Source organism: Winogradskyella damuponensis (assembly GCF_039538385.1).
GTDB classification, from domain to species: domain Bacteria; phylum Bacteroidota; class Bacteroidia; order Flavobacteriales; family Flavobacteriaceae; genus Winogradskyella; species Winogradskyella damuponensis.
In genome coordinates this window covers 318-57,988 of sequence record NZ_BAABCB010000006.1, presented here as the reverse complement: position 1 = coordinate 57,988, position 57,671 = coordinate 318, and the positions used below count along the sequence as shown (strand labels likewise).

Here is a 57,671-nt window from a genome sequence, read left to right as displayed (position 1 = left end):
AGTAATGCTGCTGAAGTTATTAGTCGTTTAGGGATTATTGGAATTAATACCGCTATAGAATTTGATATCTACGGCAATGTAAATTCTACGCATATTACAGGAACAAAAATGATGAATGGTATTGGTGGCTCTGGTGATTTTGCTAGAAATGGCTACCTGAGTATTTTTGCTTGTCCTTCTACGTCTAAAGGTGGTTCTATTTCGCATATTGTCCCAATGGTATCTCATACCGATCATACGGAGCATGATGTAGATGTTTTGGTTACAGAACAAGGTTTGGCAGATGTAAGAGGTTTAGCTCCAGTAGAACGAGCGCGACTCATTATTAATAATTGTGTACATCCAGATTATAGAGCACAATTGTTGGCTTATTTTGATAAAGCTTATAGTTTGGGCGGACAAACACCGCACATTCTTAAAGAAGCTTTTAGTTGGCATACCCAGCTTAAGACACAAGGTACAATGCACATGAATGACTATTCTAGTTGTGATGTTTAATTAGGGAGAGAAATAGGGTAGAGGCAGGTTCTTTACCCTTTTTTTTATTCTAAATTAGAAGTGTTTAGTAACTTGTTGTACGGTTATAAAGTGGTGTCGTCATTGATTTCAATCCAATAGCCATTGGGATCTTGAAAGTAAACCTGCTTAATTCCGTCTTTTCGTATATAATCTTTGTTTGGTGTATTTAGCCAATCAGAGTATTCGATTTTTAAATCTTCTAGATGCTTAATAAATGCATCTATATTAGATGTTGCTAAAGCAAAGTGCACAGCTTTATTAATTTTTATTTCAGAATTTGGACGAGGAATTAGATGAAGTTGTTTTCCATCACTAAGAGATAGCCATCTTGTTTTAGAGTTTGAAGCTGTATTCTCAATTTCTTTAAGTTGAAGTACCTTTTGATAAAATTCAATAGACGTGTTGACGTCCTTTACAGCAAGTGCTATATGATTAAAGGAAAAAGTATGCATTTGTTTAGAGCTTAAGATAATTTAAAGAAATAGTTAAGGGTGGTGTATGTACAACGTTTGTATTAGATTATTAAAAACGATACCCAATTCTTAAATGTAAGTTAACAGCAACATCGCTTTCATTTACTAAAATGACATGATCTTCTTTAAAGTAATGAATATAACCTATTCCAATTCCCGTTTCATAGGTGAAATGACTACCAAGATTTCTTCTTAGTCCCCAAGTTGGGATGATAGAAATATCACTTATAAAATTAATATTGCTTTCGTTAGAGATTATAAACCAATCAGGATGATATGTCGTTTTTATGGAAATGAAATTACCGCTATTTCCATCTATTCGTCTCGATTTTTCTTCTCTTTTGTTTAAATTGTAATACCAACGCGGTTCTAATGTTATTGTAGGTGTGAGTATAAATCCATCAATATCATTAGCATCACTTCCATATATTCCTGTGTCAAGTCCAAGTTCACTTCTTAAAACGAATTGATTTGATAGTTTTGATTCATTATGCACCCAAATTCCTAAAATTCCCGTTTGGATTCCGTAAGTCGATTGTTCTACACTTGCATTTTGTGATTTTGCTATTAAAGTCAGTCCGCAGAAAGTTAAGGTCATTAAAAATCTTTTCATTTTGTGTAGGATTAGTGGCGTGTTTAGGTAACTAATTTAGCAAATAAAATGCAGAAAGAAAGCCTGAGGGAATTTTTATAGTTAAATGTAATTGCTTTTAAATGCTATTGTAAGCATATTATTTATTAAAAACATATTTTATTCCTGTGGCATAAGAAATAGGATACGTGTTTTCATAATCGCTTTCTGTATATTCAATGGATTCAAATTCTAACCAATTATAATTAGCTTCTTCAATTAGATTAATTAGTTTAGAGCATTGCTCTCGGTCATTAGTTGTTGAAAACGAAAAGTGAAGTTTTTTATTTAATGCCTTTTTAGGGATATCATTTTTTTTAATTAAACTTATAATAGCAGCTGTATATTTTGGTGATGGATCTGTAACAATAAAATGATTAAATCCAGTACTGTTTTGGTTTTTGGCAAAAAGAGCCATAAGGACTATGCCAGACTCACTACCTCTTCCTATTAATGTTTTAGAAGTGTTTTTAGTAAATCTATTTTCAACATAAGCTGCCATATTTTCAAAAATTTCATAATGCTCTTGAAATGTTTCTGGTTCTGCATTAAAATCAGGAATGTTTTCTAAACTAACAACCAATGCGTCAAATCCCTGAATTTTATTTACACCATTAATTACCATTTCAAATTCGTCTGTGGCAAGTTTAAAATGCTGCTCTGCAAAATCTATTAAATAGATAACGGGTAGATTTTTGTTGGTTTTATAAGCGTCTGGTAAAAATATTTTTCCTTTTGTTTGTCTTCCATTTGATGGAAAGGTAAAAGTTTTAATCTTTGAGAATGTTTCAGTATGATGAGTTTTGGTAATAACTCTTTCGGAATTTAAAGCCATAACAACTCCAAATGTTATGGCTAAGGATAGTATTCCAAACTTTATTTCTGTAGTCATAATTCTTTATATTGTTGGTTAGTAGTTAGTTGCAAGTTACGGATTTTGTTGTGAAGAGTTGTTTTTATATGTGATATAACCGTTTTATATATAGAGAGTTACGTGATATAGAGAGTTATGTGGGTAAGTAACTAAATGGCACTAAAAGCGGTTTACTTTGAGTAAACTATATTTTTATATATGTATTTTCTAATTAAACACTTAACTTGTAAGAGGTTTAATTTACTAGCGCATGAACATCTATATTGCCATTATATTACAATTTTCACTAATAGCTTCTAGCATTCTTATTTTATTTAAATTTAGGAAGACATTAGGCTTAGCACCTCTTTATCTTTTCTTGGGAGCTATTCAATATTTACAATCTCTTTCTGGTACAAGAATAAGTTTAACCGTTTTTGATGATTTAACGGTTTACTCTGGATCTGTAATTATTTTTAGTTCAATTCTGTTCGCTGTCTTGTTGATTTATATAAAAGAAGGCACTACGAGTGCAAGAGTGCTTATATTAGGAATGATTATTTCAAACTTTCTGCTATTAGTTCTATACAGTGTTACTTATGACCCCAAACTTAATTCACAAGCTGTAAATGATGTAGAATCACCGTCGTTTTTCATGTTAAATTATAAGTACTTTGCTATTGGGAAAATTTTATTGCTCCTAGATTTTATTTGGATGGTTGTGATTTATCAATTTTTAATTTCAAAAATTAAAAAGTTACCCTTCTTTCTCGTGCTTTTTACATCCTTAGTAATAGTCTTATTTTTTGACGCTATTTTATTCAATTTAATATTTAATTATGGTGAAGACGATTTTAATCAATTATTATTAGGTCAAATTTTAGGAAAGTCTATTGCGGCTTTAATTTTATCCGTTATTCTTTATGCTTATTTAAAATTTATAGATGCTGATGGTTATAAGGCAACTTTTATTGCCAGTCAAGATCGCGATGTGTTTTCTATATTACAATACAAAAAAAAGTATTTAGATTTAAAGGTTGAAAAATATGAATCTGAAGAAAAATTAACCACTCAATTAGAAAATTCTTTAAATAATATCTCAGATGGTTTTATAGCACTAGATACCAATTGGTGTTACACGTATGTCAATAAAAAAGCCGCAGGTCTTTTAGGTAAATCTATAGAAGACTTAATAGGCAAACATATTTGGACAGAATTTCCAGAAGGTGAAGGGTTGTCTTTTTATAAGGCTTACCATGAGGCTGTTGAAACTCAAAAAACCATATATTTTGAAGATTATTACGAACCATTAGACAAATGGTTTGAAAATAGAATATACCCTTCATCAGATGGTCTTACAATATATTTTACAGACATTTCAGAAATAAAGAAAGCAGACGCAAATAACTTAATGCTGCGTTCTTTAATAGAAACTAGTGACGAATTTATTGGGTTAGCTACTTTAGATGGTAAACCTATTTACCTAAATACTAATGGTCGAAAATTAGTAGGCTTAAATACCAATTTAGAAAACATAGATTCAATTACAGATTTTTTTCCTCAAGCTTATAAAGACGTCATCATAAATGAGCACTTACCTTATATTAATAAGAATAACAAATGGAATGGAGAAACACATTTAAAGAATTTTAAAACAGGAGATTTAATCCCTATTGAAAAGTCCGGGTTTTTAATAAAAGATCCAGGCACAAATAACCCCATAGCATTGGGTATTGTGGCAAAAGATATTACACAACGTAAAGAAGCAGAGGAACAACTAAAAAATAGTGAGCAATTATTTAGGCGTTTATCTGCCAATGCACCAACTGCAATTTATCAGGCAAATAAAGATGGTACATGTAGTTATGTTAATGAAGAATGGTTAAAGTATTCTGGTCAAACTTATGAAGAAGCCTTAGGTGTTGGTTGGACAAACGCTATTCACCCAGAGGATAAAGATCATGTTATAGAATCGTGGCAAGAATCTATAACAACAGGTAAAAAGTTTCTTATAGATTTTAGATTACTTAACAAAAAAGGAGAAGTGCTTTGGATTTCGGCTAAAACCGTTGGCTTGTACGATACTAAAAAAGAACTGTATGGTTACATAGGTATTCTTATAGATATTACAGAACGAAAAATAGCCGAAGAAGAACTGATAAAGAGTCAAAAGTATTTAGAAAATATTTTAAATAATATTGGTGATCCTGTATTTGTTAAAGATGAGTATAGCCATATACTGTTGGCGAATGATGCTTTTTGTAAGCTAGTAGATCTTCCTAAAGAGGATGTTATAGGTAAAACTCTCGCTGAAAATGTGTTGCCTTCTGAACGCGATGAAGCCTTTAAGATTGATAAGCAAGTTATTGATTCTGGTATAGATAATATTAATGAGGAGACAATGACTCTTAGTAACAAAGAAACTCGTATTATATCCACGAAAAAGACACGATTTGTAGATAGTAGTGGTACTAAGTTTTTAATTGGAGTGATTCGAGATATTACGGAACGCAAGAAAGCTGAAATAGAATTAGAAAACTATAAGAATAATCTCGAAAAGTTAGTAGAAATAAGAACGTCTGAATTGGAAAAAGAAAAAGTAAAAGCACAATCCGCAGATTTAATGAAATCAGCTTTTTTGGCTACCATGTCGCATGAATTAAGAACACCAATGAATTCAATAATAGGTTTTACCGGTATTTTATTAAAAGAATTAGCAGGACCATTGAATGACGAGCAAAAAAAGCAGCTCTCTATGGTGAAGAATAGTGGTGAGCATTTGTTAGGGTTAATTAATGATGTGCTAGATATTTCTAAAATTGAAGCTGGAAAGTTAAAAGTATTCTATTATGCTTTTGATTATTTGGCATCTTTAGAAAGAACGATTGAGTTTTTATTACCACAAGCCTTGGCCAAAGGGCTTAAAATGCGTACTGAAATTACCGAAATGGATATTACAATTATGAGCGACGAACGACGGATTGAACAGGTGTTGTTGAATTTGCTTTCTAATGCTATAAAATTTTCTAAAAAGGGAACTATCCTTGTTAAAGTAAACGTAAAAGATGATTTTGTAATTACCCAAGTGATAGATCAAGGTATTGGAATACAAAAGGAGGATCTTGTAAAATTATTTATGCCTTTTATTCAGCTCGAAGTTGGCTTAAGTCGAAACCATGAAGGAACAGGCCTTGGCTTAGCTATTTGTAAAAACCTAATTGAAAAATTAGGAGGTACTATTGCTGTAACTAGCGAATTTGGGAAAGGAAGTAATTTTACATTTAAATTACCATTAGAAAATTCTGACACAAAATAAATTGGTAATAAATTAAATGAAACAGTTAAATGTAATATATTTCAGTCCTTTAAGCTATTAACTGCAATATTTATTTACACAAAAGCATGAGTCTATCTATTTTAATAATTGAAGATAACCAACAAAACATGTACATGTTATCTTATTTACTTGAAAATAAAAAATATACTGTTTTAAAGGCGTATAATGGAGTTGATGGTTTAAAACTAGCAGATGAAAACCATCCGGAAATTATTTTGTTAGATATTCAATTACCAGATATGGATGGTTATGAAATATGTGCTAAACTTAGGCATAACGGTTTGCCTAAAAATACAACTATAATCGCTGTGACATCTTACGCTATGGGTGGAGATAGAGAAAAGGCAATTGAGGCTGGTGCAGATGGCTATATAGAAAAACCAATTAATCCAGACACTTTTGTAAGTCAAATGGAAAGTATTCATAATACCAAATAGTGGATATGAAAAAAATACTTATAGTTGATGATACATTTGAAAATCTTTATTTCCTTAAGGTAATACTAGAAGAGGAGGGGTACCAGGTTATTGAGGCAAAAGATGGAAAAGAAGGCATAGAAAAATTAGAGTACAATTATAAGAATGGTAATAAAATTGACCTTATAATTTCTGATATTTTAATGCCAGTCATGGATGGTTATATGTTTTGTCAAGAGTGCAAAAAAAATAAAAACTTTTATAGTATCCCTTTTGTTTTTTATACCTCTACTTACACAGAAAAACCAGATGAAGATTTTGCTTTAAAACTGGGAGCTGTTCACTTTTTAAGAAAGCCTTCAGATCAAGATAAAATATTAAAAGTAGTAAAGGGTGTTTTAAATGAGGCTGCACCAAAATTACAGCCTTTAAAAAGAAAGAAATATTCAGAACAAGAGGTTTTAGAACTTTATAGTAAACGACTTATAAGTAAGTTAGAACAAAAAAAGGACGATCTCGAAAAAGAAGTATTAGAGCGTAAAAAAGCAGAGCAATTATTAATTCATAAGAATGAAATCTTAGATTTAATAGCTGTAAATACACCTATTGATAAGATCTTTACTCGCCTACTTTTAAATTACGAATCTGTTCATAAAAACTATTTTGGTTCCTTAAGTTTAATGGACGAAGACTTAGAACACCTTAATCTTGTGGCAGCTCCTTCTATACCTAAGTCATATAATTCAGCGATTAAAAAAATTAAAATAGGAGAGTTTGCGGGCTCTTGTGGTACAGCTGCATTTACAAAGAAACCTGTTATAGTTTCAGATATTAGTAAAGATAAGTTATGGGCAGATTATAAGGATATTGCTTTAAAGCATAATTTAAAATCATGTTGGTCATTACCTGTTTTGTCAAAAAACAATAAAGTTTTAGGGACTTTTGCAATTTATAGTAAAGCTATAAATACACCATCGTTAGAAGATATTCGTGAACTTAAATTAACCCTTAGTTTAATTCATATAGTAATTGAAAAATATAAGATTGTAGCAGAAATAAAAAAGAAAGATGAATCTTATAGATCATTGATAGATCAGGCCAATGATGCTATTATAGTGCATTCTTTAGAAGGTACAATATATGATTTTAATAAAGCTTCATATGTTAGTTTAGGATATACAAGAGACGAGTTTTTAAAATTAAAAATTCAAGATTTTATGGTTGGCGAGGTCGTTCAGAACTTAGACAAGCATGAGAAATTATTAAAAGGAGAAGCCATCGTTTTTCCTAGAAAGTTTATAAAAAAGGATAACTCTATAATTGAAGTAGAGATATCTTCAAAACTTCAAAAAGATGGTAAAATATTAGGTATTGCGCGTGATGTTACAGAGCGTAAAAGAGCAGAAGAGAAACTCAAAGAAGGCGAATATCATTTAAGGCAATCCCAGGCAGTCGCAAAAATAGGATCCTATGTTGTAGATATAAATACGGGATTTTGGAAAGGGTCTGAAGTGCTAAATGAAATTTTAGGTATAGATGAGTCTTATGTTAAAACAGTTGAAAGTTGGAATAGCCTTATTCATTCAGCAGAAAGAGAAGAACTGCTGCGTTATTTTGAATATTGCGTAGCAAACAAAGAACGATTTAGTAAAGAGTATAGGGTTGTAAAATATAATTCTAATGAAGAAATTTGGGTACATGGTATTGGTGAATTAATTTTTGATGATAAAAAAAATCCAATCAAATTAATTGGAACCATACAAAATATTACCGATCGTAAACAGGCCGAAATAAAACTTCAAGAAAGCGAATATAGTTTAAGGCAATCACAAGTAGTTGCGAATATTGGGTCGTATGTCTTAGACTTAAATACCAGAACATGGCAATCATCTCAAGTATTGAATAGTGTCTTTGGTATCACTGAATCCTACGTAAAGACAATAGAAAGTTGGGGAGAACTCATTCATCCAGATGAGAAAGAAGCAATGCTTAGTTATCTAGAAAATGGTATTGTTAATAATGCAAAATTTAATAAAGAGTACCGCGTTTTAAAACCAGACACAAAAAAAGAAATTTGGGTACATGGTATAGGAGAATGGATTTTTGATAATGATGGAAAAGCCATAAAGCTGATTGGTACAATGCAGGATATTACCAGTCGTAAACAATCAGAAATAAAACTTCAAGAAAGTGAATACAATTTGAGGCAGTCTCAAATTGTAGCTAATATCGGATCTTATACTCTTGATTTAGAGGCGCGAACATGGGGAAGTTCTGAGGTGTTAGATCAAATTTTAGGCATAGATGAGTCCTATGAGAAGTCGGTAGATAGCTTAATGAGTTTTATTCATCCAGATCACAAAGAAAAAGTAAAAAAGGATTATGAATACTGTGTTAATAACAGAAAAAAAATTGACATAGAATATAAGATTATAAAAGCAGATTCTAAAGAAGAAGTTTGGGTACATGTTATCGGGAATTTAATGTTTGATAGTGATTCTAATCCTGTAAAAGTGATTGGAACGACACAGAATATCACAGAGCGAAAACATAATGAATTAGAGCTGAAAATGGCTAATGAGTTTTCGTACAACCTTTTAAAATCAATGAATGAAGGGTTGTTTGCTATAAATTTAGATTCTGAGATTATTAGCGTTAATCCTTCGTTTTGTAAAATGACGGGTTTTACAGAAGAAGAATTAATTGGCATTAAACGCCCATATCCTTTTTCGCCACCAGAGTTAAAAGAAGAAAATGATAAACGTTACCAATTATTATTAGAAGATAAAAGCAAAAGGGATTATGAAAATATATATATGCGCAAAAATGGGGAGCGTTTTCCTGTGCATGTATTGGTTTCAAGTACATATGACGAGAATGGTGTAAAAACGTCAAATTTTGCCACCATTGAAGATATTACAGAACGTAGAAAAACTGAAAAAAACCTTCAACTAGCAAAAGAATTTAACGACAATCTTATGATGTCTATGCAAGAAGGGCTTATTATAGTCACGCTGCAAGGTGAAATTATAATGGTTAATAATTCAACTTGTGCTATTCTGGGGTATTCTAAAGAGGAGTTAATAGGGCTTAATTTACCTTACCCATTTGCAAAGAAGGAAGACTTTAATCGAATAATAGAAGTAAACAAGAAAATTGCAAAAGGTGAAGCACCAAAGTTTCAGTTTGAGTTTATAAGAAAAAGTGGGGAAGAATTTACAGCGTCTTTTTTAACGGGAAATATTAAAAATGACAAAGGAGAAGTTATCGCTTTATTTGGCACTTTAAAAGATATATCTGAAGAAGAAAAGGCTAAAAAAGTTTTGGAGAATAATGCCCAAAAATCATTAGAACGAAAAAATGTTATTATTGAGTTGGCAAGCCTCGTTGGTACAAATTATAAAGAAGCGTTAAATAAAATTACGGCACTATCAGCAAAAACGTTAAATATTGAAAGGGTAAGTATTTTAAAATTTAACAATGGGAATTCAGAAATGATTTGCGAAAAATTGTACAATCAAAAAAAGGATACTTACGAAAGTGGTGAGGTCTATAGTAGAAAAGGAAATGATAGATTTTTTGAAGCACTAATAAAGAATGAAATAGTTGCCGCCTCAGATGCTTTAAATCATGAACTTTCAGAAGGGTTTATAGATTACTTGGCGACACTAAACATTAAGTCTAAATTAAGTATTCCAATTCAAGGAATAAATGAAGTGTATGGCATCTTGTGTTTTGAACAAGTAGATGTATTACATGAATGGAGTACAGACGAAGAAGAGTTTGCTACTTCTATTGCTAATTTAGTGTCTTTAATGATTCAGAGCACAGAACGTAAATTGGCAGAAAAGGCTTCGGCTATAGCAAATCATCAACTTACATTAGCTAATGAAGAGCTTAATAAACTTAGGGATCAGTTAGAGCAAGAAAATGTATACTTAAGAAACGAGTTAGATCTGGTGTTTAACTACGAGGAAATGGTGTATGGAAGTGCAGAGTTTAGCAATGTATTAACTGAAATAGAAAAAGTAGCGCCTACAAATGCAACAGTATTATTGCTTGGAGAGTCTGGAACAGGAAAAGAATTATTAGCAAGGGCCATTCATAATATTAGTGCCAGAAATAATAAACCTTTAATTAAGGTGAATTGCTCAGCCATACCAAGAGAGCTTTTAGAGAGTGAATTATTTGGGCATAAAAAAGGATCGTTTACAGGAGCGTTTAATGATAAAATAGGAAAGTTTGAATTAGCGCACAATGGTACTCTGTTTTTAGATGAAATAGGAGAGTTGCCTCTAGATATGCAACCAAAAATTCTGAGGTTTTTACAAGAAGGAGAAATTGAGGTTGTTGGTGGTGCTGGTACAAAAAAGTTAGACGTAAGGGTTGTGGCGGCAACTAATCGAGATTTAAAAGAAGAAATTGCAAAAAAACGTTTTAGAGAGGATTTGTTTTTTAGACTTAATGTGTTTCCAATTAATGTGCCTGCACTTCGTAAACGAAAAGACGATATACCTTTGTTAGTAGAGCATTTTGTAGATAAGTTTAATAAAGATTATGGTAAATCTATTAAATATATTGCTGATGAATCTATGAGTAAACTTAGGCTTTATGATTGGCCTGGTAATATTAGAGAGTTAGAAAATCTAATTGAACGTGCAACGATTTTATCTACAGAAGAAACGCTGTTTATTCCAGGGTTTGAATCATCTAGTCAAACGGTGAATCCAATCAATAAAAAAGACTTATCATTAGATGTTGCTCAACGTAATCATATTCTTCATGTATTAGAGCAATGTAAATGGAAAATAAGTGGGCCAGATGGCGCTTCTAACTTATTGCAAATCAAGCCTAGTACATTGCGAGACAGAATGAAAAAGCTAGATATAAAAAAGCCTTAATAAAAACGGTATTCCGTTAATTTGTAAAAAAATAAAAAAATAAGTCGCGGTATTCCGTGACTTTTTTAATACGTTTATTTTTAGTGTTGTGATTTTAATTATCTAACAATCAATTGTTTAAGTGTTATTTTGTTAGGGTGCTTTTGTTTTGGCATATCAATTGGTATTGCAATTCAAAACAAATATTATGAGAGATGTAATTCAATATGACGGCATTAAACTTTGGGTAGATAATGATGTAATTCGCTGTAAATTAAGTCCTGCTTTTTTTAAAACGTATGACAAGACAAGAACAGAAGAGGCATTGTATAATGCTATTTCTACTTTGTATGATAGAGAGTATAAGCCACTTCTATTAGATTTAAAACAATTAAATAGTTCTGATTCGATAGAGATATTTATACTCATCTCAAATAGTGTTTCAATAAACACCTTAGTACTTTCTAGAGTGTTTTTAGTGCGTTCTACTAGTTTAAAAATTCTATTAGCAATAAACAATATTACAGGTAATAAGGTTGTCCCTAATAAAATACACACAGATTTTAATGTTGCGCTAGCATACTGCCAAAACAATTATCAGATTTTTAATAGAGTTAGTTAAGAGTAAATAGTATGTGTAAAATTATTGGATTTAATAATGCTGTGTTCTGGACAGATGAAACAGGAATTCTTTACTGTGAGTTTAGTAATAATGATCCAAATTTTAAATTAGAATTAAATAATGTTAAGCTATACATTAAAGCTATTACAAAATTGTGCGATGGCAAACCAATGCCATTTCTCATAGATTTAAAAGATACTTGTGGTACTTTTTCTGTGTCTGCAGCTAAATTAATGGCTCATAATCCTGAGTTAATTAAATTAAGAATTTCAGAGTCTTATGTTATTAATACATTTGGAATGAAATTATTGTTGTCTTTTTATAAACGTTTGTATGATAGAGTTACTCCGTTTGCCATTTTTACCGATTTAGAATCAGCTAAAGCATATTGTTTAGAAAGAAAAGATAAGTTTTATAAAGGTACTGCGCATAATTTATCAATAAATAGACATGGAGTGTAATTCGTTTTTAAGTGTTAACTCTGTGACTATTATTTGTTTCTAGCAATAATGTCAAACTTAATTAATCCTCCGTCTATACTAGCCCTTTTTAAAAGACCATTTTTGTAATAATAATTGTTTTCTCGCTCTTTGGAATTCACTTTCTTGTAGGCATGATTTCCTAACGCTATTATGGTGTTAAAATTTCCAGTCTGTTCAGAATAACAGCGATCTACGTGCTTTGGCTCTGTAAAGTATAGCAGAACTGTTGCATAATATATAGGATCTTTTACAGTTTCTTTATCCTTTTCATTTTTTAAAACCTGGTAGCCCGTTTCACTCTTTTTAGTAAACGTTTTGGCATGTGGCTTATCATTTATAGTGATATCTACGTTAGATGTTTTTAACATATTACCATTAAAAGTAACATTGTACTCGTGGTTTACATTAATTTTTTTTATAATTCGAGTTTCAATAGTTGTAGAACTTTGGTAATAGGTTAGTGAATCATTACTTGTTTTAGTGGCTTTTAGGCTGCCAATTGTTTTATTGTTGTACACAATGTCAAAGTAAAGAGTTTCTTCGCTTGTAGAATTGGTTTGAGATGCAATGGTGTTATTAATAGTTAAACATAGTAGCAAAAGCACCATGGTTTTGATCTGATTCATGATAAATTAATTTTGATTGATTATTTCAAAATTTGAAAATAATAAGCCTTAAAAGGATTTCATATTTATGTGATTTTTTAAAATTAAATTCTTCTCATTTTCTCTGTAACTGTATTCGTTTTTATAAATAATTAAGGCTTACAATTTCAAGTAAAAATACGCAATTCGCATAGACATCACTTTTATAAAGCGTATTAAATTTAGTTTTAATGAGTTGTGAGTTATAACTCTATTCCAAAAAATAATTGAACTGACATATATCATTGTTTATGTGTGGTGAGCTATTTAATTTTATGAATAAATAATAAAAACGCTCATTATGCTATCTATTCTTCTTCCGACAGATTTTTCAGAAAATTCAATGAATGCAATTAGGTATGCATTAGAATTTTTTAAATATCAAAAGACAACATTTTACTTTATGCATGCGTATCAAAATGAATTTTACGATCATGAAGAACTAAGATCTCGTGATGTCTTTGATGATGTTTTAGATAAAGTTAAAACAGCCTCTCAAAATAATTTAGATATTCTGCTCGATAAAGTAAAAGAAATAGCACCAAATCCAAGGTTTACATTTCATACCATTTCTGCTTACAATACGCTTGTAGAAGAGGTTAATCTTATTGCTGACGGAAAACAAATAGACTTGATTGTGATGGGAACCAAAGGAAAATCAAATGAGCGCCATATCGTGTTTGGTAGTAAAACGTTTCAAGTTTTAAAATATGTAGAATGTCCTATTTTGGCTATTCCTTCTAATTATACAAACACACAGCCTAAGCGTATTTTATTTCCAACCAATTATATGATGCCTTATAAGCGTCGCGAACTTAAACTATTATCAGTTTTAGCTAAATCTTATCGAAGTAGTATTGATGTTTTACATGTTTCTACCAGTCATAAATTGTCTATTAGACAGGAAGATAACAAAGCATTTATTTCTAATATATTGAGTGATAACGACGTGAAATTTTGCCATGAAGAAAGTAGAAAGGTAGCAGACACTATTAAAACATATATCAAAGAAAAAAATATTGACATTATTACTATGGTAAATACACAGCACTCATTTTTAGAGGATATGTTATTTCCATCTAATATTGATAAAGTGAGTCTTGGATTAAAAATACCATTATTAGCTATGCAAAATAAAACACGTTCATAACTTATTAGAAACCCTTAGTCGAAATTTTATCATTTAAACAATATATATCCATTCAAAAACAATAAACATAAGCACATGAAACAGATTCTATTACCTACAGATTTTTCAGATAATTCTTGGAGCGCAATTGTATATGCTTTAAAGTTATATGCTAATGAAACTTGCACATTTTATTTTCTTCATTCTTGGTCTTTTCTAGAATCAACATCAAGAACGTACATTACATCAACTTATGTCGATCAATTAAAGGAAAAATCAATAAAAGAACTAAATGAGCTTAAGGGCAGAGTAGAGGTTGTCAATAAAAACCCAAATCATACATTTCAGGTTATTCATACTTCAGAGGTTTTACAAGATGCGATAGAGACAGCTATTAAGAAGTATAGCATCGATATGATTATCATGGGAACAAAAGGAGCTACTGGAGCAAAAGAATTTTTCTTTGGAAGCAACACTGTTAACACAATACAAAAGATAAAGCAATGTCCTATTTTAATTATACCTGATGGACTTGACTTTGTTGAACCAAAACAAATTACATTTCCTACCGATTTTAAACGCTTTTATGGAGATGAAATACTTGAGTTAATACAGTTGTCTAGCCTTTATGATTCTCAAATAAGGGTACTTCATATTAATAAAGAAGATAAGTTAACAGACTTACAGATTGATAATATGGGAGTACTAAAAAAATATTTGAAAAACAATGCGTATAGTTTTCATTGGATGCCAGATTATGCTAAAAAATCAGAGACAATACATGATTTTATAGAAGAGTTAGAAATTAACATACTTGTGATGATTAAATATGAACACAACATTATTGAAAATATTATTAATGAGCCAGTTATTAAGAAATTAGGGTTTCAGGTCACTATCCCTTTTCTAGTTATACCAAGTGCAAGCTGATAAATGTCATTTTATAACATAGTTGTGGATTGTATTTTGCCAAAAAATAACTACTTTTAGCTATGAAAAAAAATATTCTACTGCCAACAGATTTTTCCGAAAACGCATGGAGCGCGGCTATTTATGCACTAAAACTATATCAAAATTTAGATTGTAAATTCTATTTTTTGAATTCGTATAAAATGAAAGTGTCAACCATGTCTAGTTTTTCTAATAAGTTATTAGAAACAGTATCTAGTCAGGCCAAGGATGAGCTTAAAGAGATAAAGAATAAGGCAGAAAACTATAATACAAATACAAACCATGAGTTTGAGATTATTATAAGTTCTGGTGATTTATACGATGCTATAGATGCTTCAATTGAGAAGTATAATATAGATCTTATTGTAATGGGTACCAAAGGTGCAACTGGTGCTAAAGAACTTTTCTTAGGAAGTAATACGGTTAATATTATTAAAAAAGTAAAGAAGGCACCTGTGTTAATTGTGCCAGACAGGTATGATTTTGTAGAACCAAAACAATTAGCTTTTCCTACCGACTTTAACCGTTTTTATGGCGATGAGTTATCACCTCTAAAAGTTATGTCAGAACGTTATAATTCTAAAATAAGAATTATACATATTAACGAGCAAGAGAAACTTACAGATGTTCAAAACTCTAATTTATCACATTTAAAATCGTATTTTAAAGCGGATACATATAGTTTACATTGGAAGCCTGGTTATACAAAGAAAACCCAAGCTATTTATGATTTCATTAAAGAAGAAGATATTAATATTCTGGTGATGATTAATTATGAGCATAGCTTTATTGAAAATATCGTTAATGAACCAGTTATAAAGAATTTAGGGTATCAACTAACCATTCCTTTTTTAGTAATACCATGTACGAGCTGTTAATAGCAGATTTTTTATGCTAGAATTACAGGTGTTAAATAAAGTCACCTAAGTTTTATTTACCATAGCGCTAACAATTTTTAAAAACGTAACCATTTTATGTGTTACGTTTTTGTATTTTATAGAACTAAAGTTATAGTGAGTTGCTAGTTCGTAAGCTGTTATTTCTTTTATCTATTTTAATGGTGGTTGTAAGTGATAAAAAGCTGATAATCTTATTGTTATTTTACGGTGTTTATGACTGCTCTTAAAAAGTGAAAGTTTTATTCTTTTTTTCGACAAAACCTGGAGGTAAAGACGTGTTCTTTGCTTAAATTCATTTAGAGAACACCGTTTAATAAGCCATTATAATGCTACTTAATAAGTAACAATTAGTAATTTAGCATTCTAATTAAAAGAAAGGATCATATTTATGTTAACGTGGAAAGAAGTTATTAATTTTTCGGTAAAAGGAAACCCAGAACCAGATCGTAGAGTAGAAAAAACGGAAGAGGAATGGAGAGCTATTCTTACACCAGAACAATTCAGAATTACACGCAAAGCAGGTACAGAAGCGCCAAATTCAGGAGCATTGTGTAGCAGTTATGAGGCAGGAAAATACAATTGTGTTTGTTGTGATACGCCATTATTTGACTCTACAATTAAATTTGAATCTGGTACAGGTTGGCCAAGTTTCTCTCAACCAATTAAAGAAAATGCAATTAAATATATAAGAGATACTGCTTTTGGAATGGTAAGGGTAGAAGTACAATGTAATACTTGCGATGCACACCAAGGGCATGTTTTTCCTGATGGCCCAGAGCCAAGCGGATTAAGATATTGTATAAACTCTGAATCAATGGTGCTGCAAACAGAAAATCAATAAGGAGATTAAAAATCAGAGTTCAACTCATAATTAGAATTAAGAGAGTCTTTGGGCTCTCTTTTTATTGATATGAGTTAAACTAAAAATAAGTATCTATATAAATTGCTTGCAATTTGAAAAGTTCAAATGAATTAAAGATGATTATCTTTAGTGAAGAAATAAGACAATGACATTAAAACTCAACATAAAAGATAAATTTAATAAAGCACTTCCTGCAGACTCTATTCTTGAAAATTACAGAAGACAAGTCGAGAGAGCTTGTTTTTCGTTTGTAACACCTAAAATTCCAAGTCACCCTTCGTTAATTCACGTGTCGCCAGAAATGCTTCATAATTTAGGGTTAACAAAAGAAGATAGTGAAACTAAGGCTTTTTTAAACATAGTTACAGGAGCAAAAGTTTTACCTAATACTAAACCGTATGCCATGTGTTATGCAGGACATCAATTTGGGAATTGGGCAGGACAGTTAGGTGACGGAAGAGCAATCAATTTAGCCGAAATTGAACATGATAATAAGCATTGGGCATTGCAATTAAAAGGAGCAGGAGAAACACCTTATTCGCGATCTGCAGACGGATTGGCGGTATTGCGTTCTTCAGTTAGAGAGTATTTATGTAGCGAAGCCATGTATCATTTAGGTGTGCCAACAACCAGAGCTTTGTCTTTGGCATTATCTGGCGACCAAGTCTTACGAGATGTGATGTACAATGGAAATGCAGCTTATGAAAAAGGAGCAATTGTAGCACGTGTTGCACCATCTTTTTTACGCTTTGGAAGTTATGAGATCTTTGCAGCAAGACAAGATCATAAGACCTTAAAAACCCTTGTCAATTTTACCATAAAAAATCATTTTCCACATTTAGGTACACCTTCTAAGGCAACTTATATTGCGTTTTTTGCTGAGGTCGCTCAACGTACTTTAGAAATGATTGTGCATTGGCAACGTGTTGGTTTTGTGCATGGAGTAATGAATACAGATAATATGTCTGTGTTAGGATTAACAATAGATTTTGGCCCTTATGGTTGGTTAGAAGGTTTTGATCTTGGATGGACACCAAATACAACAGATAGAGAACATAGGCGTTACCGTTATGGTAATCAACCTAATATTGGACTGTGGAATTTATACCAATTGGCAAATGCATTATACCCTTTAATTGAAGCAACAGAACCATTAGAGGCTATCTTAGAACAGTATAAAACAGATTTTGATATTGAATCACTAAAAATGATGCGATCAAAATTAGGATTACAAATTGAAAGTCCATCTGATAAACTACTGCTACAAGATTTAGAAGACCTTTTGCAATTAACGGAAACGGATATGACCATTTTCTTTAGAAATTTGAGCCGTTTCAAAAGTGAAAAGCCTTCTGAAGGATTTGCTGTTATTGAAAAGGCATTTTATACTTTAGATGATCTTTCAGACTCTATAATAGAGCAGTGGAATAATTGGTTCCAACGTTATGCAAAACGCTTGCAAGATGAGTCGTTTTCAGACGAGGAACGAAAAGCGGCAATGAATGCTGTAAATCCAAAATATGTATTACGAAATTACATGGCGCAATTAGCAATAGATGATGCCACTAAAGGAGATTATGGGGTAATAGAAGAATTATTCAATCTTCTTAAAAAACCTTATGATGAACAACCAGAATTAGAAAAATGGTTTGCAAAACGACCAGAATGGGCAAGAAACAAAGTAGGTTGTTCCATGTTGTCTTGCAGTTCCTAATCAAAATATAAAAGAATAAATAAAATATAAATTATGACTAACTATAAAAAAGCATACATAGCAGGAGGTTGTTTTTGGGGAATGGAAGATTTATTCAGAACACAACCCGGAATTATAGATACAGAAGTAGGTTACCAAGGTGGTGAAAATGATAACCCAACTTATAAATACCATCCAGGCCACGCAGAAGGCATTGAATTAACTTATGATCCTAATGAAACTTCTTTTGAAAAAATTCTAGATTATTTCTTTAGAATTCATAATCCAACAACCGTAGATCAGCAAGGAAATGATAAAGGTTCTAGTTATCGTTCTGCTATTTTTTACCAAAATGAAGAAGAAAAAGCGATAGCCGAAAAGGTTATTGAATTGGTAAACGCATCAGGTAAATGGGATGCTGATGTTGTAACTACTTTAGAACCTTTTTCACCATTTTGGGTTGCCGAAGAAAATCATCAGGATTATTTAGTGAAGAATCCTAACGGCTATACCTGTCATTATTTAAGATTTGAAGAACCTTTCATTAAATAATTTAGAGAGCTTGAAAATTAAGAATAATATAGGATTAGGAACAGCAGCAATCGGTAGACCCGTTTATATCAATATTAAGAGTAATACCGCTTCTAGTGCCTTTTCACGACCTGAGTTTAAGAATAAGGGCTTTCAAATTTTAGAAGAAGCTTATGATAAAGGTGTCAGGTATTTTGACACTTCACCAGGTTATGGATTGGCAGAAGAATTACTAGTTAATTGGTTAAAAATAAAGAAAGACCCAAGCATTCAAGTATCTACAAAATGGGGTTATACTTATGTGGCAGATTTTAATCCTGATGCAAAAGTACATGAGGTTAAAGAGCATTCAATTGATAAACTAAATACACAATGGGAATACTCTAAACAACTATTACCATACCTTAAAGTATATCAAATTCATTCTGCAACTTTAGATACTGGAGTTCTTGAAAATACAGAAGTTCTAAAACGTTTGCATGAATTAAAAAAGGAAAATAATCTCACTATTGGGTTGTCTACTACAGGAGCCAATCAAACCGAAGTTTTAGAAAAAGCCTTATCAATTCAAGTTGAAAATGAAGCTTTATTTCAATCTTTTCAATGCACTTATAATATTTTGGATCAAAGCGTTTTTAAATATGCAGAAGCTTTAAAAAAACTATCAGGACCGTTTATAATAAAAGAAGCTTTGGCTAATGGTCGATTAATTCCTAACGATAATTATCCAGCCTATAAGAACCTTTACGATTTTATGAATGGTTTAGCAAAGCAATACCATGTTGGAGTAGATGCCATCGCTTTACAGTATTGTATGGCTATTTTTCCTGAAGCATTAATATTAAGTGGAGCAAGTAGTGGTGAGCACTTAGACGCCAACTTAAAAGCAAAACAATTTTTATTAACCACTTCTGAAGTAGCGGAGTTAAGCACCTATGGAATTTCTAACCGTAAATATTGGCAAGAAAGAAAAGAATTGGCATGGAATTAAACTAAGCCTATGTAATTGAGGCTTACTTGTGATGTATAATAGAAAAACTATTACGATTAAAATATAAAGTATATAATGAAAGCAATTTGGGAAAATCAAGTCATCGCAGAAAGTAATAATACAGTGGTCATTGAAGGGAACCATTATTTTCCTCATGAGAGTTTAAATAAAGCGTTTTTTAAACCAAGTGATTTACACTCTACATGTCCATGGAAGGGTAAAGCATCTTATTACACATTAGAAGTAAATGGGAAAGAAAATAAAGATGCAGCTTGGTATTATGAGAATCCATCAGAGTTAGCAAAAGGAATAAAAAACCACGTTGCTTTTTGGAGAGGAGTAGAGGTCACAGAATAAAGCGTTGTAAATAGTAATGAAGCACTTTGAAAAAATAGGATTTGGTGGAGGATGTCATTGGTGTACAGAGGCTGTCTTTCAGTCACTTATTGGTGTAGAGCAAGTACAGCAAGGTTGGATTTCTTCAAGCGGAGATAATGCTACATTGTCTGAAGCGGTAATTGTAAATTATAATGCAGCTTTAATTTCGTTAGAGGTGTTAATTGAAATTCATTTGTACACGCATAAAAGTACATCGGATCATAGCATGCGCCAAAAATACCGTTCTGCAATTTATGTTTTTGATGAAATTAAAGAAAACAAGGTGTTAAACGTGCTTAAAACACTGCAATCTAAATTTAATAATAAGTTAGTTACGCAAGTGCTTCCATTTTCAGAATTTAAACCTTCAAGAGAAGCAATTTCAAATTACTATTATAAAAATCCTAACAAACCATTTTGTGAAACCTTTATTAATCCAAAATTAAAATTGCTTTTAGAAAGGTTTGGTAACTATACCGACATAAGTAAAACAGCACATTTAAATATTAAAGTATCATGAAAAGTAACAGAATAAAAATAAAAAATAATAAAGGCTATACACTAGCTGCGCATTTAGAATTACCAGCCAATCAAAAGCCAAATTACTTTGCCGTTTTTGCACATTGTTTTTCATGTACAAGTAATTTAAATGCAACAAGAAATATTTCAAGAGCCTTAACAGCACATGGTTTTGGTGTTGTACGGTTTGATTTTACAGGTTTAGGTAGAAGTGAAGGAGAATTTTCTGAAAGTCATTTCTCAGCAAACGTAGATGATTTAATTGCTGTGAATGATTATATTACAGAACATTTTAAAGCTCCTAGTTTATTAGTAGGACATTCTTTAGGTGGAGCAGCGGTTATAGTTGCAGCATCTAAATTAGAAAATATTAAAGCGGTTGCAACTATAGGTGCACCAGCAACTGTAGAGCACGTAACACAGCATTTTTCACACAATATAGATGAGGTTGCAGATAAAGGAGAGGTGGAAATAAATATTGGTGGACGACCATTTAAGGTAAATCAAGAGTTTATTAAAGATTTTAGTAAAACCGATTTGCCTACGATAACAAAAAACCTACGCAAACCCATACTCATAATGCATGCTCCTTTTGATAAGATTGTTGGCGTAGAAAATGCACAACAGTTGTATTTAAAAGCAATGCACCCAAAAAGTTTTGTGAGTTTGCATGATGCAGATCATTTGCTTTCAAGTTCAAAAGATAGCACGTATGTAGGTCGTATGATTGGCGAATGGGTTAAACTGTATTTACCACAGTTAGAAAACAAAATGCTTAGTACAGAAGATGAACAATTAGTGGCACATCTTAATTTAAAAGAGAATAATTTTACAACGCAGCTTCAAACTAAAAATCACACTTTTGTTGGCGACGAGCCTGCTAGTGTTGGTGGAGACGATTTTGGACCGTCTCCTTATGAATATTTAAATGCAGCTATTGCCACATGCACGGCTATGACTTTAAAGTTGTATGCAGAGCGAAAGAAATGGGATTTGCAGGAAGTCTTTGTGTATATTTCTCATGCACGTAAACATAGTGACGAATTAATGTTAGATATTGAAAAACCAGGGTATTTAGACCATATTTCTAAACGTTTAAAATTTGTTGGAAATTTAGACGACAAGCAGAAACAACGCTTAAAGGAAATTGCTTCTAAGTGTCCTGTTCATAAAACAGTAGCTAGCGAAGTAATATTTGACACTAAAATAATAGAATCATAGTTTGGATACAACAGCCTTAATTACAAAGTTTAAAACAACAAGAAATGCAACAGAAGAGATTTGTAAACCTCTAGAAATCGAAGATTATTCGGTTCAGCCTATTGTAGATGTATCGCCACCTAAATGGCATTTAGCACATAGCACATGGTTTTTTGAGCAGTTTGTTCTTAAAGCTTTCAAAAAAGGGTATACCGTTTTTAATGATGATTTTGCTTACCTTTTTAATAGTTACTACAATAATGCAGGCGAACGTGTATTGAGACCAAATAGAGGTTTAATGACGCGACCAACTGTAAAAGAGGTTTACGCTTATCGTAAGTTTGTAACGCAAAATGTTATTGATTTATTAACTGAAAATAGCTCGGAAGTCTTATTAGAATTGCTTGAAATAGGTATTAATCACGAGCAGCAACATCAAGAACTGTTGGCTTATGATATTAAATATATTTTAGGACATCAACCTACATTCCCTAAATACGATGCTCATTTTGTACTTTCAGAAGCACAGGAAAAACAAGAATTTATTTCTATTGAAGAAGGAGTTTATGAAATAGGCCATAAACGCAACGATTTCTGTTTTGATAATGAATTAGGCGTTCACAAAGTATATATTCATCCTTTTGAAATTTCAAATCAACTTATAACCAACAAAGCATATCTCGAATTTATTGAAGCTGGAGGTTATCAGGATTTTAATTTGTGGCATGCAGAAGGCTGGGATTTTATTAATAACAATAACATAAAAGCACCTCTATATTGGCATTTTACTAAGGGTAAGTGGCATTATTACAATTGTAATGGTTTGGAAGCGATTAAATTAAATGAACCTGTAATGCACATTAGTTATTATGAAGCCTTTGCTTTTGCAGAATGGAAAGGTATGCGCTTACCAACAGAATTTGAGTGGGAAGTAGCGTCTTCAAAATTTAATTGGGGCGCCTTATGGGAATGGACCGCAAGTGCTTATCAACCGTATCCAAATTTTACAAAAGCAGATGGAGCACTTGGAGAATACAATGGTAAATTTATGATAGGGCTTCAGGTATTAAGAGGTGCTTCTATAGCAACAGCAAAAAATCATAGCAGACACACCTACAGAAACTTTTTTCATCCGAGTTTACAATGGATGTTTTCGGGAATTAGACTTGTAAAATAATATGAATACACAATTTAAAAAAGACTTAATAGAAGGGCTTTCTAAAGAACAAAAAACGCTTTCGTCTAAATATTTTTACGACGATGCTGGCAGCCGGATTTTTCAGGAAATTATGAATATGCCTGAATATTATCTAACTAATAGCGAGTTTGAAATTTTGTCTTTACAGGCGAAGCAAATTATTGAAGCCTTAAATTTTAACGAACCCTTCAATATTATAGAGTTAGGTGCAGGTGATGGCTTTAAGACTTTTAAACTACTGGAATACTTGGTAAATAATAATATCAATTTTCATTATGTACCAATAGATATTTCCCAAGGAGCTATGGATGATTTAACAGGGAAATTGAAACAAAAATTACCACAGCTATCTATTCATCCAAGGGTTGGCGATTATTTTGAAGTACTTTCAAAAGAAAATATGCAAACCAAGATTCCCAGTTTATTATTGTTTTTAGGAAGTAATGTTGGAAATTACTCTAAAAATGAAGCTGTATCGCTTATGCAGCTGTTTAATAGTAATATGAAGCAAGGTGATAAATTGCTTTTAGGTGTAGATTTAAAAAAGAATCCTATAACAATTCAGAATGCTTATTTTGATAAGCATGGCATTACTAAACGGTTTAATATTAATTTGCTTTTACGTATCAATCGTGAGTTTGATGCCGATTTTAAAATAGATGATTTCGATTTTTATTGTCACTATAATCCAATAAATGGCGAAGTGCGTAGTTATATAGTAAGTCTTCGTAATCAGAAAGTAGAATTGAAAAAAATTAACGAAAGTTTCGATTTTACTTATGACGAGTTAATCTGGACGGAATTATCTAAGAAATATAGTCTTAAAGGTATTGAAGAACTTGCTAAGGATAGTAATTTTAAAGTTGAAAATCATTTTTTAGATTGTAAACACTATTTTACGGATACATTATTAATAAAATAAAAATGTAGAAAATTTCTTAATCAAAAGTCGCTACGTTTTAAGACCTAGTGTAATAAATAGAATAATTATCAATTTCATAGGTTTTTAGTACAAATCATATGTATTGGTCCTATATTTTTTAGGATTTAAACTTCTTTTAGTATTATTCCATAAGATGTAATTTAAAGAATATAGAAATTGTATTTTGCGGAAAATGACTACAACTAAAAAAAATATAATAAATGGATTTTACTAATCCTCTCGTTTACGGAGTTCCTTGTTTCTTGGGTTTTATAGCTCTTGAGCTTTCTTATAGCAAAACATTTGATAATAAAAACCTATATAAATGGAGGGATTTAGTATCGAGTTTATCACTGGGAATAGGGTCAGCAGTACTTGGTGCACTTTTAAAAACTGTTTCTGTAATGTTGGTTTTTAATTTTGCTTACGAGGTTTTTAATCCTATGGTAGACGGAGTTAGAACTAATATAATGGGATGGGAGTCCTTTGGTTATGCTTGGTATATTTGGGTAATATGTATGCTCTTAGATGATTTTTCTTATTATTGGTTTCATCGTCAAAACCATATGGTTAGAATATTTTGGGCAGCGCATATTGTACATCATTCTTCTGATAATTTTAATTTAGGAACTGCTGTTAGAAATGGTTGGTTTACATTGTTTTATAAACCCTTTTTTTATGTGTGGATTGTTATGATTGGTTTTCCGCCAGCAATGCTTTTATTTTGTTTAGGTCTTGAATCTTTATGGCAATTTCAGCTTCATACGCAGTATGTTAAAAAATTAGGATTCTTTGATAAGTTTCTAAATACACATACCATGCACCAAGTGCACCACGCTAGAAATATTGAATATATGGATAAAAACCATGGAGGTATTCTTAATATTTTTGATCGTGTTTTTGGAACTTGGAAAGAATTAGACGATGAAGTTGATATTGAATACGGAGTTTCAACACCTCCAAATTCCTATAATATCTTTATAATTCTAACTCATGAATACAAAAATATTTGGGAGGATATGAAAAAATCTAAGCAATGGAAACACAAGTTTATGTATGTTTTTGGTCCACCAGGTTGGAGTCACGACGGAAGTACATTAACCATAAAACAAATAAGAAACGAACAAGCTAAAAATGTTTCTAAGGTAAAGTAAAGCGCTATGAAGGCTTAAACTTAAACACTTGTTGATGTGTTTTTTTATTAAAGAAGAGTTGATAAAACTAGTGTTCCTACAATCCAAAGTATCAAGGATAATACACCTCCAATAATTAAGAAGTGTTTAAACTTATAAGCCCCAGTACCATAAATAAGCGTGTTAGTTTGATAGCCAACAGGAGTGAAAAAACTAAAATTAGCACCAAACATAACGGCTAATAAAAATGGTTTGATATCTAAATTCAAACCGCTAGCTACGGCAATAGCAATTGGTGCCATAATAATAGCTGTGGCATTGTTAGAAATAACTCCAGACATAAGCATAGTAATACCAAATAAAATACCTAAAACTACCATTGGAGTTTGATTGCTCATTAAAACTAATAAATGTTTAGATAGCCAAGTATCTGCACCACTATTAGACATGGCAATGCCCAATGGAATCATTCCTGCTAATAAAAAAATAATTTGCCAATTGACTTTTTGGTAAACGCTTTCTAACTGAATTATATTAGTTAAGAGCATGGCAGAAACACCAACAAGGGAGGCCGTTAGTATACTTAAAATGCTGGTTGCAGCTAGAGTAATGACTCCTAATAAAATAAAGAGCGCCATTGTTCTTTTAGATTTAGAAACATTGGGTTTAAACTCGTGTTCGTTTAGTATAGCAATATTTTTAATATTATATAAGTCTGAAATTTTATGCTCTTGCATTTCAAGTAGTATACGATCACCAGGCTTAAGATTGATGTCTTTTATGTTTTTACGTAATAAACGTTCTTTTGTATTTCTTATGTTTCTTCGCTTTTTTATAGCAATAGGATAAGCTCCTTGAAAAGACATACGACGTAAACCTCTTAATGTTTTACCAATAAGGTTGGAACCAGGAAGTATAAGAGTTTCTACATAGGTCATATCGTATTCAGAAGTAGCTTTGTCAGAATTTTGAGTTTGTTGTTTTTGTCGTTTTTCATTTAATACAAAACCATTTCTTTTCATAAATGGTTGAAAATTTTCCAAGTTGCTCATTAATACTAAACTATCGTTAGCTAATAGCTTTATGTATTTTCCAGGGTTGTTTATAACTTGGTTATTTCGAATTAGCTTTAAGATTTTTGCATCTTCATTATTAAAAAAATCAATATCACCTAATCTTTCGCCAATTAACGGTGCATCCTTAGTCACTTTAACTGTAAAAACATAAGATTCAATATTGTAATCTTTAGATAAATTGCTTTGTTTTTTCTTTGGCAAAAAGGGAGAAGCAATCGTCATAATTACCAATCCAATTATAAAGAAAACAAGACCATATAAAGAGAATTCAAAGAAACTAAAAGCTTCAATACCATGTTTTTTTGCAATAGAATTCACTAATAAATTAGTAGAAGTACCCATTAAAGTACAGCTTCCACCCAATATACCAGCAAAAGAAATAGGCATTAACAAACGCGATGATGAAAACCCGTATTTTTCAGATAGTTGATTAACTATTTTTATAAAGATAATTACAACTGCAGTTGTACTTATAAAAGCTGAAATACTCGCTGATATAACCATAAATGCAGGTGTGAGTAAAATAAGAGGAAGGATGCTTAATTTTTTAATACCGTCAGATATTAGTTGTATTACACCATTTTCTTCAAGGCCAACAGCTAAAATCATTAAGGCTAATATGGTAATTGTAGCTGGGTTAGCAAAACCACTAATAGCTTCCTCAGGAGTAGCTAATTGTGATAACACTAAAGCAACAATAATAAAGAACGAAATTTTATCTACAGGAAAGAATTCAGTAATAAAAAGCAGAATACTAACACCAATAATCGCAAAAACCAATATAATAGGTAATTCCATAAAAAGTAATGCGTTAAATTAATTGTCTTTTACTTATTGGTCTCATTCACTTTGCCATAATAAGTTTAAACATAAGTTGGGGATACTAAAGATAGTTATCAATTAAGTAAGTTTTGTAACTTAATTAGTAATATTTTTATCTCATTTAGAAGGCGTTAGAGCCACCAAAATAGTCTCTTTAAAATATTTATTTAAGGTATTTTCATTACTGTTTGAGTTAAGTGATTTCAAAATCTAAGCTTAAGTTTGTGTACTATTTTAGAATCTCATTTATATGAAACAATCTTTTTTTACAATTGTAAGTTTTCTTTTTATCGTTTTTACAGCTTCAGAAGTTAATTCGCAAAGCTATACAAAACAAGAGTTAAGAGATTCGATTGCAAAGCTGCCTTATTTTTCAATTCATAAAGACAATTATTTTATTACTGGAGTACCAACAAATAAAACCATTAATAAGAATACGGCAAACGCAAAGTATCAGATTAGTTTTAAACAAATTCTAACCAGAAGTCGCTTACCTTTAGATACTTATTTGTTTATGACTTATACGCAACGGTCTTTTTGGAACATTTATAAAGAATCTTTTCCTTTTAGTGATATTAATTTTAACCCGTCAATTGCTTTAGGAAAGGCTTTTTTTGATAAAAATGATAAATTAAAAGGTATAGCCAATCTTTCGTTTGAACATGAGTCTAATGGTAGAGATAGTATTTTTTCTAGAAGTTGGAACCGTTTAAGCTTAGAATACACAACTAATGTTGCTAAAAACACCATTGGTAGGTTTAAAGTATGGGTGCCTTTTGGTTACAAGGAAGGAAATCCAGATTTATTAGAATACACAGGCTTAGGACAGATTAATCTTTCGCACATTATAAAGCCTGATAAGTTTTTTTTCGATGTAAGAGTTAGAAAAGGTCTAAATTTTGATCTAAAAGGATCAATTAGAACACGTGTTTATTTTAATCCATTTGATAATAATATCTCCAATCAATACTTAATGCTCGAATGGTTTTTAGGGCAAGCAGAGGGGATGTTAAACTATAAACAATCGCAAAGCATGATTAGAATAGGATATGTTATTAGAACCAATGAGTTTAGGTGGTTAGGAGGTAAATAGTAAATTTAGTTTCCTTTTATTCTCTCCCATAAATCTTGCATTAATTTTTTTCCATCGCGTTGCGTTTTTTCTTGTTCTATAAAATTAACATTTCCAGAAGCATCTACATCAATGAAGTATTTAAACACAAAGTTTTGAGATTGAGATTCCATATTCAATAGTCCAAATCGCAAGTCGTTATAGTATAATTTATCATCTATTTTGTTAATGGTGTACCAACCTTCAGAAATAGCAATCATACGTTTTACTTTTTCGTTTTCAATTAGTTTTCCTAGTAGTTCATGGTTTTTAGGGTAACTTTCAAAGGTTATACCCTTAGTGTCAAAAAATGAATAATCGCCTAATAAGTATGCCTCTTTAGTTTCGACATTAGCGTTCCATAAAATGGTATTTAAAGGAGAAGGTCTAATATCTATTTCTTGGTAATTAATATCTTGGGTTTGTAAGGCGCTCTCAAAATGATTTAAAGCTGCGTCTTTTAAAACAAAGGTTAAGGCTAAATAGGCTGTGCTTATAGTTAATCCAATGCCGTTATAAAGTTTTCTTTTTTTAGATGTTCGTTTTTGAAACATCGTTAAAATTAAGAATACTAAAAAAGGTAAGGTGTAAAGTGGGTCAATTACAAAAATGGTTTTAAAAGCCAATCTTATATCCAAAGGCCAAAATAGTTGTGTGCCCCAAGTCGTATGTGCATCTAATATAGGATGTGTTATTAATGCCCAGAAAAATAACCAAGACCAAGCTTTAAAGTCCTTATACTTTTCGTAACGAGAAACTAACCAACCAAAAATAGGAGCAAAGAGCACTGAAAAAACAATAGAATGAGTAAAGCCGCGATGAATCGCTAAAGCCGAAACCGTATCTGTAAAATGAGAAGCAAAAATATCTAGATCTGGTATCGTACCTGCGATAGCACCATATAAAATAGCTTTATTGCCTACTTTGTTTCCTAAGACAGCCTCGCCTACAGCTGCACCTAAAACGATTTGTGTGAGTGAATCCATAATTGGATGTAAAAATACACTTTCTAATACAGAAAATTAGTATAATTTTTATAGTGCTTTTAAGCAGCATTGTAACATTAGTTACCTAAGTATTTCGTATTCCTTAGTATCTTTATTTAAACTAAATTTATATGAAAAATTTTATTGGATTTCTTGTGTTAATTATAACTTTAGTGGGTTGCAACTCAAGTCATAAAACTAAAGACACATATAGTAGTACTGATAAATCGAGTGCAGCAACAGAGCATCCTGGTAAAAAGTTAATGGAAGCAAATTGTTATGTGTGTCATAATCCTACCGCAACGCAAGCAGATAGAATTGGTCCACCGATGATTGCCATTAAAAAACATTATATTAATAGTGAAACGAGTAAAGAAGATTTTATTGCTTCAATGCAAGCTTGGATTAAAAACCCCAATGTAGAGGATGCTAAAATGTATGGAGCTGTCAAACGATTTGGTGTGATGCCTAAACAAGCATTTGCAGAGAAAACTATAGAACAGATTGCAGATTATATGTATGATTATAATATAGAACAACCAGAATGGTTTGAAGAGCATTTCAATGAAGAACGAGGTAAAGGCATGGGTGATGGTAAAGGCATGGGAAATGGAAATGGTAAAAAACAGGGTATGCAACAAGCCCAAACTAATTTTGAAGACTTGTCTTATGGTGAGAGAGGTTTAAAGTACGCCTTGACAACAAAAGCCGTTTTGGGTAAAAATTTAATGGGAACCATTCAGAAAAAAGGAGTATTGGAAGCCTTAACATTTTGTAATGAACGCGCGTATCCTTTAACAGATAGTATGTCAGTGGTGCATAATGCTGTTATTAGACGTGTGTCGGATAAACCAAGAAATCCAAAAAATAAAGCAAATTCAGAAGAATTAGATTATATAAACACCTTTAAAAAGGGTATCGCTAATAATGAAGAGGCAAGCCCAATTGTAAAAGAATTAGACAATAAAGTAAAGGTTTATTACCCAATTACGACTAACACAATGTGTCTTCAATGTCACGGAAAACCTAATGAAACATTGAATGAAACCACTTTAACTAGAATTAAGAGTTTATATCCTATGGATAAAGCAATTGGTTATAATATTAACGAGGTAAGAGGTATCTGGAGTATCACTTACGATAAATAAAAATAAGTCAGGTATGAGCAAATTTTCAGAAATAATAAATCAAGATCAACCCGTTTTAGTTGATTTTTTTGCAGATTGGTGTGGACCATGTAAAATGTTGAGCCCAATTTTAAAACAAGTAAAAGAGGCTATGGGTGAAGATATTAGTATCATTAAAATTGATGTCGATAAAAATCAAGCTCTAGCTTCAAAATACCAAGTGAGAGGTGTGCCAACTATGCTTTTGTTTAAAAATGGGAAGCAAGTATGGAGGCAGTCTGGAGTGCTTCAAAAAGATGAGATTATAAATGTTATAAAATCATCTAATTAATTTTTAAAGATTGTTTAATATTTTTTCTTAGAATGACAAATGTCATGTTTAATAAAAAAATAAGTAATTATTTTTATGCCCAGAAAAAATAGATAATTTATATGATTAATTCTTCAATAACATTGTATAGTTGGACGAGTGGAGTGGTAATGATAATAATCTTCGCGTTAGTCTGTATTACCTTAGTGGGTATATTAATTAACTTTATGTCAAAGGGAAAACCTAAAGACGAAGAGCCAGAAGAAAGATAGTTATAACATATTTATAAAAATATAAGAAAGGTTATCTGTAATACAGATAGCCTTTCTTTGTATCAAAAGTTACTTAATTTCTTCTTTTTCATTCGTATTTTTATAGCTTAAAATTTGGCTATGGAAGACATGATCTTTTACGATAGATTGCAATTTGCATTTACTATCACTTTCCACTATATATTTCCGCAATTAACCATGGGATTGTCATTAATGATAGTCTACTTTAAATGGAAATTCCTTAGAACTAAAATTGATAAATATAACAATGCAGCAAAGTTTTTTATGAAAATCTTTGCTATTAATTTTACTATGGGAGTGGTAACAGGAATTCCAATGGAATTTCAATTTGGAACCAATTGGGCAAAGTTCTCAGAACTCACAGGTGGCATTATTGGTCAGACTCTAGCTATGGAAGGCATGTTCTCTTTCTTCTTGGAATCCTCGTTTTTAGCATTGTTCATTTTTGGTGAAAAACTAATGGGACAAAAACTGCACTTTCTAACTGGTTTTTTAGTCTTTTTAGGCTCTTGGGCAAGTGGATGGTTTATTTTGGCCACCAATGCTTGGATGCAACATCCAGTAGGCTACGAGATTTTAGATAATGGTAAATTTGTTTTAGAAAACTTTTCGGCACTCTTTACGAATCCTTGGTTATTACCTGCTTTTTTACATAATCAATTAGCGTCTGTGGTAACGTCTTCTTTCGTTGTCGCAAGTATTGGTGCATTTTATGTATTAAGAAATAAACAAACCGAATATGGTAGACTGTTCTTAAAAACAGGTGTTGTTTTTGGTTTAATCTCTAGTATTTTGGTTGCATTCCCAACAGGAGATTGGAATGCTAAAAATGTTGCAGAATACCAACCAGCAGCTTTTGCAGCTATGGAAGGGATTTTTGAAACGGAAGAAGCTGGAGCTGAAATTGTACTTATTGGACAACCTAATATGGTTGAAAAAAAGCTAGATAATAAAATTGCAGTACCCAATATACTAAGCTTCTTAACGCATCAGGATTGGAATAAACAAATTCCAGGAATGGATCAATTTAAAGAAGAGGAATTACCAGATAATATTCCTGCGCTTTACTATTCGTACCATATAATGGTTGGTTTAGGTACTATTTTTATTGGAGTAATGGCTTTAGCGCTTTTCTTTTTATGGCGAAAAAAATTATATACTATAAAACCTCTATTGTGGACTATCATGTTTTTAGTTCCATTTCCATATATCGCAAATCTTACAGGTTGGTATACTGCAGAATTAGGAAGACAACCTTACCTCGTTTACGGTTTATTAAAAACAAGTGATGGTATTTCACCAACAGTATCTTCAGGTAATACATTATTTACTTTACTTGGTTTTGTCGCATTATATATGCTACTAGGCTTATTATTTTTAGTCTTAGTTGGTAAAACTATTAATCATGGTCCAAAACCCCAAACACATTAATTATGGAAGTATTTTGGTATATAGCAATTGCGCTAGTTTTAGCAGTGTTTTTTATTTTAGATGGTTACGATTTTGGAGCAGGCATCATCCATTTATTCTTTGCTAAAAAAGAAAAAGATAAAGAAGTAATAGCAAAATCTGCCGGCTTATTTTGGGACTCAAATGAGGTTTGGCTCGTTGCAGCAGGCGGAATGCTTTTTATGGCATTTCCTACGTTTTATGCCTCTGTTTTTAGCGGATTTTATTTGCCTTTAATTATCGTATTATGGTTAATCATTTTTAGAGCTATTGGTTTAGAGTTTAGAGGACAATTTAAATATCAAATGTGGAAAGACATTTGGGACGCCTCATTCGGAGTTTCTAGTTTGTTATTAGCCTTGTTCTTTGGTATTGCCTTGGGGAATGTTGTAAGAGGTGTAAATTTAGGAGGTGTAGAAAACGGCGCCTCTGCATACGAAGGCCATTATTTTTTCTTACCCTTATGGGACAGCAGTTTTAGTCCTTTAAGTGACACACCAGGCATTATAGATTGGTTTACAATAATTATAGGTTTAATTTCTGTGGTCACCTTAGCGATTCACGGAGCCAATTGGGTGATTTTAAAAACCAATTCATCAATTAATAATAAGCTTACAGGTGTTGTTTTTAAGTTGAATATAGTACTAGCAGCACTAACTGTATTATCATTAATTGTTTGGCAAATTGTAAATCCTAATGCGTTAAACAACTTTATAGAAAGACCTTATTTAATAGTGTTTCCTATTGTTTATTTTACAGGTTTAATAGGATTGTTTTTTATTAAAAAATTCAAAAAAGAAAATCAAGGTTTTTTGTTTTCTACCTTACTAATTGTTGGCGGAATTACATCGTCTTTGGCATCATTATTTCCTGTAATATTACCATCAATCAATAACACTCATGAACACTTAACTATTTACAATACAGCTGCAGAACATTATGGTCTGTCAGTAGCTTTTAATTGGGCAATTATTGGGTTTATTCTTTTAATTGTTTACTTCATAGTTCAAAAAAGACTCATGGGAGGAAAGGTTGATAAAATGGATTACGGGCACTAATCTAAACTTGTTATTATGACTGAAACATTAATTTCTTTAATTAGTATACTAACAGGAATAATAGCTGCCAATACTTTTGGATATATTAAAAAGTCATATACGTTTGGCTTTACTGGAAATACATTAATTGGCGTATTTGGAAGCATTTTAGTTTTAAAATCTTTTGGACGATTAGGTTTTAATCCATGGTCAATAATGAAAGATGGAAGTATTGATGTTTCTTTATTTGTCATCAATATATTGGTGTCTGCTTTAGGTGGAATTATCGGACTCGTATTAGCTAAGATGATATATCGAAAGATGAATGCATAAATATAAAATAATCAAACAGGTGATGGTTTGATTATTTTTGTAAATTTATTAACCAATTGGTTAAACCATATAGTTAAAATGAAAAAAACAAAAGACGAAAATACCGAAGAGCTAATACTAAATGCAGCAAAACACATTTTTCAATCTAAAGGAATGGTTGGCGCAAGAATGCAAGAAATAGCCGATAAAGCAGGTATTAATAAAGCGATGTTGCATTATTACTATAGAAATAAGCAGTTATTGTTTGAAGCTGTTTTTAAGAATGCATTTTCGTTGTTAGCACCACAATTGAATGCCGTTTTAAATGATGATTCTTCTATTGAAGATAAAGTGAAAAATTTCACATTAAACTATATAAACTTTATCGCGAAGCATCCGTATTTGCCAAATTTTATCATTCAAGAACTCAATAGGAATCCAGATTTTCTTTTAAAAATGAAAGATAATCCAGCTTTTCCTAATATTGAAAAATTTAAGAAACAAGTCGCTCAGGAAGTTGAAAAAGGTATTTTAAAACCCATTAGTGCCGAACAATTATTTATCAATATTATGGCTTTAAATGTTTTTCCGTTTGTAGCAAAACCGTTACTCGTGGCATTCACTAATACCGATGATGAAACCTACAAACAACTCATAGAGGATCGTAAGACAGAAGTTGCCGACTTTATTATTAATTCTATAAAGCATACTTAAAATGAAGCAGTTATTAATAATTTTATTCCTCTTAGTTGGCTTACCAAGTGTTGCACAACAAAGCATTACATTAGAAGAATGCTATGATTTAGTGACAGAAAACTATCCGTTAGCAAAACAGTCAAAACTTTTTGAGGCGCAAAACAAATTAGATGCAGAAGTTATTTCTGCTTCAAAATTACCACAGTTAAGTTTAGATGCACAAGCAACCTATCAGTCTGATGTGATTGAGTTTCCTTTGGCAATGTCTGGAATCGAACCATTAAATAAAGACCAATATCGAGCAACCGTTTCTGTAAACCAATTAATTTATAATGGAGGAGCAACAGCAGCGTCTTTAGATTTAAAATCGGCGCAACTAAAAACGAAACAAAAACAAGTTGAAGTCAGTTTGTATCAACTCAAACAGCAAATTAATCAACTCTATTTTTCTGTGTTGTTAGCGCAAGAATCTCAATTATTATTAAAAGCGAAAAAGGTTCAATTAGAAGCAAAACTAAAGGAAGTACAATCAGGTATTAAGTATGGTGTTATTATACCAACTTCAGATAAAGTTTTAGAGGCTGAATTATTAAAAATAAACCAACAATTCAATGAATTAGAAAGTAACAAAGCAACCCTTATCGAAACATTATCAAGTTTAATAAGTCAGCCAATAGATGCTTCAACAACATTTCAAAAGCCACTTATAGAAACACAGTTACGAACAGAATTAACAAGACCAGAACTGGAATTATTTCAATTTAAAAAAGATGAAATTGAAAATTATGAAACCCTGTTATCAAAACAAAACGCACCTAAATTACTTGGTTTTGCAACAGGTGGTTATGGAAATCCAGGATTAAATATGTTAGATAATTCGTTTCAAACATTTTATACCGTTGGTGTTAAAGTGAATTGGACTGTTTTCGATTGGAATGCGAACAAAAAACAAAGAGCATCTTTAGCTATCAACAAAGATTTTATAGAGAATGAAACCGAAATTTTTAAACTCAATACTAACATTGCGCTAAATCAACAACAAAAAGAAATCGATAAAATTGAATCTTTTATTACTTCAGATTTAGAAATAATTAATCTTAGAAAAGACGTGCTAAAATCGGCAGATTCGCAACTTAAAAATGGTGTGATTACATCTTCGGCATACATCACAGAACTCACTAATTTATATGAAGATGAAAACACCTTGATAAAACATAACATTCAGTTACAATTGGCAAAAGCAAATTATAATGTCATTAAAGGACAATAGAAGAAGATCTAATAGATTCCGCAGATTAGAGTAGAGAAATAAATAGTAAGATCTGCGAAAATCAGCGAAATCTGCGGGAAACAAAAACCATAAATATGAAAAATAATAAATACATACTAGGACTAAGCATTATTGCTTTTAGCTTGTTTTCTTGTGGAAACAATAACGGAAAAGCAGATGGCTATGGGAATTTTGAAGCCACTGAAATAACCATTTCAGCAGAAACTAATGGGAAACTAATGCAGTTTAATCTCGATGAAGGCGATGTGCTTCAAAAAGAACAATTTATGGGCTATATAGATACTATTCCTTTAGCATTAAAACGTGAGCAATTAGAGGTTTCTAAAGCTGTCATTGCTTCAAAATCTAAAGGAGTCTTATCTCAAATAGCGGTTTTAAACTCTAAATTAAAAACAGCAAATACCAATAAAACACGAATAGAAAATCTGATAAAAGATAATGCAGGAACACAAAAGCAATTAGATGATATAACAGGAGAAATTGATGTCATAAAAAATCAAATTAGAAGTGTCGAAATTCAAAATGCACCTGTTGTGAATGAGCTTAAATCTATTGATGTGCAGTTAAAACAAATTGACGACCAAATCCATAAAAGTAAAATTGTAAATCCTTTAATCGGAACCGTTTTAACTAAATACGCAGAACCAAATGAAATTACAGCTTTTGGAAAACCGTTGTATAAAATAGCCGATTTAAGCACCATGCAATTACGAGTTTATATAAGCGAAACGCAATTAGCTAATATTAAAATAGGACAGGAAGTAACGGTTAAAATTGATGATGCAGATGGCATGAAATCCTACAAAGGAACGATTAGCTGGATAGCTTCGGAAGCAGAATTCACACCAAAAATAATTCAAACTAAAGAAGAACGTGTGGCCTTAGTTTATGCCGTAAAAGTGGATGTTAAAAACGATGGAAGCCTAAAAATTGGAATGCCAGCCGAACTATGGCTAAATGCTTCGGAGGAACCTATGAATAATTAAATAAAAAACCATAACTAAAATTATAGAATCATGGAAAAACATATTTATAACGTCGATATTAAATGGACGCAAGACAGAAAAGGAACCATGTGTTCCCCAGAATTGAAAAATGAGGCAACTAATGAAACTAATTGCATTGAAGTGGCAACACCACCAGAATTTCCTGGCGGAATGTCAAATATTTGGTCACCAGAGCATTTATTTACAGCAGCAGTAAGTAGTTGTTTGATGACTACTTTTTTAGCAATTGCAGAATATTCAAAATTAGAATTTGTGAGTTTTGCATGTGGTTCTAAAGGTATTCTAGAAAAAGTGGATGGCAAATTTGCAATAAGTGAAGTGTTATTATTTCCAGAAGTTGTAATTACAGACGCATCTAAAAGAGAACGTACAGAACGTATTTTAGAAAAATCGGAAAAAGCCTGTTTAATTTCAAATTCTGTGACTTCAAAAATTACAATGGAAGCTAAAATTATAGTTCAAAATTAAAATTTAGTGAGTATAACGGTCAACCATATTAGTAAGTCTTATAAAAACGTAAAGGCCTTAGAAGATATTTCTTTTCAAGTAAAAGAAGGCGAGCTTTTTGGGCTTATTGGTCCTGATGGAGCAGGTAAAACAACGTTATTTAGAATTTTAACAACGCTCTTAATTGCTAATGAAGGTTCTGCTACTGTTGCTGATTTTGATGTGGTTTCAGACTATAAAAAGATACGGAATAATGTTGGCTATATGCCAGGAAAGTTTTCACTCTATCAAGATTTAACGATTGAGGAAAACTTGAATTTTTTCGCAACTATTTTCGGAACAACCATTGAAGAAAACTACGATTTAATAAAAGAGATTTATGTTCAAATAGAGCCTTTTAAAGATCGTCGTGCTGGGAAATTGTCAGGTGGAATGAAACAAAAGCTGGCTTTATGTTGTGCTTTAATTCATAAACCTAAAGTGTTGTTTTTAGACGAGCCAACAACAGGAGTTGATCCAGTGTCTAGAAAAGAATTTTGGGAGATGCTAAAACGTTTACAACAAAAAGGTATTACCATTTTGGTGTCTACACCATATATGGATGAAGCTGCTTTGTGTGATAGAATTGCATTAATTCAAGACGGTAAAATTTTACAGATTGATACGCCTCAAGCTATTGTGAAACATTACCCAAAGCAAATTTATAATGTAAGTGCAAATGATACGTATAAATTACTCAATAGTTTAAATGCCTATAAATACAATCATAGTGTCTATCCTTTTGGTGAGTTTGTGCATTATACAGATAGCAGATCAGATTTTAATCCGAAAGATTTAATAGACTATTTAGAATCTAAAAATTTATCGCATATAGAAATCGAAAAAACCGAACCAACCATTGAAGATACCTTTATGGAATTAGCGAAATAACCTTCGAGGTTTTGAAACCTTGTAGGTTTAAATAAAAAAAATGAACAATAACAACGTCATAGAAGCTCAAAATCTAACCAAAATGTTTGGTGATTTTACAGCAGTAAACGCTATTTCTTTTGAAGTTAAAAAAGGAGAAATATTTGGTTTTCTAGGAGCCAATGGTGCGGGAAAAACAACAGCTATGAAAATGCTGATTGGCATTTCTAAACCAACTTCTGGAGCTGCTAAAGTAGCAGGATTTGATGTGTTTACTAATGCAGAAGATATCAAGAAGAACATTGGTTATATGAGTCAAAAATTTGCTTTATATGACGATTTAACGGTTAAAGAAAACATCACATTCTTTGGAGGAATTTATGGTTTATCAAGAAAAAGTATCAAAGAGAAATCTGCTATATTAATAGAAGAATTAGGACTGGAAAAGGTAGCGAGTAAATTAGTAGGTTCTTTGCCATTGGGCTGGAAACAAAAACTATCCTTTTCGGTGTCTTTGCTTCACGATCCTAAGATTGTGTTTTTAGATGAACCAACAGGTGGAGTAGACCCAATTACGAGACGTCAGTTTTGGGAAATGATTTACAAAGCAGCCCATCAAGGCACAACTGTTTTTGTAACCACCCATTATATGGATGAAGCTGAGTATTGCGATCGCGTGTCTATAATGGTAAACGGAAAAATAGAAGCTTTAGACACCCCTAAAAAGCTTAAGCAACAGTTTAACGTTGCAAATATGAACGATGTGTTTTTAAAACTAGCAAGAGGATAGAGAATTTCCCTTAGATTTCTCAGATTTTCGCAGAAATGGACTTAAAAAAATCTGCGCTTATCAGCGAAATCAGCGAGACATAGAGAGTTATAAAAAAATGTCTAGCAGATAATGCAGGTTTTAGCAGAAAGAGTAAATATCAAATCAAGGAAAAAACAAAAAAGATCAGCGATAATCAATGGAACCAGCGGGAGAAAACATCTCTTAGATAAAGAGGATTTTGACGTGAAAAATAAATGTAAAATCAAAAGATAACATTTAAAAAAAAATCTGCGGTAATCTGCGAAATCTGCGGGAGATAGAGAGTTTATAAGAAAAATGTTCAGCAGATAATGCAGATTTTAGTAGAAAGAGTAAATATCAAATAAAAACAAAAAAAGATCAGTGCTTATCAGCGAAATCAGCGGGAGAAACAGAGATATAAAATTATCCCGAGATAATGCAGGTTTAAGCAGAAAGAGTAAATATTATATAAGGAATAATACTAAAAAAAACATCTGCGATAATCTGCGTAATCTACGGAAATAAAAATCAAATAATTATGGAGGAAAAAACAGAAAATGAAATATCCTATATAATCAGAGGAGCGATTTTTAAAGTCTATAATGAATTAGGTCCGGGTTTATTCGAGTCTGTATACGAAGCTGTGTTGATGTATGAACTAGAGAAACAAGGATTATCAGTTAAAAAACAAGTTCCGTTGCCAGTGTTTTATGATGGTATAGAATTAGAAATTGGCTTCAGATTAGATTTATTAGTTAATAATAAAGTAATAATCGAAATAAAATCGGTAGAAACTTTATCCAAAGTACATCACAAGCAAGTTTTGACTTACTTAAAAATTTCAGAATTAAAACTAGGTATTTTAGTGAACTTCAATGTGGATGATATAACAAAAGGGATTTTTAGAAAAGTACATGGATTATAAAAAAATATCCCGCAGATTTCTCAGATTTTCGCAGAAATGGACTTAAAAAAATCTACGGTAATCAGCGAAATCAGCGAGAGATAGAGAGTTATAAAAAAAATGTCCAGCAGATAATGCAGGTTTTAGCAGAAAGAGTAAATATCAAGTTAAGGAAAAAACAAAAAAGATCAGCGGTAATCAGCGAAATCAGCGGGGAGAAACAGAGATATAAAATTATCCTGAGATAATACAGGTTAGAGTAGAAAGAGTAAATAAAGGAAAAATTAAAAAAGATCAGCGGTAATCAGTAAAATCAGCGGGAGATAGATAGTTATAAAAAATGTCCAGCAGATAATACAGGTTTGAGTAGAAAGAGTAAATATCAAATCTAAGGAAAATTTAAAAAGATCAGCGGTAATCAGCGAAATCAGCGGGAGAAACAGAGATATAAAATTATCTTGAGATAATACAGGTTTGAGTAGAAAGAGTAAATATCAAGTCAAGGAAAAAACAAAAAAGATCAGCGATAATCAACGGAACCAGCGGGAGAAAACATCTCTTAGATAAAGAGGTTTTTGACGTGAAAAATAAATGTAAAATCAAAAGATAACATTTAAAAAAAATCTGCGGTAATCTGCGAAATCTGCGGGAGAAAAGAAATAAATAATGAAAAGATTCATAGGCTTCATAAAAAAAGAATTCTATCACATTTTTAGAGATAGACGCTCGTTGTTTATTCTCTTCGGAATGCCGATAGCACAAATTATGCTATTTGGTTTCGCGATTACCAATGAAATAAACAATGTAGATATTGCTGTTTTAGACCATTCAAAAGACGCAACAACAAAAGAAATTATTAATAAAATTTCAGCTTCAAAATACTTTAGTATCAATCAATTTATTGATAGAGAAGCCGATATCGAAACTATTTTCAAAAAAGGAAAAGTAAAAGCAGTTTTAAATTTCGAGGAAGGTTTCAGTAAAAGCTTAATTAAAGATCATACAGCAACTATACAAATTATTACAGATGCTACAGATCCTAATACTGCAAATACAATAAGTAATTATGTCAATGCTATTCTTCAGCAATATCAAAAAGGATTGAATAAAGACATCACAATTGCCTATCAAATTGTACCACAAACCAGAATGGTTTATAATCCAGAATTAAAAAGCGTCTACATGTTTGTTCCTGGTGTAATGACTATCATTTTAATGCTCGTTTCCGCAATGATGACTTCAATTTCTATTACAAGAGAAAAGGAATTAGGCACCATGGAAATCCTTTTGGTTTCACCAATAAAACCAATTCAAGTTATTGTTGGTAAAGTGTTTCCATATATTTTTCTGTCTATTATAAACGCCATTGTCATTGTAGTTTTAAGCATATTCATATTTAAAATGCCAGTTCAAGGAAGCTTATTTTTATTAGGTTTTGAAAGCGTATTATTCATAATCACAGCATTAGCTTTAGGGATTTTAATCTCAACAATTTCTGCAACACAACAAACAGCAATGATGATTTCTTTAATGGGATTAATGCTACCAGTAATTCTATTATCAGGTTTTATTTTTCCAATCTCAAGCATGCCTTTACCATTGCAAGTGATTAGTAACATCATTCCTGCAAAATGGTTTATCATCATCATAAAAGGGATTATGCTAAAAGGAGTAGGGTTACAATATCTATGGAAAGAAACCTTAATTTTAGTTGGAATGACCATCTTTTTTATTGGATTAAGTGTGAAGAAATATAAAATTAGATTAGAGTAAAAAATTTAGTTGTCCTACAAGGTTTTAAAAACCTTGTAGGTCTAAGAATTAAAAAAAAAGATTCCTGCCTACGCAGGAAGAGATATGAAAACAATTTTATACATCATACAAAAGGAGTTCAAGCAAATCTTTAGAAATAAAGGCATGCTTCCTATCATTTTTGTTTTACCATTATTACAGCTCGTTATATTATCTAATGCAGCTACGTTTGAAGTCAAAAATATCAAATTTGGTTATATTGATAACGACCACACATCAACGTCTAGAGCCTTAGTTGAAAAATTTAACGCATCTACTTACTTTAATGTGTTAACAGATTTTCCTTCGGAAGCATTAGCAAGTTCAGCGATGTTAAAAGGAGAAGTGGATGTGCTTTTACAAATTCCACACTATTTTGAACGCGATTTACAAAAAGAAAAACAGAACAGCTTAGGCGTAACTATAAACGCAATTGATGGCGCAGCAGCAGGAGTAGAAAATGTATATGTCACACAAATTGTACAACGTTTTAATCAAAACATAAAAGTAGATGTGTTTCAAGTTTCAGACAAACAAATACAACCAATTACTATAGAGACTATTCCATTATTTTGGTATAATAAAACTTTAAATTATAAAACCTTTATGGTTCCTGGTATATTGGTTTTACTAGTTACTATGATTACGCTCTTCCTTTCAGGAATGAATATTGTCCGCGAAAAAGAAATTGGTACTCTAGAACAAATCAACGTCACACCAATTAAAAAGAGCCAGTTTATTATTGGGAAACTTTTTCCGTTTTGGGTCATAGGAATGGGCTTACTAACTGTTGGGTTAATTTTAGCCAAAGTCATATTTAATGTTCCAATGCTAGGGAGTTTACCACTTATGTATTTATATACATCAATTTATATTCTAGTCATTTTAGGTATTGGTTTGTTCATTTCTAATTTTACAGATACGCAACAACAAGCTATGTTTATTGCGTGGTTTTTTACAGTCATTTTTATTTTAATGAGTGGTTTATTTACACCAATAGAGAGTATGCCAAAATGGGCTCAAACACTTACCGAATTTAACCCAATAAGATATTTTGTAGAAGTTATGCGTATGGTGATGCTTAAAGGTTCTGGTTTTAACGATATTCTTCCACAGTTATTAAAAACAGCCCTTTATGCTTTTATAATGAATGGATTAGCGGTTTGGAGTTATAAGAAGACGAATTAAAAGACTTGTGTAACATTAGTTGCTGTGTGTCATTTTATTTGATATTACCTTTAATTAAAATTAATGATTATGTCTAAAATTGTCATTCTTGGAGCCGGAATTTCTGGTCACGTTGCAGCTACACATTTACGCAGAAAACTACCGAAAAAGCACGAAGTTGTTGTGGTATCACCTAATAGTAATTACCAATGGGTTCCGTCTAACATTTGGGTGGGAATTGGTAGAATGAAATCTGAAAAAATCTATTTTCCATTAGCGCCTTTATATAAAAAGAAAGGTATTGGTTATAAGCAAGCCAAAGCGATTTCCTTTTTTCCTGAAGGGGATAAAACCGAAGAGAAACCTTATGTTTTATCCGAGTATGTGGTTGGAGAAAAGAAAGGACAACAAGAAAAAATAACTTATGATTATTTGATTAATGCCACAGGACCAAAATTAAATTTTGAAGCTACTGAAGGCTTAATTCCTGGTGAAAATAAAGCCTATTCTGTTTGTACATATTCACATGCGGACCATGCTTGGGAAGGTTTAAAAGCGCTAATTGAAGAAATGAAACAAGGCAAAAAAGCCAAAATTTTAATTGGAACAGGACACGCAAAATCAACCTGTCAAGGTGCTGCTTTTGAATATATATTAAATGTAGAACAAGAATTACGCAAGCATAATGTACGTGATATGGCTGAAGTAACATGGATTTCTAACGAATATCAATTAGGCGATTTTGGGATGGATGGTATGTTGTTAAGCTACGGAAGCATGACTATGAAATCTCATGAAATGGTAGAAATGGTTTTTGAAGACAGAGACATTAAATGGATTCTAGGAGCAGGCGTTAATAAAATTGAAGATGGTGTAGCACATTACGAAAATTTAGAAGGAGAACAGAAATCAGAAGCTTATGATTTTGCCATGTTAATCCCATCATTTTCTGGTCATGGTTTTAAAGCCTATGACAAAAATGAAAATGACATTACAGAAAAACTCTTTAAAGGGTTTATGATTGTTGATGCAGATTACACACCAAAACCTTATGAAGAATGGTCTGTAAAGGATTGGCCGGAAACCTATCAAAATCCAAGTTATAAAAACATTTTTGCACCAGGTATTGCGTTTGCACCTCCGCACGCTATTTCTAAACCAAGAACGAGTAAAAACGGAACAGTTATTTCACCAGCACCACCAAGAACAGGAATGCCATCTGGTATCACGGCGAAGTTAGTAGCAGATAATATTATTGATTCTATAAAGAGTGGAAAAGAGTCCTTAAGCCACAAAGGTTCTATGGGAAATATGGGAGCAGCATGTATTGCTTCTGCAGGTTTTGGATTAATTAATGGAAGTGGAGTTAGTATTACAACCTATCCCATTGTTCCAGATTATGAAAAATATCCTAAAACACAAGGACGTCAACTCGGTAAAACTTTTGGGGAAATTGGTTTAGCTGGTCACTGGTTAAAATTAGCTTTACACTATGCTTTTATTTACAAAGCTAAAATGCGACCATTTTGGTGGTTGATTCCTGAGTAAGCTTTTTTTTAAAATTAGTGTGAGCTAATGAATTTGGAGTAAACACATAAGAGTAATGTCCCCTCGAGGGGACTTTAGGGGTGTTTTATTAATAAAGGAATCAAATTTGTTAAGTCACAGAAATATAACCGTGAAAATTAAAATACCATGACACAAAGAATTTCAAAATATCAAAGATTTAAAATGATGAATCCTATCATTCAGTTTTTCAAATTCATTTATTTAAGTATCAAAATAATGATAGTCGTTGCAGGAGGCCATGGTGGCACAAGAAACGTGAACTAAAATAATGATTAGAACTTAGTATGGGATTAATATCTAGAACTCATCTATTTAATGGTATAATAACTATTAAATAGATGTGGATGTTACCATCTGAATACCCATAGCAATCATTTCCTTTTTTAGTTTTTCAAAGACGTCCTTATCCAATGCTTTAGAGGCATCTTCAATAAAAAAGCAATCAAAACCTTCTTTAACAGCATCGCGTGCTGAAAAATAAACGCAAATATCAGAAGCTAAGCCACATAGAAAAAGCTGTGTGGTTCCTTTTTCTTTTAAATAACCAGCCAATCCGGTTGATTTTAAATGGCCATTGTCATAAAAAGCACTATAACTATCAATAGTTTTATTGGTTCCTTTTCTAAAAATAGCTTCAAATTTTTCAGTTTTTAAATCTGGATGAAATTCGGCACCAGCAGTACCTTGTACACAGTGATTTGGCCATAAAGTTTGTGGTTGTCCATGAATTTCAATCTCATCGAATACAGATTTTCCGTCATGATTACTAGCAAAACTGATATGGTCTTTAGGGTGCCAATCTTGTGTGCCAATGACTAAATCAAATTGATCTTGAATCTTATTAATTATAGGAATAATTTGATCGCCGTTAGGAACAGGAAGAGAACCGTTTGGTATAAAATCGTTCTGCGCATCAATAATTAGTAGCGTTTTCATGAGTAGAATTTAATTTTGAATGTATTTTTTAATATCACTTAGTTTAGAATTTATGCTTATTAATTAAAGTGTCACGCTCTTTCTTAAGTGTTGAACTCAGTCCAATTTTATAGATATGTGGATTCTGAAAACGTTTGTATTCATTAGGAAGTTGTTTTAAACGTGATTGCGAATATTTCGAAATTTCAGTAACCGATCGAGGCGGAACTATTCTTTTTCCATTTTTCATAACCTGTTCAAGTAAAGGCTCATGCTTAAATGAATTGAGGTCTAAACTTTTTGTCGTATCAAAAGGATGTTCCATTAATGTGACGTTATCTTCAGAAGAAAGTGTTACGGCATCGGCACCATAGAACATACCATTAGCGTCTATCATTCGGTAAACTTGCTTTTTAAATGGAAGCGATATTTTAATAATATTTTCAGAAAGCTTGATTCTTGGTGTATCGTTATATTCTGCTAATTTATAAACACCGTCCATGGCAGCATCAGGTTTTCCGGTCACTAGATTTGTGCCAACACCAAAAATGTCAATGGACGCACCTTGTTCCTTCAAACTTTTTATAACATACTCGTCCAATTGGTTAGATGCTACAATTTTTACATAACTCAAATTCGCATCGTCAAGTATAGCACGCGTTTTTTTAGATAAATAGGCTAAATCACCACTGTCTAAACGCACACCTAACAAACGGTCTCCTCGTTTTTCCATTTCTTTGGCTACAGTAATAGCATTGGGTAGGCCACTTTTAAGGGTGTTATAAGTGTCTATTAAGAAGACGCAATTCTCTGGTCGCATTTTAGCAAAATCTCTAAAAGCTTGTAATTCTTCATCATAACTTTGAATAAAAGAATGTGCCATAGTACCTGTAGAAGGAATATCGTAATCTTCGGCAGCTTTAACATTACTCGTACTGTCAAAACCACCAATGGCTGCAGCTCTAGAGGCATAATAGCCACCTGTAGCATGTGCACGACGTAAGCCCATATCTAAGAGAATACCATCTTTAGCACTAAATTTTATTCGGCTAGCCTTTGTAGCAATCAAGGTTTGAAAATTAAGAATGTTTAGTAAAAGCGTCTCAATAATCTGAGCTTCTATAATATTGGCTTCTACTTGCAGTATTGGTCGGTTAGGAAATACAACATCGCCTTCCTTACTCGAATAAATATTTCCTTTAAATCGGAAATGCTTTAAATAGTCTAAAAAATCACTTTCAAACCCTTTTTGTTTCAAATATGAAATATCTGATGATGAGAACTCAAGAGTTTCAAGAATATCTAAGACATCTTCTAGTCCTGCAAAAATGGAATACCCACTTTTAAAAGGATTATGTCTAAAATAATAATCAAATACCGCGCGTCCATTGGGTTTAGTGCCAAAATAAACTTGAGCCATTGTAATTTGATAGAGATCGGTATATGCTGCAGTAATATTCATGAGAATTTTGGATTATATCTTTACAAGATATCCAAAAATGAAAAGATGTCTTGTTGAGAATTTTGAAAAATTAAAGGGAATAAATTTAAGGATATTTTACCACTCGGAAAGGGAAGACTAAGAAAGATTGTATTTGTTTATTAAAAAAAATGATTTAATCGTAATTCATTTTTGTTGAGTAACATTAGTTACCAAGTATTACTATATGTTGACTTACTTTTGTAATATAAAATGGGTTTTGTTCGGTTTAATTAGAATTAAAAGCTTTGATTTTACGAACAGCCAGGTTAGAGTATGACACAAAGAATTTCAAAATATCAAAGATTTAAAATGATGAATCCTGTCATTCAGTTTTTCAAATTCATTTATTTAAGTATAAAAATAATGTTAGTTGTAGCTGGAGGGCATGGAGGCACAAGAAAAGTTAGCTGATGTGGTTATCAGTTTTTTTTGGTTGGTTAGTAAAAGGGCATTTATAAGGATTTATAAATGCCTTTTTCGTTGGTAACCTTTGTTACTAACTTCTGATTTTAGCTAATGTACATTTGTACTATAAATTAATAATTGATGAAAAAACATATTTATATACCACTATTACTTTTAGCGTTTACAATATCAGTGAAGGCACAAGATGCAGTGTCTATATCAAAAACTGAGGTTTTAAGTAGAGTTTCAGAAAATAATACAAGTATTAAGATTTCTGAAGAGGAGTTTAAACAAGCGAAAGCCGATTTTAGACAAACCAATGCAGTGTTTTTGCCAAATATTACAGCAAGTCATACCGCAATAGCGACAACGAATCCATTAATGGCTTTTGGCTCTAAATTGAATCAAGAAATATTAACGCAAAATGATTTTAATCCAGCGTTATTAAATGATCCTTCGCAGATTGAAAATTATGCAACCAAGTTCGAAATTCAACAACCATTAATCAATTTTGATGGCATGTACCAACGCAAAGCTGCCAAATCTAAAATGGAAGCCATGTCTTTAAAAACGGAACGTACACAAGAGTATTTGGCTTTTGAAGTGAATAAAGCCTACATGCAATTGCAATTGGCTTACAAAGCAGTTGAGGTTTTAGAAAAAGCATTAGAAGCGGCAAATGCCAATAAAAAATTAGCAGATAACAGTTTTAAACAAGGCTATTTGCAACGTTCAGATGTGTTGAATGTTGAAGTGCGAGTAACTGAAGTTCAAAATCAATTACAATCGGCTAAAAGTAATGTGCAAAATGCCTCTAACTACTTATCGTTTTTAATGAATGATGAGACGTATGTGATTTACACACCAACAGATGAGTTAACGGTTTCAACTTTTGCAATGGAAGATAAATCTATTTCTGAAAATCGTTCGGATATTAAAGCCATGGAATTGGCTTCAAAGGCTTATGAAGCTATGAATAAGGCTGATAAAATGGCATTCTTACCAAGATTAAATGCATTTGGAAGTTACGAGTTGTATAACGATCAAATTTTTCAAGCCGACGCTAGTGGTTATTTATTTGGCGCACAATTAAGTTGGGATATTTTTCAAGGCTCTAAACGCTTTGGGAAAGCACAAAAAAGTAAATCAGAATTCGAAAAATCAAAATTAGAATACAAACAATATGTGTCTCAAAGTAATTTGGAATTAAACAAAGCAAAACGTGCCTTATTGGATGCAGAAAATAAGTTAAAATTAACAGCTTTAGCTTTAGAACAATCAGAAGAATCTTTAAGAATAAGAACCAATAGATTTAAAGAAGGATTAGAAAAAACGTCTGATTTATTAATGGCAGATACACAATTTGCTCAAAAGCAATTAGAATATTACCAAACCATTTTCGAATACAATTACGCACAAGCATACTTACAATTTTTAACTAAAGAATAATTTTCCTGCAAGGTTTCTAAAACCTTATAGGTATCAACATAAAACAATAAACATGAAAAAATATATTTACATACTAACGCTTACAGCAATAGCATTTTTTGTAACAAGTTGCGGAAGCGAAGACAAAAAAGCAATTGAGGATAATACACCTGTAATTAGTGTAAAAACCAGTCGGGTAGAAGCTAATACCAATAGCCCATTTTTGGCGGTCAGTGGAAAAATTCAAGCTGTAAATAGTGCTGATTTAAGTACTAGAATGATGGGTTACGTTAATAAAGTTCATGTTAATGTTGGCGATAAGGTTAAAAAAGGACAATTATTAGTGTCTATTAATAATGCCGATTTACAAGCCAAACGAGCACAAGTAAATGCTGGCATATCAGAAGCAACAGCTGCCTTCAATAATGCACAAAAAGATTATAATCGTTTTAAAAACTTGTTCGCAGATAATAGTGCTTCTCAAAAAGAGATGGATGATATAACGGCCAATTTTGAAATGGCTAAAGCACGTTTAGAATCTGCCAATCAAATGAAAAACGAAATTAATGCACAATTTACGTATAGTAATATTACAGCGCCTTTTAACGGAACCATTACAAGTAAAAATGTAGAAGCTGGTGATATGGCAAATCCAGGAGCACCATTAATAAGCATTGAAACGCCAGGACATTTTGAAGTGATGGCTATGGTACCAGAATCTGAAATTTCTGTAATAAAAAAAGGAACTACTGTTGACGTATTGGTGAAATCAATTAATCAAACCTTAAAAGGAAAGGTAGCTGAAGTAAGTACATCTGCCAAAAACACAGGTGGACAATATTTAGTAAAAATAGATTTAGATAAAACAGAAGTCAATATTTTATCAGGAATGTTTACAACAGTACAATTTCCTGTAGAAAGAAAAGCAGTAACAGCAATGGTCTTAATTCCAAGTGATGTTATTATAACAAACGGACAATTATCTGGTGTGTATACCGTAAGTCAAAGTAATACAGCATTATTAAGATGGTTGCGTTTAGGAAGAACCTTTGGAGACCAAGTAGAAGTATTATCGGGTTTAAATGCAGATGAAGCGTATATCGTTTCTGCTGAAGGAAAACTTTACAATGGAGCAAAAATCAGTGTGCAGTAGGTATCAGTAGACAGTCGCAGTCACAGTTTTTAGTATCCTGCAAGGTTTCAAAAATCGTGTAGGACTTAATAAAGAGGAGTAAATAACACAAAAGAGTACGCGCGTTAAGGATAGAAACGGCATCCTTTTTACGTCAGTTTGAGTGAATTTGCCTAAGCAAATTTGTATCGAAAACAAGTAAAAAGATATAGTGAATAGCCTGACTTTTTGCGATCCTGTAAGGTTTTTAAAACCTGACAGGTATGAGTAAAAAGTAACGCCCAAAATAAATAAACAAAATGAAAGAAGGAATCGCAGGTAAAATAGCCAAAGTCTTTATGCAATCGAAGCTCACCGTGCTTTTGATGATTGTATTTATGGTGGTTGGTGTATATAGTTCGTTTTTAATTCCACGTGAAGAAGAACCACAAATCGACGTGCCAATGGCCGATATTTTTGTGGGTTATCCAGGAGCAAGTCCAACGGAAGTAGAATCGCGTGTCATTAAACCTTTAGAGCAATTAATATCGAATATTAAAGGTGTAGAATATGTGTATTCAACGTCTATGAAGGAACAAGGCATGGTGATTGTTCAGTTTTATGTGGGCGAAGATATTGAGCGTTCGTTTGTGAAAATGTACAACGAAATCAATAAGCACATGGACCAAATGCCAGCTGGTGTAACGTTTCCGTTGGTGAAAACACGTGCTATTGATGATGTGCCAATGTTGGGTTTAACTTTGTGGAGTGAGAATTATGACGATTACCAACTCAACCAAATGGCTCAAGAATTAGAGGCTGAGATTAAGAAGGTAAATGATGTGGCGATTACTCATAAAATTGGAGGAAGAGACCGTCAGTTACGTGTAGTTTTAGATAAGGATAAATTAGCAGCGAGTGGATTAGATTTCTTGTCAGTTTCAGAAATGATTAAAGCCAATAACAGTCAATTAAGTGCTGGGAGTTTTGATAAAAGTGATACGGAGTTTTTGGTAAATACAGGTAAGTTCTTAGCCTCAGTAACTGATATTGAAAATTTAGTGGTTGGTGTGCAACAAAATCAACCAATTTATTTAAAACAAGTCGCTAACATTATCGATGGGCCAGAAGTGCCACAGAATTACGTGAGTTTAGGCTTTGGAAAAGGAGGTGAAAAATCAGCTGAGTACAAGTCAGAATATCCTGCAGTTACCATTTCTGTTGCCAAACGAAAAGGTGCAGATGCCATGAAAATCGCGGAAGTGATTATAGACAAGGTAGACCATTTACGTAGTACTTTAATTCCAGATGATGTTCATGTAGAAATTACAAGAAACTACGGTGAAACAGCATCTCATAAAGTGTCCGAATTACTATTACACCTTATCGGTTCTATCTTTGCAGTTACTATTGTGGTCATGTTAGCCATGGGTTGGAGAGGTGGATTGGTTGTGTTTTTATCAGTACCAATTACGTTTGCGTTAACGTTGTTGAGTTACTATATGATGGATTACACGCTAAACCGAATCACGTTATTCGCATTAGTATTTGTAACAGGAATCGTTGTCGATGACTCAATTATTATTGCCGAAAATATGCACAGGCATTTTAAAATGAAACGCTTGCCATTTAAACAAGCTGCTTTATACGCTATTAACGAAGTTGGTAACCCAACCATTTTAGCAACCTTTACGGTAATAGCGTCTGTTTTACCAATGGCTTTTGTGTCTGGTTTAATGGGACCATACATGGCACCAATGCCAATTGGAGCATCGATTGCTATGATTTTATCCTTATTTGTTGCTTTAACAATTACACCATATTTAGGGTATATTTTCTTAAGAGAAAAAGACAAGAAAGGAGCAGAAGAGCAACCTGAAAAAGCGGTTGAAGACACGCTTATTTATAGAATTTACAACAAGTTTGAAAGACCACTTTTAGAAAGTAAAGGCAAACGTTGGTTGTTTTTATTAGGAACTTTTGCAGTGTTAATAGGAACGATGGCCTTATTTTTTACCAATTCAGTAGCCGTAAAAATGTTGCCTTTTGATAACAAGAATGAGTTTCAAGTGGTGATTGATATGCCAGAAGGTACCACCTTAGAACGTACTGGTGTTGTCGCTCAAGAGATTTCTCAATACTTATCTAATAGACCAGAAGTGGTCAATTATCAAAACTACGTTGGGACGTCTGCACCAATTACGTTTAACGGTTTAGTGCGTCACTACGATTTGCGTGGTGGATCTAATATGGCAGATATTCAAGTGAATTTATTAGCCAAAGAAGACCGTTCAGCGCAGAGTCATGATATCGCTAAATTAATGCGTCTAGATATTCAGAAAATTGCAGCGAAATATAATGCCAATGTGAAGTTGGTAGAAGTGCCACCAGGACCACCTGTATTATCAACTATTGTTGCCGAAATTTATGGACCTGATTATAACGAACAGATTAAAGTTGCAAACCATGTTCAAGATATCTTAAAGAATACAACTGATGTGGTTGATATTGATTGGATGGTTGAAGACGACCAAATTGAATATCAATTTGATATCAATAAAGAGAAAGCCATGTTGTATGGAGTGGCGCCACAGCAAATTGCATACACTATGAATATGACGTTATCTAATAGAGCGATTACAACGCTGTACGATGAGGATGCTGTTAACCAAATAGGTATCGTACTGGCATTGGATGAAAAAGAGAAATCGACTATTACAGATATTTCACAATTGAAGGTAAAATCGAAACAAGGTCACATGGTACCAATTTCAGATTTGGTTGATATTTCTCAAACTATTGCAGCAAAAAGCATTTACCATAAAAATCAAAAACGTGTGGTTTATGTGATGGCAGATATGGCTGGAGACTTAGAAAGTCCTGCGTATGCTATTCTTGGTATGGAAGAAAAATTGAAAGAAATTCCATTACCACAAGGCTTTGAGATTAATGAAATGTATTTAGGTCAACCAGAGTTTGAAGATAACTATACGGTTAAATGGGATGGCGAATGGCAAATTACTTTAGAAGTTTTTAGAGATTTAGGTATTGCCTTTTTAGGAGCTATTATCTTAATATATATCTTAATTGTAGGATGGTTTCAAAACTTTAAAGCACCAATTGTTATGATGGTTGCGATCCCATTATCCCTAATCGGAATTATTCTAGGACATTGGCTTATGGGAGCATTCTTTACAGCAACTTCTTTTATAGGCATGATTGCTTTAGCCGGAATCATGGTGAGAAACTCAGTATTACTGATTGACTTTATCAACTTAAGAACAGCAGAAGGTGTACCGCTAAAACAAGCTGCAATTGAAGCAGGAGCCGTTAGAACCACACCAATTTTATTAACTGCGGGAACAGTTGTTATTGGCGCTTTCGTGATTTTGTTTGACCCAATTTTCCAAGGATTAGCAATCTCATTAATGGGAGGAACAATTGTGTCAACAGTATTAACATTGTTGGTGGTGCCATTAGTGTATTATATGATAGAGAAGAAGAATTATAAGTAATAATTGTTCCGCAAATTTCACAGATTTGCGCAGAAAAACAAACACTACAATCTGCGTGAATCTGTGAAATCCGCGAGAAACTAAAACACAAACAAATGAAATTAGTCATAGTCACCGTAGTGGATTACTACAAAAAGGATATTATCCAATTATTTAAACAGGCTCAAATTAGTAATTTCAGTGAGTCCGATATTGAAGGATTTAAAAACAGTACCACGGCAAGGTTAAGTGCCAATTGGTTTGCAAGTGAACATAGTGGTGCAGATTCTGAAATGTTCTTTTCTTTCACCGAAGAAAAAAATATTGATGAGCTATTCAGTCTTATAAAATCCTTTAATGAAAAATTAGAAACCAACAATCCAATCAAAGCGGTTGTGGTTCCTATTGAAAGATTCATTTAAAATCGAGCAAATTTTAAATACAGAACTAAGTTCCGTACTTAGGCTATATTCCTATAGCGTTTTAATTAATAATCAAAACCTATAAGGTTGACTAAACCATATAGGTCATAATAAAAAAAGAAAAGATGTTAAATACATATTTTAGAGTTATTGTTGGTTTCATGGTGCTTTTAAGCGTTGTTTTAACCGTATATGTGAATCCAAATTGGATGTGGTTTACCGTATTTATTGGAGTGAATTTAATTCAATCGGCCTTTACAAAATGGTGCTTATTAGAAACTATTTTAGTAAAGTTAGGCGTAAAGAAAGAGGGGGGAAGTTGTAAGTCTTGTTAACAGTGGTTGCCTTCTTTTTAATATATAAAGTAGATTTGGGGCTTCTTTACGGATAGTTATATTGTAATTGACAGACTGCAATTTATTAAATGATTAGAATCAGTGAGTTAACATTATTTTTGTTGAAAAGCACATTGTTAATTTCTAATTGCTTTACTATATCGTCTTATTTATGAGTTACTATTAGTTTTTTAGTAAAAGACTCGTTGTTTAAAAGTTGAATACTAGCTAAATATACCCCATCATTTAAAGATTTTGAAGGGAAACTATACTGATCTTGAATAGATGAAATGGAATGACTTAAAACTAATCTTCCATTGATATCGTATACTTGGAACGATTTTAAGTCCTTCATATTAGGGTTTAATAGAAGAATCTGAGATTCTTGATTATTCGCTATAATATCAAATTGGTTTTTAATATGAGTTTGAGCTATTAATGTATTTTCATTTTCAAATACAATTCTAAAACGAGAATCAAAATTCCCTGCACTTATATTTAGGTCATAATCTTGCTGTGTTAAATCTACGTACATATTATTTTCTAAATCATGTAAATATATCGGTTGACCTTCTTCAAAATTTTGAACGTCAAAAATGCTAAACTTCAATTGTTGTTGTTGGCTGGATTTAACCACTACAGGTAATGATAAATCTAAAGCGTAAGCATGTGCTTGAATGGTATAAGGTACTGTTTCTAATACCCAATAAGCATCAGATGGTGCATCACTAGACGATTTTGCTTCTAATCCATAATCAAATCCGGGAGTTGCTGAATCGTGAAAATTATGAAGCAATTGTCTTGTATATTGATCATTAAATGTAACATTTAAACGAAATCTCTTATGATCTTGAGGAACATTATTAAGGCCATATTCATTATATAATGGTTCGTCTGAATCCATATCTTCCGATGAAGTCTGAGCGTCTGCACTTCTAAAGAACACACTATTACCATCTGAAATCTTTTCATATACGCGATGCGCATTTTTCATATGTACTAAAGAACCAGGTAATATACCACTAGCACCTTCTATCATGAAACCTTGACCAATTGGAATGTATCGTTTTGATATTTTAGACCCTGTGTTGCCATCCGCTGATGGGGCTAAAGGTATTGGATTTCCTGCACCATCATAAGCTGAAAACATGGCATTTACAAAACTTTCAACACCAGTACTAGAGATTGTATATGATGCATAGCCACCTACATAATCTGCAAGCGTGTGAGACCCTTCATCGGATTGCTCCCAAAAATACAGTGCACCAGTAGTTGTAGGTTGTGGACTTGGTCCATTATTCAAGTTGGTATTTTGTGGATCATGGATAAAACGTAAGGCATCTACTGCTGATGGATAAGGATTACCTATTAACGTAAATTCGTCAGCAGTAATAATATTACTTATGGTTCCATTATTAGCTTTTCCCCTAAAATCATATAATTGATTGCTAGTTCCCAGTACTCCTTTCATAGTGAATCCAAGTCCAGGCAAAATTGGGGACGACGCACCAACATAATTCCAATCGGCATAGTCATTAGATGTGTTAAAGGTGTAAAGCCAACGATTAGAAATTGTTAATGATGGTGATGAAAATCCATTAAAATTAGATGTAAATCCTGCATCAGTACTAGAAGTTAACCCTTCTGGATCTTGCACAGTTATGATATGAGTAGCCTCATCAATTAAATTGACACGTGCAGATTCATTCCCAAATAGATTAGAATTATTCCCTACTGGAGAGCACCAATAATTATAAGTATAATTACTAGCATTACCTGTCTGATAAACACTGAGTTCACCAATTCCTGTATTAGAAGAAACTTCATTGCCTTGAATGAGCTGCCCCTCCTTCCTTAAATAAAATTTTGACTCCGATTCTCCTAAGGTAATCGCATTATTTACAAAAATAATTTCATCATTAACTGTAATGAAATTATCATTTCTTACGCTTAATTGGGCAAAAGATGAGAAGGTAGCTCCTAAAATGAAAACAAAAACGGTAATAGTCCTTATTTGAAAATTTATGAGTAAACGATTATAAAACATCATAATTGATAATTTAATTGCTAAAAACACCTTGACATTTTTATGAGTATGTCTATTGAATTAATTTACGGTTGCCGTAACGTTTGATTCTTTATAAGACCAGCTATCACTACCTAAATTTCTTCCCCAAAGCGATATGGTGTAAGTTCCTTCACAAGAACTATTTGCACCACTGGTACCATGGTAACCTTTGAAATCATCGTGATTGATTTCTGAAAAATCACCACCTGATAAACTGATATCGCTGCATCCACCGCTTCCAGTTAAACGAACTTCAAAGTTTAACGTATCTGTAGTGCTAGCACCAGTTAGTTTAACTATGGTTGACCAGTTCACTAAGATTACATCTCCATTTCTAACATCTAATGCAGAAGACAAACTTGTAATTCTTCTCCAATCATCCGAACTATTATAATTAGCACTTGTGCCTCTGGCAAAAGTTGCACTTCTAGTTGATCTGATGTTTAAAACCCCCTGGCTATCTGCGTACACAATTCTATTTTGTGAATTGCTTAAATCACGTACTCGGGCTGTACCGTTAATATCTAATTTTTCTGATGGCCCAGTTGTACCAATTCCTAATCCAGTTGTAGTTAAGGTCATTTCTGTACTAGTCGTTACAGCAGTGCCAGCTGTTACGCCTTCAGCTATTTCAAAAGACATTGCAGCGTTTGTACTGCTATCTACGTTTACACTGATGCGTGCTGCATTACCATTTATATCAGGAATCCGGTCAGTATTATTAAAGGTTATGTTTGCATTTCCACCGCTATCATTAACTGTAAGTGCTACCGAACCTGTATTTTTACCTGCTTCTATTCTATTGGTTTCAATTTGGGCGTGTGTTGAACTTGCGCGACCCACTTGAATGATACCGTTGAGTACGTTTAGTCTTTCTTCGGGATCTGACATGCCAATACCAATTCTATTTGTGTCAGCATCTATTGTAAATGTAGATCCATCAACTTGGAAGGCATCGTTGGCACTACCACTAAAATCTATTGTATTGGTATTCAAATTAACTATTCTATTTGAGGTTAAAGTACCATTAGTATAATATATATTATCTTCGTTTCCACCACCAGCAGCTACAATCTCTGCAGCTGTACGTTTACGAATATTACCACTAGAATCTCTCGTTAAAATATTATCAGTAGCATCTCCGTTATTCACTGTTCTAATTCTAGCTGTTCCATTGACATCAAGTTTTGCTGTTGGGTTATTTAATCCCACACCAACATTATTAGATCCACCGTCTACAACTAGCGTATTTGAATCAAAGTTTAAATCATTTGTTCCAGAAATAAGAACATTTGTATTAGTTGTAATGGTACCTCCTAGACGAACATCATTTCCCGACTTAGATAAACCATTGCTAGTTGTAATATTAGAAATTCCTGCAGCTGTTACAATTTCTGCCGCTGTTCTTCTGCGGATATTACCACTAGTATCTCTAGTTAAGATATTATCTGTTGCCGCACCAATATTTACTGTTCTAATTCTAGCTGTTCCATTGACATCAAGTTTTGCTGTTGGATTATTTAATCCCACACCAACATTATTAGATCCTCCGTCCACAACTAGCGTATTTGAATCAAAGTTTAAATCATTTGTTCCAGAAATAAGAACATTTGTATTAGTTGTAATGGTACCTCCTAGACGAACATCATT

At 32.3% G+C, this 57,671-nt stretch carries 51 protein-coding genes (1 of these 51 only partly in view); 41 read left to right on the top strand and 10 right to left on the bottom strand.

Annotation, left to right across the window (positions count from 1 at the left end; genetic code table 11):
• Window positions 1-498 carry the 3' end of a succinyl-CoA:acetate CoA-transferase ScpC gene (gene scpC, locus ABD730_RS04065; RefSeq protein WP_334466789.1) on the top strand. The gene continues 1,011 nt to the left of window position 1, outside the view, so 498 of the gene's 1,509 nt are visible here — the last part of the coding sequence; its start codon lies off the left edge, out of view; it ends in the stop codon at window positions 496-498.
• Window positions 499-581: 83 nt separating this feature from the next.
• Here scpC and ABD730_RS04060 read toward each other — a convergent pair whose 3' ends face one another.
• From ABD730_RS04060 to ABD730_RS04050, 3 genes are all read right to left on the bottom strand, one after another.
• On the bottom strand, window positions 582-971 hold the full coding sequence (locus tag ABD730_RS04060) for a VOC family protein (protein WP_334466786.1): 390 nt from the start codon (window positions 969-971) through the stop codon (window positions 582-584).
• Between the two features lie 70 nt (window positions 972-1,041).
• Window positions 1,042-1,605 carry a hypothetical protein gene (locus ABD730_RS04055; protein WP_344712773.1) on the bottom strand — a complete coding sequence of 188 codons (564 nt, stop codon included), beginning with the start codon at window positions 1,603-1,605 and terminating at the stop codon, window positions 1,042-1,044.
• A 118-nt stretch (window positions 1,606-1,723) separates the two neighbouring features.
• Window positions 1,724-2,515, bottom strand: a complete 792-nt coding sequence (locus ABD730_RS04050) for a hypothetical protein (protein ID WP_344712771.1) — start codon at window positions 2,513-2,515, stop codon at window positions 1,724-1,726.
• Window positions 2,516-2,747: 232 nt separating this feature from the next.
• Here ABD730_RS04050 and ABD730_RS04045 point away from each other — a divergent pair, with 232 nt between their 5' ends.
• The 5 genes from ABD730_RS04045 to ABD730_RS04025 all read left to right on the top strand — a co-directional run bounded on the left by ABD730_RS04045 (window position 2,748) and on the right by ABD730_RS04025 (window position 12,192).
• Window positions 2,748-5,792 carry a PAS domain S-box protein gene (locus ABD730_RS04045; RefSeq protein WP_344712769.1) on the top strand — a complete coding sequence of 1,015 codons (3,045 nt, stop codon included), beginning with the start codon at window positions 2,748-2,750 and terminating at the stop codon, window positions 5,790-5,792.
• A gap of 86 nt (window positions 5,793-5,878) precedes the next feature.
• Window positions 5,879-6,250: a response regulator gene (locus ABD730_RS04040; protein ID WP_334466773.1), complete on the top strand. Its 372-nt coding sequence runs from the start codon at window positions 5,879-5,881 to the stop codon at window positions 6,248-6,250.
• A gap of 5 nt (window positions 6,251-6,255) precedes the next feature.
• A complete protein-coding gene (locus tag ABD730_RS04035) occupies window positions 6,256-11,130 on the top strand; it encodes a PAS domain S-box protein (protein WP_344712765.1) in 4,875 nt (1,624 codons plus the stop codon).
• Between the two features lie 187 nt (window positions 11,131-11,317).
• Complete coding sequence (locus ABD730_RS04030) at window positions 11,318-11,731, top strand: hypothetical protein (RefSeq protein WP_334466767.1); 414 nt, start codon at window positions 11,318-11,320, stop codon at window positions 11,729-11,731.
• Between the two features lie 11 nt (window positions 11,732-11,742).
• Window positions 11,743-12,192 carry a DUF7793 family protein gene (locus ABD730_RS04025; protein WP_215925082.1) on the top strand — a complete coding sequence of 150 codons (450 nt, stop codon included), beginning with the start codon at window positions 11,743-11,745 and terminating at the stop codon, window positions 12,190-12,192.
• A 29-nt stretch (window positions 12,193-12,221) separates the two neighbouring features.
• Here ABD730_RS04025 and ABD730_RS04020 read toward each other — a convergent pair whose 3' ends face one another.
• A complete protein-coding gene (locus tag ABD730_RS04020; protein WP_344712761.1) occupies window positions 12,222-12,839 on the bottom strand; it encodes a DUF6134 family protein in 618 nt (205 codons plus the stop codon).
• A 319-nt stretch (window positions 12,840-13,158) separates the two neighbouring features.
• On the opposite strand from ABD730_RS04020, the gene ABD730_RS04015 reads away from it, so the two are divergent.
• The 13 genes from ABD730_RS04015 (at window position 13,159) to ABD730_RS03955 (ending at window position 25,284) form a co-directional block, all read left to right on the top strand.
• A complete protein-coding gene (locus ABD730_RS04015; protein WP_215925084.1) occupies window positions 13,159-14,007 on the top strand; it encodes a universal stress protein in 849 nt (282 codons plus the stop codon).
• Between the two features lie 75 nt (window positions 14,008-14,082).
• The gene (locus ABD730_RS04010; protein WP_334466757.1) at window positions 14,083-14,916 is read left to right on the top strand and encodes a universal stress protein; all 834 of its coding nucleotides are present in this window, start codon (window positions 14,083-14,085) and stop codon (window positions 14,914-14,916) included.
• Between the two features lie 62 nt (window positions 14,917-14,978).
• Window positions 14,979-15,815 carry a universal stress protein gene (locus tag ABD730_RS04005; protein WP_344712757.1) on the top strand — a complete coding sequence of 279 codons (837 nt, stop codon included), beginning with the start codon at window positions 14,979-14,981 and terminating at the stop codon, window positions 15,813-15,815.
• 409 nt (window positions 15,816-16,224) lie between these two features.
• Window positions 16,225-16,677 carry a peptide-methionine (R)-S-oxide reductase MsrB gene (msrB, locus tag ABD730_RS04000; RefSeq protein ID WP_215925087.1) on the top strand — a complete coding sequence of 151 codons (453 nt, stop codon included), beginning with the start codon at window positions 16,225-16,227 and terminating at the stop codon, window positions 16,675-16,677.
• Between the two features lie 166 nt (window positions 16,678-16,843).
• Entirely contained in the window at window positions 16,844-18,412 is a 1,569-nt protein-coding gene (locus ABD730_RS03995; RefSeq protein ID WP_344712755.1) for a protein adenylyltransferase SelO, read from the top strand.
• Between the two features lie 33 nt (window positions 18,413-18,445).
• Window positions 18,446-18,943 (top strand): peptide-methionine (S)-S-oxide reductase MsrA, encoded by a 498-nt coding sequence (gene msrA / locus ABD730_RS03990; RefSeq protein WP_215925089.1) that lies wholly within the window; start codon window positions 18,446-18,448, stop codon window positions 18,941-18,943.
• Between the two features lie 10 nt (window positions 18,944-18,953).
• Complete coding sequence (locus ABD730_RS03985) at window positions 18,954-19,913, top strand: aldo/keto reductase (protein ID WP_344712752.1); 960 nt, start codon at window positions 18,954-18,956, stop codon at window positions 19,911-19,913.
• Window positions 19,914-19,988: 75 nt separating this feature from the next.
• Entirely contained in the window at window positions 19,989-20,270 is a 282-nt protein-coding gene (locus tag ABD730_RS03980; protein ID WP_344712750.1) for a DUF427 domain-containing protein, read from the top strand.
• Window positions 20,271-20,286: 16 nt separating this feature from the next.
• Window positions 20,287-20,811 (top strand): peptide-methionine (S)-S-oxide reductase, encoded by a 525-nt coding sequence (locus ABD730_RS03975; protein ID WP_344712748.1) that lies wholly within the window; start codon window positions 20,287-20,289, stop codon window positions 20,809-20,811.
• Window positions 20,808-22,031 carry a bifunctional alpha/beta hydrolase/OsmC family protein gene (locus ABD730_RS03970; RefSeq protein WP_344712746.1) on the top strand — a complete coding sequence of 408 codons (1,224 nt, stop codon included), beginning with the start codon at window positions 20,808-20,810 and terminating at the stop codon, window positions 22,029-22,031. The genes ABD730_RS03975 and ABD730_RS03970 overlap by 4 nt, the downstream gene beginning before the upstream one ends.
• Window position 22,032: 1 nt before the next feature.
• Entirely contained in the window at window positions 22,033-23,187 is a 1,155-nt protein-coding gene (egtB, locus tag ABD730_RS03965; protein WP_344712744.1) for an ergothioneine biosynthesis protein EgtB, read from the top strand.
• Between the two features lies 1 nt (window position 23,188).
• On the top strand, window positions 23,189-24,130 hold the full coding sequence (locus tag ABD730_RS03960) for an L-histidine N(alpha)-methyltransferase (protein ID WP_334466736.1): 942 nt from the start codon (window positions 23,189-23,191) through the stop codon (window positions 24,128-24,130).
• Window positions 24,131-24,351: 221 nt separating this feature from the next.
• Complete coding sequence (locus ABD730_RS03955) at window positions 24,352-25,284, top strand: sterol desaturase family protein (RefSeq protein WP_344712741.1); 933 nt, start codon at window positions 24,352-24,354, stop codon at window positions 25,282-25,284.
• Window positions 25,285-25,331: 47 nt separating this feature from the next.
• Here the strand turns inward: ABD730_RS03955 and ABD730_RS03950 are convergent, their stop codons facing one another.
• Window positions 25,332-27,137: an SLC13 family permease gene (locus ABD730_RS03950; RefSeq protein WP_344712739.1), complete on the bottom strand. Its 1,806-nt coding sequence runs from the start codon at window positions 27,135-27,137 to the stop codon at window positions 25,332-25,334.
• A 274-nt stretch (window positions 27,138-27,411) separates the two neighbouring features.
• Between ABD730_RS03950 and ABD730_RS03945 the strand changes: the two genes are divergently transcribed.
• Window positions 27,412-28,254 (top strand): phospholipase A, encoded by an 843-nt coding sequence (locus tag ABD730_RS03945; RefSeq protein WP_344712737.1) that lies wholly within the window; start codon window positions 27,412-27,414, stop codon window positions 28,252-28,254.
• 5 nt (window positions 28,255-28,259) lie between these two features.
• Here ABD730_RS03945 and ABD730_RS03940 read toward each other — a convergent pair whose 3' ends face one another.
• Window positions 28,260-29,258, bottom strand: a complete 999-nt coding sequence (locus tag ABD730_RS03940) for a metal-dependent hydrolase (RefSeq protein WP_344712735.1) — start codon at window positions 29,256-29,258, stop codon at window positions 28,260-28,262.
• A 131-nt stretch (window positions 29,259-29,389) separates the two neighbouring features.
• Here ABD730_RS03940 and ABD730_RS03935 point away from each other — a divergent pair, with 131 nt between their 5' ends.
• From ABD730_RS03935 to ABD730_RS03860, 16 genes are all read left to right on the top strand, one after another.
• The gene (locus tag ABD730_RS03935) at window positions 29,390-30,406 is read left to right on the top strand and encodes a c-type heme family protein (protein ID WP_344712733.1); all 1,017 of its coding nucleotides are present in this window, start codon (window positions 29,390-29,392) and stop codon (window positions 30,404-30,406) included.
• Window positions 30,407-30,419: 13 nt separating this feature from the next.
• Window positions 30,420-30,716 (top strand): thioredoxin, encoded by a 297-nt coding sequence (trxA, locus tag ABD730_RS03930; protein ID WP_344712731.1) that lies wholly within the window; start codon window positions 30,420-30,422, stop codon window positions 30,714-30,716.
• Between the two features lie 371 nt (window positions 30,717-31,087).
• Complete coding sequence (locus ABD730_RS03925) at window positions 31,088-32,419, top strand: cytochrome ubiquinol oxidase subunit I (RefSeq protein ID WP_334466718.1); 1,332 nt, start codon at window positions 31,088-31,090, stop codon at window positions 32,417-32,419.
• A 2-nt stretch (window positions 32,420-32,421) separates the two neighbouring features.
• Window positions 32,422-33,495, top strand: coding sequence for a cytochrome d ubiquinol oxidase subunit II (gene cydB, locus ABD730_RS03920; RefSeq protein ID WP_344712728.1), 1,074 nt, complete (start codon window positions 32,422-32,424; stop codon window positions 33,493-33,495).
• A 15-nt stretch (window positions 33,496-33,510) separates the two neighbouring features.
• A complete protein-coding gene (locus ABD730_RS03915) occupies window positions 33,511-33,807 on the top strand; it encodes a hypothetical protein (protein WP_344712726.1) in 297 nt (98 codons plus the stop codon).
• Window positions 33,808-33,885: 78 nt separating this feature from the next.
• Entirely contained in the window at window positions 33,886-34,500 is a 615-nt protein-coding gene (locus ABD730_RS03910) for a TetR/AcrR family transcriptional regulator (protein ID WP_344712724.1), read from the top strand.
• A 1-nt stretch (window position 34,501) separates the two neighbouring features.
• Window positions 34,502-35,752, top strand: a complete 1,251-nt coding sequence (locus tag ABD730_RS03905) for a TolC family protein (RefSeq protein ID WP_344712722.1) — start codon at window positions 34,502-34,504, stop codon at window positions 35,750-35,752.
• A 95-nt stretch (window positions 35,753-35,847) separates the two neighbouring features.
• Window positions 35,848-36,759, top strand: coding sequence for an HlyD family secretion protein (locus tag ABD730_RS03900; RefSeq protein WP_344712720.1), 912 nt, complete (start codon window positions 35,848-35,850; stop codon window positions 36,757-36,759).
• Window positions 36,760-36,789: 30 nt separating this feature from the next.
• The gene (locus ABD730_RS03895) at window positions 36,790-37,248 is read left to right on the top strand and encodes an OsmC family protein (RefSeq protein ID WP_334466700.1); all 459 of its coding nucleotides are present in this window, start codon (window positions 36,790-36,792) and stop codon (window positions 37,246-37,248) included.
• Window positions 37,249-37,254: 6 nt separating this feature from the next.
• Entirely contained in the window at window positions 37,255-38,157 is a 903-nt protein-coding gene (locus ABD730_RS03890) for an ABC transporter ATP-binding protein (RefSeq protein ID WP_344712718.1), read from the top strand.
• Window positions 38,158-38,197: 40 nt separating this feature from the next.
• On the top strand, window positions 38,198-38,926 hold the full coding sequence (locus ABD730_RS03885; protein WP_344712716.1) for an ABC transporter ATP-binding protein: 729 nt from the start codon (window positions 38,198-38,200) through the stop codon (window positions 38,924-38,926).
• Between the two features lie 541 nt (window positions 38,927-39,467).
• Window positions 39,468-39,854: a GxxExxY protein gene (locus tag ABD730_RS03880; protein ID WP_334466691.1), complete on the top strand. Its 387-nt coding sequence runs from the start codon at window positions 39,468-39,470 to the stop codon at window positions 39,852-39,854.
• A gap of 645 nt (window positions 39,855-40,499) precedes the next feature.
• Window positions 40,500-41,606 (top strand): ABC transporter permease, encoded by a 1,107-nt coding sequence (locus ABD730_RS03875; RefSeq protein WP_344712713.1) that lies wholly within the window; start codon window positions 40,500-40,502, stop codon window positions 41,604-41,606.
• A gap of 84 nt (window positions 41,607-41,690) precedes the next feature.
• Window positions 41,691-42,812, top strand: coding sequence for an ABC transporter permease (locus ABD730_RS03870; protein WP_334466686.1), 1,122 nt, complete (start codon window positions 41,691-41,693; stop codon window positions 42,810-42,812).
• Window positions 42,813-42,881: 69 nt separating this feature from the next.
• Window positions 42,882-44,339: an NAD(P)/FAD-dependent oxidoreductase gene (locus ABD730_RS03865; RefSeq protein WP_344712710.1), complete on the top strand. Its 1,458-nt coding sequence runs from the start codon at window positions 42,882-42,884 to the stop codon at window positions 44,337-44,339.
• A 147-nt stretch (window positions 44,340-44,486) separates the two neighbouring features.
• On the top strand, window positions 44,487-44,624 hold the full coding sequence (locus ABD730_RS03860; RefSeq protein ID WP_344712708.1) for a hypothetical protein: 138 nt from the start codon (window positions 44,487-44,489) through the stop codon (window positions 44,622-44,624).
• A gap of 66 nt (window positions 44,625-44,690) precedes the next feature.
• Here the strand turns inward: ABD730_RS03860 and pncA are convergent, their stop codons facing one another.
• Window positions 44,691-45,296: a bifunctional nicotinamidase/pyrazinamidase gene (gene pncA, locus ABD730_RS03855; protein ID WP_344712706.1), complete on the bottom strand. Its 606-nt coding sequence runs from the start codon at window positions 45,294-45,296 to the stop codon at window positions 44,691-44,693.
• A 43-nt stretch (window positions 45,297-45,339) separates the two neighbouring features.
• Window positions 45,340-46,737, bottom strand: coding sequence for a nicotinate phosphoribosyltransferase (locus ABD730_RS03850; protein ID WP_344712704.1), 1,398 nt, complete (start codon window positions 46,735-46,737; stop codon window positions 45,340-45,342).
• Between the two features lie 567 nt (window positions 46,738-47,304).
• On the opposite strand from ABD730_RS03850, the gene ABD730_RS03845 reads away from it, so the two are divergent.
• The 5 genes from ABD730_RS03845 (at window position 47,305) to ABD730_RS03825 (ending at window position 53,953) form a co-directional block, all read left to right on the top strand.
• Window positions 47,305-48,612, top strand: a complete 1,308-nt coding sequence (locus tag ABD730_RS03845) for a TolC family protein (RefSeq protein WP_344712702.1) — start codon at window positions 47,305-47,307, stop codon at window positions 48,610-48,612.
• 52 nt (window positions 48,613-48,664) lie between these two features.
• On the top strand, window positions 48,665-49,744 hold the full coding sequence (locus ABD730_RS03840; protein WP_344712700.1) for an efflux RND transporter periplasmic adaptor subunit: 1,080 nt from the start codon (window positions 48,665-48,667) through the stop codon (window positions 49,742-49,744).
• Between the two features lie 278 nt (window positions 49,745-50,022).
• The gene (locus ABD730_RS03835; protein ID WP_344712698.1) at window positions 50,023-53,217 is read left to right on the top strand and encodes an efflux RND transporter permease subunit; all 3,195 of its coding nucleotides are present in this window, start codon (window positions 50,023-50,025) and stop codon (window positions 53,215-53,217) included.
• Window positions 53,218-53,312: 95 nt separating this feature from the next.
• Window positions 53,313-53,618: a hypothetical protein gene (locus ABD730_RS03830; RefSeq protein ID WP_334466667.1), complete on the top strand. Its 306-nt coding sequence runs from the start codon at window positions 53,313-53,315 to the stop codon at window positions 53,616-53,618.
• 125 nt (window positions 53,619-53,743) lie between these two features.
• Complete coding sequence (locus ABD730_RS03825; protein WP_334466664.1) at window positions 53,744-53,953, top strand: YgaP family membrane protein; 210 nt, start codon at window positions 53,744-53,746, stop codon at window positions 53,951-53,953.
• 166 nt (window positions 53,954-54,119) lie between these two features.
• On the opposite strand, the gene ABD730_RS03820 is transcribed toward ABD730_RS03825, so the two are convergent.
• On the bottom strand, window positions 54,120-56,003 hold the full coding sequence (locus ABD730_RS03820; protein ID WP_344712691.1) for a T9SS type A sorting domain-containing protein: 1,884 nt from the start codon (window positions 56,001-56,003) through the stop codon (window positions 54,120-54,122).
• A gap of 57 nt (window positions 56,004-56,060) precedes the next feature.
• On the bottom strand, window positions 56,061-57,671 hold a 1,611-nt coding region (locus ABD730_RS03815; RefSeq protein ID WP_344712689.1), incomplete at its 5' end, for a hypothetical protein.

What these genes read in the sequence shown, in the direction of transcription:
- ABD730_RS03830 (WP_334466667.1), top strand. Translation starts at nt 53,313, where the DNA reads ATGAAATTAGTCATAGTCACCGTAGTGGATTACTACAAAAAGGATATT.
- ABD730_RS03945 (WP_344712737.1), top strand. Translation starts at nt 27,412, where the DNA reads ATGAAACAATCTTTTTTTACAATTGTAAGTTTTCTTTTTATCGTTTTT.
- ABD730_RS03975 (WP_344712748.1), top strand. Translation starts at nt 20,287, where the DNA reads ATGAAGCACTTTGAAAAAATAGGATTTGGTGGAGGATGTCATTGGTGT.
- trxA (WP_344712731.1), top strand. Translation starts at nt 30,420, where the DNA reads ATGAGCAAATTTTCAGAAATAATAAATCAAGATCAACCCGTTTTAGTT.
- ABD730_RS03915 (WP_344712726.1), top strand. Translation starts at nt 33,511, where the DNA reads ATGACTGAAACATTAATTTCTTTAATTAGTATACTAACAGGAATAATA.
- ABD730_RS03960 (WP_334466736.1), top strand. Translation starts at nt 23,189, where the DNA reads ATGAATACACAATTTAAAAAAGACTTAATAGAAGGGCTTTCTAAAGAA.
- ABD730_RS04050 (WP_344712771.1), bottom strand. Translation starts at nt 2,515, where the DNA reads ATGACTACAGAAATAAAGTTTGGAATACTATCCTTAGCCATAACATTT.
- ABD730_RS03820 (WP_344712691.1), bottom strand. Translation starts at nt 56,003, where the DNA reads ATGATGTTTTATAATCGTTTACTCATAAATTTTCAAATAAGGACTATT.
- ABD730_RS03910 (WP_344712724.1), top strand. Translation starts at nt 33,886, where the DNA reads ATGAAAAAAACAAAAGACGAAAATACCGAAGAGCTAATACTAAATGCA.
- ABD730_RS03885 (WP_344712716.1), top strand. Translation starts at nt 38,198, where the DNA reads ATGAACAATAACAACGTCATAGAAGCTCAAAATCTAACCAAAATGTTT.
- ABD730_RS03940 (WP_344712735.1), bottom strand. Translation starts at nt 29,258, where the DNA reads ATGGATTCACTCACACAAATCGTTTTAGGTGCAGCTGTAGGCGAGGCT.
- ABD730_RS04045 (WP_344712769.1), top strand. Translation starts at nt 2,748, where the DNA reads ATGAACATCTATATTGCCATTATATTACAATTTTCACTAATAGCTTCT.
- ABD730_RS03950 (WP_344712739.1), bottom strand. Translation starts at nt 27,137, where the DNA reads ATGGAATTACCTATTATATTGGTTTTTGCGATTATTGGTGTTAGTATT.
- ABD730_RS03925 (WP_334466718.1), top strand. Translation starts at nt 31,088, where the DNA reads ATGGAAGACATGATCTTTTACGATAGATTGCAATTTGCATTTACTATC.
- ABD730_RS04030 (WP_334466767.1), top strand. Translation starts at nt 11,318, where the DNA reads ATGAGAGATGTAATTCAATATGACGGCATTAAACTTTGGGTAGATAAT.
- ABD730_RS03880 (WP_334466691.1), top strand. Translation starts at nt 39,468, where the DNA reads ATGGAGGAAAAAACAGAAAATGAAATATCCTATATAATCAGAGGAGCG.
- ABD730_RS04020 (WP_344712761.1), bottom strand. Translation starts at nt 12,839, where the DNA reads ATGAATCAGATCAAAACCATGGTGCTTTTGCTACTATGTTTAACTATT.
- ABD730_RS03825 (WP_334466664.1), top strand. Translation starts at nt 53,744, where the DNA reads ATGTTAAATACATATTTTAGAGTTATTGTTGGTTTCATGGTGCTTTTA.
- ABD730_RS03875 (WP_344712713.1), top strand. Translation starts at nt 40,500, where the DNA reads ATGAAAAGATTCATAGGCTTCATAAAAAAAGAATTCTATCACATTTTT.
- ABD730_RS04010 (WP_334466757.1), top strand. Translation starts at nt 14,083, where the DNA reads ATGAAACAGATTCTATTACCTACAGATTTTTCAGATAATTCTTGGAGC.
- ABD730_RS04035 (WP_344712765.1), top strand. Translation starts at nt 6,256, where the DNA reads ATGAAAAAAATACTTATAGTTGATGATACATTTGAAAATCTTTATTTC.
- ABD730_RS03845 (WP_344712702.1), top strand. Translation starts at nt 47,305, where the DNA reads ATGAAAAAACATATTTATATACCACTATTACTTTTAGCGTTTACAATA.
- ABD730_RS03970 (WP_344712746.1), top strand. Translation starts at nt 20,808, where the DNA reads ATGAAAAGTAACAGAATAAAAATAAAAAATAATAAAGGCTATACACTA.
- ABD730_RS03900 (WP_344712720.1), top strand. Translation starts at nt 35,848, where the DNA reads ATGAAAAATAATAAATACATACTAGGACTAAGCATTATTGCTTTTAGC.
- cydB (WP_344712728.1), top strand. Translation starts at nt 32,422, where the DNA reads ATGGAAGTATTTTGGTATATAGCAATTGCGCTAGTTTTAGCAGTGTTT.
- ABD730_RS03955 (WP_344712741.1), top strand. Translation starts at nt 24,352, where the DNA reads ATGGATTTTACTAATCCTCTCGTTTACGGAGTTCCTTGTTTCTTGGGT.
- ABD730_RS03865 (WP_344712710.1), top strand. Translation starts at nt 42,882, where the DNA reads ATGTCTAAAATTGTCATTCTTGGAGCCGGAATTTCTGGTCACGTTGCA.
- ABD730_RS04040 (WP_334466773.1), top strand. Translation starts at nt 5,879, where the DNA reads ATGAGTCTATCTATTTTAATAATTGAAGATAACCAACAAAACATGTAC.
- ABD730_RS03905 (WP_344712722.1), top strand. Translation starts at nt 34,502, where the DNA reads ATGAAGCAGTTATTAATAATTTTATTCCTCTTAGTTGGCTTACCAAGT.
- ABD730_RS04060 (WP_334466786.1), bottom strand. Translation starts at nt 971, where the DNA reads ATGCATACTTTTTCCTTTAATCATATAGCACTTGCTGTAAAGGACGTC.
- ABD730_RS03895 (WP_334466700.1), top strand. Translation starts at nt 36,790, where the DNA reads ATGGAAAAACATATTTATAACGTCGATATTAAATGGACGCAAGACAGA.
- ABD730_RS04055 (WP_344712773.1), bottom strand. Translation starts at nt 1,605, where the DNA reads ATGAAAAGATTTTTAATGACCTTAACTTTCTGCGGACTGACTTTAATA.
- ABD730_RS04005 (WP_344712757.1), top strand. Translation starts at nt 14,979, where the DNA reads ATGAAAAAAAATATTCTACTGCCAACAGATTTTTCCGAAAACGCATGG.
- ABD730_RS03850 (WP_344712704.1), bottom strand. Translation starts at nt 46,737, where the DNA reads ATGAATATTACTGCAGCATATACCGATCTCTATCAAATTACAATGGCT.
- msrA (WP_215925089.1), top strand. Translation starts at nt 18,446, where the DNA reads ATGACTAACTATAAAAAAGCATACATAGCAGGAGGTTGTTTTTGGGGA.
- ABD730_RS03995 (WP_344712755.1), top strand. Translation starts at nt 16,844, where the DNA reads ATGACATTAAAACTCAACATAAAAGATAAATTTAATAAAGCACTTCCT.
- ABD730_RS03840 (WP_344712700.1), top strand. Translation starts at nt 48,665, where the DNA reads ATGAAAAAATATATTTACATACTAACGCTTACAGCAATAGCATTTTTT.
- ABD730_RS04015 (WP_215925084.1), top strand. Translation starts at nt 13,159, where the DNA reads ATGCTATCTATTCTTCTTCCGACAGATTTTTCAGAAAATTCAATGAAT.
- ABD730_RS03870 (WP_334466686.1), top strand. Translation starts at nt 41,691, where the DNA reads ATGAAAACAATTTTATACATCATACAAAAGGAGTTCAAGCAAATCTTT.
- msrB (WP_215925087.1), top strand. Translation starts at nt 16,225, where the DNA reads ATGTTAACGTGGAAAGAAGTTATTAATTTTTCGGTAAAAGGAAACCCA.
- ABD730_RS03935 (WP_344712733.1), top strand. Translation starts at nt 29,390, where the DNA reads ATGAAAAATTTTATTGGATTTCTTGTGTTAATTATAACTTTAGTGGGT.
- ABD730_RS04025 (WP_215925082.1), top strand. Translation starts at nt 11,743, where the DNA reads ATGTGTAAAATTATTGGATTTAATAATGCTGTGTTCTGGACAGATGAA.
- ABD730_RS03980 (WP_344712750.1), top strand. Translation starts at nt 19,989, where the DNA reads ATGAAAGCAATTTGGGAAAATCAAGTCATCGCAGAAAGTAATAATACA.
- ABD730_RS03860 (WP_344712708.1), top strand. Translation starts at nt 44,487, where the DNA reads ATGACACAAAGAATTTCAAAATATCAAAGATTTAAAATGATGAATCCT.
- ABD730_RS03835 (WP_344712698.1), top strand. Translation starts at nt 50,023, where the DNA reads ATGAAAGAAGGAATCGCAGGTAAAATAGCCAAAGTCTTTATGCAATCG.
- pncA (WP_344712706.1), bottom strand. Translation starts at nt 45,296, where the DNA reads ATGAAAACGCTACTAATTATTGATGCGCAGAACGATTTTATACCAAAC.